General features: G+C 34.9%; 59 protein-coding genes, 1 other RNA gene and 1 other annotated feature (1 of these 61 running past the window's edge). Of the genes, 57 read left to right on the forward strand and 3 right to left on the reverse strand.

Features of this window, described 5'->3' with window-relative positions:
- Positions 1-264 precede the first annotated feature (264 nt).
- From G8Y85_RS10310 to G8Y85_RS10340, 7 genes are all read left to right on the forward strand, one after another.
- The gene (locus G8Y85_RS10310) at positions 265-2,454 is read left to right on the forward strand and encodes a RelA/SpoT family protein (protein WP_037565469.1); all 2,190 of its coding nucleotides are present in this window, start codon (positions 265-267) and stop codon (positions 2,452-2,454) included.
- An 11-nt stretch (positions 2,455-2,465) separates the two neighbouring features.
- Positions 2,466-2,918, forward strand: coding sequence for a D-aminoacyl-tRNA deacylase (gene dtd / locus G8Y85_RS10315; protein ID WP_037565468.1), 453 nt, complete (start codon positions 2,466-2,468; stop codon positions 2,916-2,918).
- Positions 2,915-3,790, forward strand: coding sequence for an N-acetylmuramoyl-L-alanine amidase family protein (locus G8Y85_RS10320; protein ID WP_060551190.1), 876 nt, complete (start codon positions 2,915-2,917; stop codon positions 3,788-3,790). The genes dtd and G8Y85_RS10320 overlap by 4 nt, the downstream gene beginning before the upstream one ends.
- Before the next feature lie 324 nt (positions 3,791-4,114).
- Positions 4,115-5,386: a histidine--tRNA ligase gene (gene hisS, locus G8Y85_RS10325; RefSeq protein ID WP_060551189.1), complete on the forward strand. Its 1,272-nt coding sequence runs from the start codon at positions 4,115-4,117 to the stop codon at positions 5,384-5,386.
- Entirely contained in the window at positions 5,386-7,152 is a 1,767-nt protein-coding gene (gene aspS, locus G8Y85_RS10330) for an aspartate--tRNA ligase (protein ID WP_103345277.1), read from the forward strand. Before hisS ends, aspS begins: the two co-directional genes overlap by 1 nt.
- 52 nt (positions 7,153-7,204) lie before the next feature.
- Positions 7,205-7,396: non-coding RNA, 6S RNA (ssrS, locus tag G8Y85_RS10335), on the forward strand.
- Between the two features lie 62 nt (positions 7,397-7,458).
- Positions 7,459-8,226: a tRNA threonylcarbamoyladenosine dehydratase gene (locus G8Y85_RS10340; protein WP_037565464.1), complete on the forward strand. Its 768-nt coding sequence runs from the start codon at positions 7,459-7,461 to the stop codon at positions 8,224-8,226.
- Positions 8,227-8,334: 108 nt separating this feature from the next.
- Here the strand turns inward: G8Y85_RS10340 and G8Y85_RS10345 are convergent, their stop codons facing one another.
- The gene (locus G8Y85_RS10345) at positions 8,335-9,591 is read right to left on the reverse strand and encodes a replication-associated recombination protein A (protein ID WP_107371591.1); all 1,257 of its coding nucleotides are present in this window, start codon (positions 9,589-9,591) and stop codon (positions 8,335-8,337) included.
- Between the two features lie 142 nt (positions 9,592-9,733).
- Between G8Y85_RS10345 and cymR the strand changes: the two genes are divergently transcribed.
- The 4 genes from cymR (at position 9,734) to G8Y85_RS10365 (ending at position 11,560) form a co-directional block, all read left to right on the forward strand.
- Entirely contained in the window at positions 9,734-10,153 is a 420-nt protein-coding gene (gene cymR, locus G8Y85_RS10350) for a cysteine metabolism transcriptional regulator CymR (RefSeq protein ID WP_060551185.1), read from the forward strand.
- Between the two features lie 74 nt (positions 10,154-10,227).
- Positions 10,228-11,058 (forward strand): aldo/keto reductase, encoded by an 831-nt coding sequence (locus G8Y85_RS10355; protein ID WP_103345275.1) that lies wholly within the window; start codon positions 10,228-10,230, stop codon positions 11,056-11,058.
- A gap of 66 nt (positions 11,059-11,124) precedes the next feature.
- Entirely contained in the window at positions 11,125-11,310 is a 186-nt protein-coding gene (locus tag G8Y85_RS10360) for a CsbD family protein (RefSeq protein WP_103345274.1), read from the forward strand.
- A gap of 85 nt (positions 11,311-11,395) precedes the next feature.
- A complete protein-coding gene (locus G8Y85_RS10365) occupies positions 11,396-11,560 on the forward strand; it encodes a hypothetical protein (RefSeq protein WP_164671788.1) in 165 nt (54 codons plus the stop codon).
- Positions 11,561-11,611: 51 nt separating this feature from the next.
- On the opposite strand, the gene G8Y85_RS10370 is transcribed toward G8Y85_RS10365, so the two are convergent.
- Positions 11,612-12,622, reverse strand: coding sequence for an LLM class flavin-dependent oxidoreductase (locus G8Y85_RS10370; protein ID WP_103345273.1), 1,011 nt, complete (start codon positions 12,620-12,622; stop codon positions 11,612-11,614).
- A 220-nt stretch (positions 12,623-12,842) separates the two neighbouring features.
- Here G8Y85_RS10370 and G8Y85_RS10375 point away from each other — a divergent pair, with 220 nt between their 5' ends.
- The 32 genes from G8Y85_RS10375 to holA all read left to right on the forward strand — a co-directional run bounded on the left by G8Y85_RS10375 (position 12,843) and on the right by holA (position 42,844).
- Positions 12,843-13,982, forward strand: coding sequence for a cysteine desulfurase family protein (locus G8Y85_RS10375; RefSeq protein ID WP_165805785.1), 1,140 nt, complete (start codon positions 12,843-12,845; stop codon positions 13,980-13,982).
- 2 nt (positions 13,983-13,984) lie between these two features.
- Entirely contained in the window at positions 13,985-15,094 is a 1,110-nt protein-coding gene (mnmA, locus tag G8Y85_RS10380; RefSeq protein WP_165805786.1) for a tRNA 2-thiouridine(34) synthase MnmA, read from the forward strand.
- 38 nt (positions 15,095-15,132) lie between these two features.
- A complete protein-coding gene (locus tag G8Y85_RS10385; protein ID WP_107371559.1) occupies positions 15,133-15,807 on the forward strand; it encodes a tetratricopeptide repeat protein in 675 nt (224 codons plus the stop codon).
- A gap of 3 nt (positions 15,808-15,810) precedes the next feature.
- Positions 15,811-18,183, forward strand: a complete 2,373-nt coding sequence (gene recD2, locus G8Y85_RS10390) for an SF1B family DNA helicase RecD2 (protein WP_165805787.1) — start codon at positions 15,811-15,813, stop codon at positions 18,181-18,183.
- Positions 18,184-18,201: 18 nt separating this feature from the next.
- Positions 18,202-18,375 (forward strand) — a binding site (T-box leader).
- A gap of 40 nt (positions 18,376-18,415) precedes the next feature.
- Entirely contained in the window at positions 18,416-21,046 is a 2,631-nt protein-coding gene (gene alaS / locus G8Y85_RS10395; protein ID WP_165805804.1) for an alanine--tRNA ligase, read from the forward strand.
- A 63-nt stretch (positions 21,047-21,109) separates the two neighbouring features.
- On the forward strand, positions 21,110-21,382 hold the full coding sequence (locus G8Y85_RS10400; RefSeq protein WP_039645438.1) for an IreB family regulatory phosphoprotein: 273 nt from the start codon (positions 21,110-21,112) through the stop codon (positions 21,380-21,382).
- Positions 21,375-21,803 carry a Holliday junction resolvase RuvX gene (gene ruvX / locus G8Y85_RS10405; RefSeq protein ID WP_037565451.1) on the forward strand — a complete coding sequence of 143 codons (429 nt, stop codon included), beginning with the start codon at positions 21,375-21,377 and terminating at the stop codon, positions 21,801-21,803. The genes G8Y85_RS10400 and ruvX overlap by 8 nt, the downstream gene beginning before the upstream one ends.
- Before the next feature lie 14 nt (positions 21,804-21,817).
- Positions 21,818-22,138 carry a DUF1292 domain-containing protein gene (locus tag G8Y85_RS10410; RefSeq protein ID WP_105995584.1) on the forward strand — a complete coding sequence of 107 codons (321 nt, stop codon included), beginning with the start codon at positions 21,818-21,820 and terminating at the stop codon, positions 22,136-22,138.
- A gap of 330 nt (positions 22,139-22,468) precedes the next feature.
- Positions 22,469-23,113, forward strand: coding sequence for an O-methyltransferase (locus G8Y85_RS10415; protein WP_060551175.1), 645 nt, complete (start codon positions 22,469-22,471; stop codon positions 23,111-23,113).
- A complete protein-coding gene (locus tag G8Y85_RS10420) occupies positions 23,106-24,035 on the forward strand; it encodes a peptidase U32 family protein (protein ID WP_165805788.1) in 930 nt (309 codons plus the stop codon). The genes G8Y85_RS10415 and G8Y85_RS10420 overlap by 8 nt, the downstream gene beginning before the upstream one ends.
- A gap of 35 nt (positions 24,036-24,070) precedes the next feature.
- The gene (locus G8Y85_RS10425; RefSeq protein WP_060551174.1) at positions 24,071-25,336 is read left to right on the forward strand and encodes a peptidase U32 family protein; all 1,266 of its coding nucleotides are present in this window, start codon (positions 24,071-24,073) and stop codon (positions 25,334-25,336) included.
- Between the two features lie 4 nt (positions 25,337-25,340).
- Complete coding sequence (udk, locus tag G8Y85_RS10430) at positions 25,341-25,967, forward strand: uridine kinase (RefSeq protein WP_165805789.1); 627 nt, start codon at positions 25,341-25,343, stop codon at positions 25,965-25,967.
- A 27-nt stretch (positions 25,968-25,994) separates the two neighbouring features.
- Entirely contained in the window at positions 25,995-26,471 is a 477-nt protein-coding gene (gene greA / locus G8Y85_RS10435) for a transcription elongation factor GreA (RefSeq protein WP_060551172.1), read from the forward strand.
- Positions 26,472-26,833: 362 nt separating this feature from the next.
- Positions 26,834-27,565, forward strand: coding sequence for a 5-oxoprolinase subunit PxpB (gene pxpB / locus G8Y85_RS10440; protein ID WP_107400148.1), 732 nt, complete (start codon positions 26,834-26,836; stop codon positions 27,563-27,565).
- Positions 27,555-28,580: a 5-oxoprolinase subunit C family protein gene (locus tag G8Y85_RS10445; protein ID WP_165805790.1), complete on the forward strand. Its 1,026-nt coding sequence runs from the start codon at positions 27,555-27,557 to the stop codon at positions 28,578-28,580. The genes pxpB and G8Y85_RS10445 overlap by 11 nt, the downstream gene beginning before the upstream one ends.
- On the forward strand, positions 28,571-29,014 hold the full coding sequence (locus tag G8Y85_RS10450) for an acetyl-CoA carboxylase biotin carboxyl carrier protein (protein ID WP_103345265.1): 444 nt from the start codon (positions 28,571-28,573) through the stop codon (positions 29,012-29,014). The genes G8Y85_RS10445 and G8Y85_RS10450 overlap by 10 nt, the downstream gene beginning before the upstream one ends.
- An 11-nt stretch (positions 29,015-29,025) precedes the next feature.
- Positions 29,026-30,390, forward strand: a complete 1,365-nt coding sequence (locus G8Y85_RS10455) for an acetyl-CoA carboxylase biotin carboxylase subunit (protein ID WP_165805791.1) — start codon at positions 29,026-29,028, stop codon at positions 30,388-30,390.
- Positions 30,383-31,144, forward strand: coding sequence for a 5-oxoprolinase subunit PxpA (gene pxpA, locus G8Y85_RS10460; protein WP_103345263.1), 762 nt, complete (start codon positions 30,383-30,385; stop codon positions 31,142-31,144). Before G8Y85_RS10455 ends, pxpA begins: the two co-directional genes overlap by 8 nt.
- Before the next feature lie 3 nt (positions 31,145-31,147).
- The gene (locus G8Y85_RS10465) at positions 31,148-32,386 is read left to right on the forward strand and encodes an NRAMP family divalent metal transporter (protein WP_103345262.1); all 1,239 of its coding nucleotides are present in this window, start codon (positions 31,148-31,150) and stop codon (positions 32,384-32,386) included.
- Positions 32,387-32,563: 177 nt separating this feature from the next.
- Complete coding sequence (locus tag G8Y85_RS10470) at positions 32,564-33,256, forward strand: 5'-methylthioadenosine/adenosylhomocysteine nucleosidase (RefSeq protein WP_103346467.1); 693 nt, start codon at positions 32,564-32,566, stop codon at positions 33,254-33,256.
- A gap of 66 nt (positions 33,257-33,322) precedes the next feature.
- Positions 33,323-33,847, forward strand: coding sequence for a YqeG family HAD IIIA-type phosphatase (locus G8Y85_RS10475; protein ID WP_037565439.1), 525 nt, complete (start codon positions 33,323-33,325; stop codon positions 33,845-33,847).
- Between the two features lie 3 nt (positions 33,848-33,850).
- The gene (gene yqeH / locus G8Y85_RS10480) at positions 33,851-34,951 is read left to right on the forward strand and encodes a ribosome biogenesis GTPase YqeH (protein WP_165805792.1); all 1,101 of its coding nucleotides are present in this window, start codon (positions 33,851-33,853) and stop codon (positions 34,949-34,951) included.
- 11 nt (positions 34,952-34,962) lie between these two features.
- Complete coding sequence (aroE, locus tag G8Y85_RS10485; RefSeq protein ID WP_165805793.1) at positions 34,963-35,769, forward strand: shikimate dehydrogenase; 807 nt, start codon at positions 34,963-34,965, stop codon at positions 35,767-35,769.
- Between the two features lie 9 nt (positions 35,770-35,778).
- Positions 35,779-36,072 (forward strand): ribosome assembly RNA-binding protein YhbY, encoded by a 294-nt coding sequence (gene yhbY, locus G8Y85_RS10490; RefSeq protein WP_060551161.1) that lies wholly within the window; start codon positions 35,779-35,781, stop codon positions 36,070-36,072.
- A 2-nt stretch (positions 36,073-36,074) separates the two neighbouring features.
- The gene (gene nadD, locus G8Y85_RS10495; protein ID WP_103346464.1) at positions 36,075-36,641 is read left to right on the forward strand and encodes a nicotinate (nicotinamide) nucleotide adenylyltransferase; all 567 of its coding nucleotides are present in this window, start codon (positions 36,075-36,077) and stop codon (positions 36,639-36,641) included.
- A complete protein-coding gene (yqeK, locus tag G8Y85_RS10500; RefSeq protein WP_165805794.1) occupies positions 36,634-37,206 on the forward strand; it encodes a bis(5'-nucleosyl)-tetraphosphatase (symmetrical) YqeK in 573 nt (190 codons plus the stop codon). Before nadD ends, yqeK begins: the two co-directional genes overlap by 8 nt.
- 11 nt (positions 37,207-37,217) lie before the next feature.
- A complete protein-coding gene (rsfS, locus tag G8Y85_RS10505) occupies positions 37,218-37,574 on the forward strand; it encodes a ribosome silencing factor (RefSeq protein WP_037565433.1) in 357 nt (118 codons plus the stop codon).
- Positions 37,574-38,296 (forward strand): class I SAM-dependent DNA methyltransferase, encoded by a 723-nt coding sequence (locus tag G8Y85_RS10510; RefSeq protein ID WP_103346463.1) that lies wholly within the window; start codon positions 37,574-37,576, stop codon positions 38,294-38,296. The genes rsfS and G8Y85_RS10510 overlap by 1 nt, the downstream gene beginning before the upstream one ends.
- A 49-nt stretch (positions 38,297-38,345) precedes the next feature.
- Positions 38,346-38,987: a helix-hairpin-helix domain-containing protein gene (locus G8Y85_RS10515; RefSeq protein ID WP_165805795.1), complete on the forward strand. Its 642-nt coding sequence runs from the start codon at positions 38,346-38,348 to the stop codon at positions 38,985-38,987.
- A 101-nt stretch (positions 38,988-39,088) separates the two neighbouring features.
- The gene (locus G8Y85_RS10520; protein ID WP_165805796.1) at positions 39,089-39,556 is read left to right on the forward strand and encodes a ComE operon protein 2; all 468 of its coding nucleotides are present in this window, start codon (positions 39,089-39,091) and stop codon (positions 39,554-39,556) included.
- Positions 39,557-41,788: a DNA internalization-related competence protein ComEC/Rec2 gene (locus tag G8Y85_RS10525; RefSeq protein ID WP_165805797.1), complete on the forward strand. Its 2,232-nt coding sequence runs from the start codon at positions 39,557-39,559 to the stop codon at positions 41,786-41,788. It abuts the gene before it with no gap.
- 78 nt (positions 41,789-41,866) lie between these two features.
- Positions 41,867-42,844 (forward strand): DNA polymerase III subunit delta, encoded by a 978-nt coding sequence (holA, locus tag G8Y85_RS10530; RefSeq protein WP_103346055.1) that lies wholly within the window; start codon positions 41,867-41,869, stop codon positions 42,842-42,844.
- Positions 42,845-43,006: 162 nt separating this feature from the next.
- On the opposite strand, the gene rpsT is transcribed toward holA, so the two are convergent.
- A complete protein-coding gene (gene rpsT, locus G8Y85_RS10535) occupies positions 43,007-43,255 on the reverse strand; it encodes a 30S ribosomal protein S20 (protein ID WP_037565423.1) in 249 nt (82 codons plus the stop codon).
- A gap of 240 nt (positions 43,256-43,495) precedes the next feature.
- Here rpsT and lepA point away from each other — a divergent pair, with 240 nt between their 5' ends.
- The 14 genes from lepA to G8Y85_RS10605 form a co-directional block, all read left to right on the forward strand.
- Positions 43,496-45,319 carry a translation elongation factor 4 gene (gene lepA, locus G8Y85_RS10540; RefSeq protein ID WP_037565421.1) on the forward strand — a complete coding sequence of 608 codons (1,824 nt, stop codon included), beginning with the start codon at positions 43,496-43,498 and terminating at the stop codon, positions 45,317-45,319.
- Positions 45,320-45,384: 65 nt separating this feature from the next.
- Positions 45,385-46,506: a radical SAM family heme chaperone HemW gene (gene hemW / locus G8Y85_RS10545; protein ID WP_103346054.1), complete on the forward strand. Its 1,122-nt coding sequence runs from the start codon at positions 45,385-45,387 to the stop codon at positions 46,504-46,506.
- 100 nt (positions 46,507-46,606) lie between these two features.
- Positions 46,607-47,590 carry a heat-inducible transcriptional repressor HrcA gene (gene hrcA, locus G8Y85_RS10550; RefSeq protein ID WP_165805798.1) on the forward strand — a complete coding sequence of 328 codons (984 nt, stop codon included), beginning with the start codon at positions 46,607-46,609 and terminating at the stop codon, positions 47,588-47,590.
- A 36-nt stretch (positions 47,591-47,626) separates the two neighbouring features.
- Positions 47,627-48,256: a nucleotide exchange factor GrpE gene (grpE, locus tag G8Y85_RS10555; RefSeq protein WP_037565417.1), complete on the forward strand. Its 630-nt coding sequence runs from the start codon at positions 47,627-47,629 to the stop codon at positions 48,254-48,256.
- Positions 48,257-48,320: 64 nt separating this feature from the next.
- Positions 48,321-50,159, forward strand: a complete 1,839-nt coding sequence (dnaK, locus tag G8Y85_RS10560; protein ID WP_165805799.1) for a molecular chaperone DnaK — start codon at positions 48,321-48,323, stop codon at positions 50,157-50,159.
- A 117-nt stretch (positions 50,160-50,276) separates the two neighbouring features.
- Positions 50,277-51,407, forward strand: coding sequence for a molecular chaperone DnaJ (dnaJ, locus tag G8Y85_RS10565; protein WP_165805800.1), 1,131 nt, complete (start codon positions 50,277-50,279; stop codon positions 51,405-51,407).
- 3 nt (positions 51,408-51,410) lie between these two features.
- Positions 51,411-52,340, forward strand: coding sequence for a 50S ribosomal protein L11 methyltransferase (prmA, locus tag G8Y85_RS10570; protein WP_165805801.1), 930 nt, complete (start codon positions 51,411-51,413; stop codon positions 52,338-52,340).
- Between the two features lie 5 nt (positions 52,341-52,345).
- Complete coding sequence (locus G8Y85_RS10575; RefSeq protein ID WP_107371401.1) at positions 52,346-53,095, forward strand: 16S rRNA (uracil(1498)-N(3))-methyltransferase; 750 nt, start codon at positions 52,346-52,348, stop codon at positions 53,093-53,095.
- An 18-nt stretch (positions 53,096-53,113) separates the two neighbouring features.
- Entirely contained in the window at positions 53,114-54,460 is a 1,347-nt protein-coding gene (gene mtaB, locus G8Y85_RS10580; RefSeq protein WP_103346048.1) for a tRNA (N(6)-L-threonylcarbamoyladenosine(37)-C(2))-methylthiotransferase MtaB, read from the forward strand.
- Positions 54,461-54,590: 130 nt separating this feature from the next.
- Entirely contained in the window at positions 54,591-54,767 is a 177-nt protein-coding gene (rpsU, locus tag G8Y85_RS10585) for a 30S ribosomal protein S21 (RefSeq protein ID WP_002471046.1), read from the forward strand.
- A gap of 178 nt (positions 54,768-54,945) precedes the next feature.
- Complete coding sequence (locus G8Y85_RS10590; protein ID WP_037565404.1) at positions 54,946-55,659, forward strand: NfeD family protein; 714 nt, start codon at positions 54,946-54,948, stop codon at positions 55,657-55,659.
- A 14-nt stretch (positions 55,660-55,673) separates the two neighbouring features.
- A complete protein-coding gene (gene floA / locus G8Y85_RS10595) occupies positions 55,674-56,672 on the forward strand; it encodes a flotillin-like protein FloA (protein WP_037565403.1) in 999 nt (332 codons plus the stop codon).
- A gap of 12 nt (positions 56,673-56,684) precedes the next feature.
- The gene (locus G8Y85_RS10600; RefSeq protein ID WP_165805802.1) at positions 56,685-57,296 is read left to right on the forward strand and encodes a hypothetical protein; all 612 of its coding nucleotides are present in this window, start codon (positions 56,685-56,687) and stop codon (positions 57,294-57,296) included.
- A 243-nt stretch (positions 57,297-57,539) separates the two neighbouring features.
- Positions 57,540-57,671, forward strand: partial view of a PhoH family protein gene (locus G8Y85_RS10605; RefSeq protein ID WP_107400843.1) — the start only. Its footprint extends 816 nt past the window's final position; only the first 132 of its 948 coding nucleotides appear in the window; the start codon lies at positions 57,540-57,542; the stop codon falls past the right edge of the window.

The following is a 57,671-nucleotide window of genomic DNA, read 5'->3' on the forward strand; positions in this document are numbered from 1 at the left end:
TTATTTATATAGGAATCACAAGTTACTCATTATTTTATAGTCCGATGAAATTAAACGTTAAGCATGATGATTCGAATGATTCATTTTTTAATCCTATATTACGTATTTTTTATCGTGATTTTAAAAAGATTTGTGATGGTATATAAAGAGTTAAATGTCACATAAAAGTGAGACAATATTGTGTACTATCAGTAGAATACAGTTCATTTCTTGATAATCATGTAGTATGATAGAAGTATTATTTAGAAGATGGGGGTGCCCTTTATGAATAACGAATATCCATATAGTGCTGACGAAGTATTACATAAAGCGAAAACGTATTTAGATCAAAAAGAATATGAATATGTTTTGAAAAGCTATCAAATTGCATATAAAGCACATGAAGGTCAATTTCGTAAAAATGGATTACCTTATATCATGCATCCCATTCAAGTTGCAGGCATATTAACCGAAATGCGTTTAGATGGCCCTACGATTGTAGCAGGTTTTTTACATGATGTAATTGAAGATACGCCTTATACCTTTGACGATGTAGTCGAAATGTTTAATGTTGAAGTAGCGACAATCGTTGATGGTGTTACGAAGTTAAAAAAAGTGAAATACCGTTCAAAAGAAGAGCAACAGGCTGAAAATCATCGAAAATTATTTATAGCCATTGCGAAAGATGTCCGTGTTATATTGGTGAAGTTAGCCGACAGATTACATAATATGCGTACATTAAGAGCCATGCCACGAGAAAAACAAATACGCATTTCAAAAGAAACGCTAGAAATCTATGCACCACTTGCACATAGATTAGGTATTAATACAATTAAATGGGAACTTGAAGACATTGCATTAAGATATATCGACAACGTTCAATATTTTAGAATTGTAAATTTAATGAAAAAAAAGCGAAGTGAACGAGAAGCCTATATTGAAAATGCGATAGAAAATATTCGTAAAGAAATGAATCTGATGCAAATTGAAGGCGATATTAGTGGCCGACCAAAACACATTTATAGCATTTATCGTAAAATGATGAAACAAAAGAAGCAATTTGATCAAATATTTGATTTATTAGCTGTTCGAGTGATTGTTTCATCTATTAAAGATTGTTATGCGGTTTTAGGTCTAGTTCACACGTTATGGAAACCTATGCCGGGACGATTTAAAGACTATATAGCGATGCCAAAACAAAATATGTACCAATCATTGCATACGACAGTTGTCGGTCCCAATGGTGATCCGTTAGAAATTCAAATTAGAACATTTGAAATGCATGAAATTGCAGAACACGGTGTTGCTGCTCACTGGGCGTATAAAGAGGGTAAAAAAGTAGATAAAGATAGTGAAACGTATCATAAGAAATTAAACTGGCTGAAAGATATAGCAGAACAAGACCACACCTCCTCTGACGCGCAAGAGTTTATCGAATCCCTGAAGTTTGATTTACAAAGCGATAAAGTGTACGCATTTACACCTGCAAGTGATGTTATAGAGTTACCTTATGGTGCAGTGCCAATAGATTTTGCGTATGCCATTCATAGTGAAGTGGGCAATAAGATGATAGGTGCTAAAGTAAATGGTAAAATTGTACCCATCGATTACGTATTACAAACAGGTGATATTGTCGAAATTCGTACAAGTAAACATTCGTATGGTCCTAGTAGAGATTGGTTAAAAATTGTCAGATCTTCTAGTGCGAAAAGTAAGATTAAAAGCTTTTTCAAAAAGCAAGATCGTTCGTCTAATATTGAAAAAGGTAAATTTATGATTGAAGCTGAAATTAAAGAACAAGGCTTCAAAGTCGAGGAAGTTTTAACCGAGCGGAATATTAAAATTGTCAATGACAAATATAACTTTGCCAACGAAGATGACTTGTTTGCTGCAGTTGGTTTTGGTGGCGTTACATCAAATCAAATTGTTAATAAACTCACAGAACGTATACGTATTGAGAATAAACAAAAAGCACTAAACCAGGCACAATCAGTCACAAAATCAGTGCCTATTAAAGATCATATTACAACCGATTCAGGTGTGTATGTCGAAGGTTTAGATAATGTGTTAATCAAACTATCTAAATGTTGTAATCCAATTCCTGGAGATAAAATTGTTGGATATATTACAAAAGGACATGGCATTAAAGTTCATCGTACCGATTGTCCAAATATACAAAACGAAGCAGAACGTTTAATTGATGTAGAGTGGGTTAAGTCTAAAGATGCCTCTCAAAAATATCAAGTAGACTTAGAAGTAACGGCCTATGATCGTAATGGATTACTTAATGAAGTATTACAAGCCGTGAATAGTACGTCGAGTCATCTCGTTAAAGTAGCTGGTCGTTCAGATGTAGATAAAAATGCTGTCATTAATTTAAGTATTATGGTAAAAAATGTACATGAAGTATATAAAGTAGCTGATAAAATAAAACAGCTCGGTGACATTTATACTGTAACACGAGTTTGGAATTAGGAGTGCCATAAATGAAAATTGTAGTTCAAAGAGTGAAATCGGCGGGTGTTCGAAACTCGAATATTCATCGCACTATTGAAAAAGGCTATTGTTTGTTGGTTGGTGTTGGGGAACATTCTACTCATGCTGATGCCGAAATTTTAGCTAAAAAAATTATCAATGCTCGATTATTTGAAGATACAGAAGGTAAACTTAATTTAAATATACAACAAGTCAAAGGTGAAATACTTTCAATTTCTCAATTCACTTTATTTGCCGACGTTAAAAAGGGAAATCGACCGAGTTTTACTAAAGCAAAAGCACCAAATGAAGCAAATGAAATATATGAAGTGTTTAATCGCGCTTTAGCATCATATGGGTTCGATGTTGTGACTGGTGAATTTGGCACTGATATGACCATCGATATTCAAAATGATGGTCCTGTTACCATTATTTATGAAAGTGAAAACGGCAAAATAATATGAAATACTTTGAGAAATGGTTACGTTCAAAAAATATAGAACCTAAGCGCTTTTATTTTGGTGCCATCATTATCTCACTAGTTTTTATACTCCTTGTAGTGATTAATGCAATCAAAGATAATGCTGATGATAAAATCTATCTGATTGAAGATGCACAAATCCGCACAGGTCCCAATGCGAGTTACCCTGTTTTATTTAATAGTCGCGAAGGTGAAGCATTTAAAGTGATTGGTAAAGAAGGTAAATGGTTAGAAGTCACATCATATGATGATTCACAAAAAGGATGGATTGCAGGTTGGCATACCAATTTAGATATTAAAGAGGATGAGAACCCACATGCACGTCCATTGAAAGGAAAAGTCATTGTTATTGATCCTGGTCATGGTGGCAATGATCAAGGGGCATCAAGTCAGACGGGTAAAAATACCCTTGAAAAAGATATGACTTTAAAAACGAGTCTAGAATTAAAAGATAAACTTGAAAAAGAGGGCGCTAAAGTTAAATTAACACGTAGTGATGATACGTACGTACGGTTAAAAGACCGAAAAGCCACGGGTGACGCTTTTATTAGTATACATAATGATGCTTTAGAGTCGAACAAAGCAAATGGCGCTACCGTATACTGGTATCATGAACAACAAGAAATGTTAGCACAAACTCTGAATGCAAGTATTCAAAAAAAGGGCATGCTTTCAAATCGTGGTGTACGTCAAGAAAATTTTCAAGTTTTGAGACAAACAGATATGCCTGCTGTACTTCTTGAACTTGGCTACATTAGTAACCCTACTGATGAAGTGATGATAAAAGATAACAATCATCGCCAAGTGGTTGAAAATGCTTTAGTGGAAGGCCTTAAAAATTATTTTTTAAGTTAATATCTTGAAAACCTCAATAAAAACATGTATGATAATTACTGAATTTGATAAATAAAACCGATTGTATTCTTGAAATTGAATGTTTTTAACTTGTTATAGAGAGTTTATACGTGGCTGAAATATAAACCTTGTTTGCATTCATTTGAACACAAGAAGAGGTGCTTTATGAAAATAAAGCCGTCTTGCTTACGTTATGAGCTATTGAGTGAGTACATGGTCTTCATGTACTTAAATTAGGGTGGCAACACGGCTAAAGTACGTCCCTTGTATGTGGTTACGCATGCAAGGGGCTTTTTTATTTAAAAAAATAAGGAGGATGGACTGATGATTAATATTCCTCGTGGAACACAAGACATATTACCTGAAGAATCGCCTAAATGGCGTTATATTGAGTCAAAGTTACATCAATTAATGGAAGTGTACAATTACCAAGAGATTCGAACACCAATATTTGAAAGTACGGATTTATTTGCTAGAGGTGTTGGTGATTCAACAGATGTTGTACAAAAAGAAATGTACACGTTTAAAGATAAAGGCGACCGTAGTATTACATTACGTCCAGAGGGGACAGCAGCAACTGTAAGAAGTTACATTGAAAATAAAATGCAAGGTCTAGCGAATCAGCCAGTTAAGCTTTATTATAACGGTCCAATGTTTCGTTATGAAAGAAAGCAAAAAGGACGTTATCGTCAATTTAACCAATTTGGTATAGAAGCTATTGGTGCTGAAAATCCTAGTATTGATGCTGAAGTTCTAGCAATGGTGATGCACATTTACCAGTCTTTTGGTTTAAAACATTTAAAACTTGTCATCAATAGTGTTGGTGATGCAGAATCACGTGTAGAATATCAAGAGGCATTAAGAGCGCATTTCAAACCGGTGATTCATACGTATTGTCAAGATTGTCAAAACCGTATTGAAACGAATCCAATGCGTATTTTAGATTGCAAAGTTGATAAAGATAAACCAGAAATGAAGACAGCACCATCCATTACAGATTATTTAAATGATTATTCAAAATCATATTTTGATGCGGTAAAAGCACATTTAGATCGCTTAGGCATACCATATGTCGTTGATCCAAATCTTGTTCGTGGTTTAGACTATTACACGCATACAGCTTTTGAATTAATGATAGATAATGAAGACTATAAAGGCGCAATTACAACATTATGTGGCGGTGGACGCTACAATGGTTTGTTAGAACTTTTAGGTGGTCCAAATCAAACTGGTATTGGCTTTGCATTGAGTATTGAGCGTCTTCTTATGGCACTTGAAGAAGAAGGAATTGAACTTCCCCATACGTCACATTTAGATTTGTTCATCGCTACAATGGGCAACGATGCTGATGACTATGCAGTGAAATTATTAAACGATTTACGACACGAAAATATTCGCGTTGACAAAGATTATTTATCACGCAAGTTAAAGGGTCAAATGAAGCAAGCTGATAGATTAAATGCAACGTATACCATTGTACTCGGGGATCAAGAACTTGCGACAAATGAAGTTGCAATCAAACACATGGCTACGGGAGAAAGTCATACGATTAAATTAAATGAAATTGCACAATTTATAAATGGAGGAAAAGCATAATGACACCACGTACTACTTATTGTGGATTCATAACAGAATCATATTTAGGTCAAGAAGTTACATTGAAAGGATGGGTGCATAATCGTCGAGACCTTGGTGGACTCATTTTTGTTGATGTTCGTGATAGAGAGGGGATTGTACAAGTAGTTTTTAATCCTGACTTCTCTAAAGAAGCGTTAGAAGTTGCAGAACGCATTCGCTCAGAATATGTAGTTGAAATTAAAGGAACTGTAACTAAAAGAGATGCTGATACCATAAACCCTAAAATCAAAACGGGTCAAGTGGAAGTACAAGCATCCCATATTCAAATTATCAATAAATCTGAAACACCACCATTCTCAATTAATGATGAAAATGTAAATGTTGATGAGAATATTCGATTAAAATACCGTTATTTAGATTTACGTCGTGAGGAATTTGCACGTACTTTCAAATTACGTCATCAAACAACGCAAGCCATTCGTCGTTATTTAGATGATGCAGGATTTTATGATATTGAAACACCTGTATTAACAAAATCAACACCAGAAGGAGCTAGAGATTATCTTGTCCCATCTCGTGTTCATGAGGGTGAATTTTATGCATTACCGCAATCACCACAATTATTCAAACAATTATTAATGATGAGTGGTTTTGATAAATACTACCAAATTGTTAAATGTTTTCGAGATGAAGATTTACGTGCTGACCGTCAACCTGAATTTACACAAGTTGATATTGAGATGAGTTTTGTTGAACAAGAAGACGTAATGCAACTTGGAGAACAAATGTTAAAAGCTGTCATGAAAGATGTAAAAGGGATTACTATTGATGAAGCCTTTCCACGTATGACTTATGCCGAAGCGATGGAACGTTATGGTTCGGATAAACCAGACACAAGATTTGGCATGGAGCTGATCGATGTATCTCAACTTGGTAGCATGATGGACTTCAAAGTTTTTACAAGTGCGGTTGAAAATGGCGGACAAGTGAAAGCAATAGTTGTGGAACAAGGCGCCGACAAATATACACGTAAAGATATCGATGGTTTAACTGAATTTGTTAACATTTATGGTGCTAAAGGTTTAGCATGGGTTAAAGTTGTTGAAGACGGTTTAAATGGACCTATTGCAAGATTCTTTGAAGCAGACCATGTTGAAAAATTACGTGAACTCACTGCTGCTCAAGCTGGTGACCTTGTATTATTTGTTGCAGATTCTAAAGACGTAGTGGCACAAAGTTTAGGTGCATTGCGTGTCAAATTAGCAAAAGAATTAAACTTACTTGATCCAAATCAATTCAATTTCTTATGGGTTACGGATTGGCCATTATTAGAATATGATGAAGAGACAAATCGTTATGTTGCAGCTCACCATCCATTTACGTCACCAAAACCACAAGATATTGATAAATTAGAAAGTGCACCAGAAACTGCACAAGCACAAGCCTATGATATCGTGCTTAACGGTTTTGAGCTTGGTGGCGGATCGATTCGTATTCATGATGGCGATATACAATCTAAAATGTTTAAAGCACTTGGCTTTACTGAAGAGAGTGCACAAGAACAGTTTGGTTTCTTATTAGATGCATTTAAATACGGTGCACCGCCTCATGGTGGTATCGCACTTGGTCTTGACCGCTTAGTGATGTTACTGACTGGTGCATCTAACTTACGCGATACGATTGCATTCCCTAAAACGGCATCAGCTACAGATTTATTAACAAATGCACCAAGTGAGGTTTCATCGAAACAATTAGATGAATTATCTTTACGTATTAAACATTAAATTCATATCACTTGCCAAATACATGATATGTGGTATGATGAATGCATAAGATAGTCGTCTGTAGTGTACGTAAGTTCGCTTTATGTATTTTGACCTAACACTCTTTGATCAGGGAGTCCAATGGGTTTTCTTGCAGCGCACACGCCTCTAAAGGAGGACGTGCAAAACAAGAAACAGGACACCCACCTGTATATAGCAGGCCAAAATGATCAAGCACTTTAAACTACGGCATGACGGATTCTATCGGTACGCAAGACGTATGTCTTGCGTATTTTTATGCGTTCAAACAGATTAAAGGAGTTCATTATGAAGCATCAATTTTCGAGAAATGAATTAGCTATCGGACAAGAAGGATTAAAATTACTAGAAAATACAACCGTTGCTGTTTTAGGTGTAGGAGGCGTAGGTTCCTTTGCGGCAGAAGCACTTGCGCGTACAAATATTGGACATATCATCTTGATTGATAAAGATGATGTAGATATAACGAATGTTAACCGTCAATTACATGCATTAACGTCTACCATTGGTCAAAGTAAAGTAAGCTTAATGGAAGAACGAATCAAACTGATCAACCCGAAATGTACCGTAACATCCTTGCACATGTTTTATACTGAAGAAACGTACGAACAATTATTTAATGATTATCAAATTGATTATATTGTTGATGCAAGCGACACTATTATTTACAAAGTACACCTTATGGAACAATGTCTGAACAGAGGGATTAAAATCATCTCTAGTATGGGGGCGGCGAATAAAATTGATCCGACACGTTTCCAAATTACGGATATTTCGAAAACACATACAGATCCAATTGCTCGTGTAATCCGAAATCAGTTAAAACGTAAAGGGATTTATAAAGGCATTCCCGTTGTATTTTCTGATGAAAGTCCAATTGTAATTCGTGAAGATGTGAAAGCTGTAGTCGGCGATGCAAATGGAAAAAACCGTAAAGCGCAAATGCCACCATCATCTAATGCATTTGTGCCAAGTGTGGTTGGTTTGATTTTAGCGAGTTACGTTTGTAATGATATTACGCGTGACATTCCTTTGACACGAATAAAAGATAAATAGACCTAACGCGTTCTATAAAATAGATAAAGGTCAAAACCACTTACAACATTCATATAAAATAAGCCTTCAATAGCCATAAAAGATGATTATTGAAGGCTTATATTATATTTACTTTTTTAAATTATCATAAATGGCTTTAAACTGTTGTTCTGATTTAGAAGTTGTTTTCGGTTGATAGTATTGCTTACGTTTTAGTAAATCAGGTAAATATTGTTGTTTTACATAACCATTTTCATAATTATGAGGGTACTTATAACCAATGGCATGACCTAAATCTTTAGCACCTTGATAGTGACCATCTTTTAAATGATTTGGGATTTGACCAACATGACCTTTTCGAACATCAGATAATGCAGCATCAATAGATTGAATAGCGGTGTTAGATTTTGGAGATAAACAAAGTTCAATCACCGCTTGGCTTAAAGGGATTCTTGCTTCAGGGAATCCGAGTCGTTCTGCCGCTTCAATCGCAGCAAGCGTACGTTGACCAGCTGCAGGCGATGCCAAGCTGATATCTTCGTAACTAATTACTAATAAACGTCTAGCAATTGTTGGTAAATCACCAGCTTGAATTAAGCGTGCCAAATAATGTAATGCTGCATCTACATCACTTCCACGTATAGATTTTTGAAAGGCACTCATCACGTCATAATGCATATCTCCATCTTTGTCACTTAAAAATGCTCCGCGTTGTAAGCAATCTTCCGCATCTTTAAGTGTAATGTGAGGGGGCGTTTCAGTATCACTTAAAACTGCTAATTCTAAAGCATTTAAAGCACTACGAACATCACCTTGACTTTGAGTAGCGAAATATTCAAAAGCGTCATCATTCATTTGCACATTGTGCGTTTTCAGACCACGTTCCTCATTTTCAAGTGCGAAGGTCAAAGCTTTTTTAATATCATTCGTATCTAAAGGATACAGCTCGAATATTTGTGCACGTGAACGAATCGCTGGATTGATAGCATGGTAAGGGTTAGAAGTTGTCGCACCTATCAGTACGATTTTACCGTTTTCTAAATGTGGTAATAAAAAATCTTGTTTTGCTTTATCCAAGCGATGAATTTCATCTAGTAACAAAATAACTTGTCCCGACATTTTAGCTTCATCAACAATCATTTGCATATCTTTTTTTGTATGTGTCACGGCGTTTAATTGGCGAAATTTATATGCCGTACTACCAGCGATTGCCTGAGCAATACTGGTTTTACCAATACCTGGAGGTCCGTAAAAAATCATTGAAGACAATCGTTTGGCGTTAACCATACGTCGAATAATGCCATTCGGACCAACCAAGTGACTTTGTCCAATAACATCGTCTATCGTTTTAGGTCTCATACGAGATGCTAACGGTTCAGTGTTCATAGTTACCCTCCATGTCTAAAATAGCCATACAAATTTTTTAAACCTTTGGCTCTTATTTGTACTCTTTTTGCAATAGTATTATACTAATATAAATAACGATAAATTGTAAGTAAATCGTTTATCAATAATGTGAGGTTATAATATGAAAATTTCAACAAAAGGTAGATATGGGCTTACTTTGATGATTGCATTAGCAAAACGTCAAGGTACGGGATGTGTCTCACTTAAGACAATAGCAGAAGAAAATCAATTAAGCGATTTGTATTTAGAGCAACTCGTTGGTCCATTACGCAATGCAGGATTAATTCGTAGTGTGCGCGGCGCTAAAGGCGGATACGAATTAAAAATGCCAGCTGATGAAATTACTGCAGGAGACATTATACGTCTTTTAGAAGGTCCAATTACAATCGTTGAACGTATGGAATCTGAATCGCCTGCACAGCAACAATTATGGTTACGTATGCGAGATGCTGTAAAAGATGTATTAGATCAAACAACGCTACAATCATTAGCTGAATATCAGGAAAAAGATTATCTAGAAGGATATATGTTTTATATTTAATTTGAACAATAATTTTACAACAATGACACGGTTCGTCGTGCAATCATTGTTGTATTTTTTTAGGAGGTTAAAGAATGAATACATACACATTAAATGACGGTCATATTATCCCACAAATAGGATTTGGTACGTATAAATTAAACGGAGTCGAAGGGGTACATGCTATCCAAAACGCACTCAAAGTGGGATATCGAGTACTTGATACAGCTTATAACTATGAAAATGAAGGTGCTGTGGGCAAGGCAATTGCTCAAAGTAAAGTTGCAAGAGAAGACATTACAATTATTTCTAAATTGCCAGGGCGTTACCAAGCATATGATGATGTGTTTCAAACCATTGAAGAAAGCCTTTATCGCTTAGGCGTAGACTATATTGATATTTATTTAATTCACTGGCCCAATCCTAAACAAGGCTTATATGTTGAAGCATGGAAAGCGATGATTGCTGCAAAAAAAGCGGGTTTAATTCGTTCAATAGGTGTGTGTAATTTTTTACCGGAATATATAGAAACGTTAAAACAAACTACAGGTGTTCTACCCGTGCTAAATCAAATAGAGTTGCATCCTTATTTCAACCAAGAAGCGATGTTTTCATATCATGAAGAAAATCAAATCTTAATTCAAGCATGGAGTCCTATCGGTCGAGATAATGGCTTATTAAAGGAACCTATTTTGCAAGAATTAGCTCATAAATACACTAAATCAGTTGTACAAATTATTTTAAGATGGCATATACAAAGAGGCATAATGCCAATTCCAAAAGCAACATCGCATGCTAGACAACTTGAAAATCTTCAAATATTTGATTTTAATATTTCTGACGCGGACATGACATTGATTAACCAATTATCAAAAATTGATGGAAGACGAAAAGGACAAGATCCTTCGATTTATGAAGAATTCTAACACCGGGTTTAAATAAATGTGGTTTGTGGAATGATTATATTATCTCAATTAATTGGAGGGATATATATGTCATTAGATAAAGGTAAAATGGACCAAACTAAAGGCTCAATTAAAGAGTCAGTTGGCAAAGCGACAAATAATGAATCACTTGAAAATGAAGGTAAACAAGATAAAGTGGCAGGTAAAGCTAAAGAAAAAACAGAAGATGCTAAAAACTCAGTGAACGATGCAATGGATAAATTCAAACAATAACCGTTTTAATCTCGAATATTGTTGCATGTTTAACATTCACTCGTAAGGGTATTCACATAATATCTTGAACAAGGAGGTATCCATAATGGATAAAAAACAAGGCGAAGAATATTTAGATAAAGCTAAAGACGCTTATGACAAGTATCAAGATAAACAAAATGGTGAAAATAACGACAACAATGACGATAAAGGCGGCTTAGCTGACAAAGCTAAAGACGCATTTAACAAATTTTCTGGCGATAATAAATAAATGTGAAAAGCAATGGGTCTTTTAGATCCATTGCTTTTTTGTGTCATTACGTCAGGAATGATTGATTTCATCTATAACTTCCTTAAAATATTGATAAGAACGGTGTTGTAAAGTAGTGTCATAAATATAACTTACTGTCATGATTTCATTAATTGCACCATAGTGTGCGATAAAGTCTTTAATTTTTTCTTTAACCGTTGCTTTGTCACCAACTAATGACCCTGCAATGCGTTGTTCAGCTAATGCGATGATACGCGGTGATAATATTTGAGTCAAGTCTTGAACAGGTGGTTGCATTTTTTGCATACGTCCATTCAATATACTCGCGAAGACTTGTGCTTGTGTAGTTGCTAAGTAATTTGCCTCCTCATTAGAATCAGCTAAAATAGCATTAAGACACACGATGATGTAGGGTTCGGATAAATATTGTGATGGTTCAAATAATTCTCTGTAGATAGCCAGTGCTTCCTTCATTTGTTGAGGGGCAAAATGACCAGCAAATACATAAGGCAAACCTTGTCGGGCGGCAACATGAGCAGAATCAGTAGACGACCCTAAAATATACAAAGGTACTTGTTTATTAACTGCTGGAATGGCTTTAACATATCCTTGATTGGTTTCAGAACCGAAGTATTGTAATAGTTGTTGCACTTCCTCAGGAAATTGATACACGCCATCATGTTGGTCACGACGTAGGGCACTCGCAGTTGCCATATCTGTACCAGGTGCACGACCCAGCCCTAAATCTACACGATCACCATATAACACATTTAACGTACCAAATTGTTCAGCAACAATTAAAGGTGCATGATTCGGTAACATAATGCCACCTGAACCTATACGCATATGGCGCGTCTGGCTTAAACAATGTTGAATTAATAGGGCAGTGGCCGAACTAACTAAATTAGGTGCATTATGATGCTCAGCAATCCAATATCTTTCATAGTTTAACGTTTCTAAGTGTTGCGCCAATGCTGTCATTTGAGCAATTGCTTCTTTTTCATTAGATCCTTCGCGAATTGGTACTAAATTTAATGCAGAGTAACGAATGTGATTTGACATATTAACACTTCCTTCCTCATTACTATACCAAACGACGATTCATACAAATATGAATATGCTTATTGGAATAAAATCCTCTTTACGTTCACGTTTTATCCATAGAATGATATGCTTAAATTAATTAATATATGGTTACTATACTTTATAAACCAGCGACTAGAAATTTTAAGTGTCAAGTGCTAAAATAGGAACATTGAAAATAAGAAAGGACGGACGAATAATGGGTGTATATGCTGATTATGCTGCGACAACGCCAGTAAAGCCTGAAGTCATAGAATCCATGACTAAAATTTACGAAACACATTATGGGAATCCCTCATCTATCCACGCGCAAGGTCGTGATGCGCGACGCTTCTTAGATGAATCAAGACGACAAGTTGCGCAAATATTAAATGCAAATACGAACGAAATTATATTCACGAGTGGCGCGACTGAGTCTAATAATACGGCAATTAAAGGTATTGCGATGGCGAATCAATCCAAAGGTAGACATTTAATTACGACTAAGATTGAACATCATTCAGTACTGCATGTATTTGAATTCTTAGAAACGCAAGGATTTGAAGTAACATACTTAAATGTCGATGAGGATGGTTTAATTGATTTAGACCAATTCAAACAAGCTTTGCGACCTGATACGACACTTGTGTCAATCATGTTTGTCAACAATGAAGTAGGAACAGTTCAGCATATTTATGACATTCAAGATATTCTAAATTCACATTCAGCATTTTTCCATATGGATGCTGTTCAAGCCATCGGTCATTTACCTGTGGATGCCAAAGATTTAAAGGTAGACGCTTTAAGTTTAACAGCTCATAAATTCGGTGGTCCAAAAGGCGTAGGTGTTTTATACGTGAAAAATGGTACGCGTATTCAATATCATCAACAAGGCGGTGAACAAGAAACGAGACGACGTGCTGGTACTGAAAACGTTCCTCAGATTGTCGGCTTAACAACTGCCTTAAAATTAGCTGAAGCACATCGTGATGACAACCAGATTCACATTACTCGTTTAAAAGAATTGCTACTTGTCAGTTTACAAGAGCGTGCCATACCATTTGAATATAACGGTTCAATGATTGATAGCTCGAACCATATTATTAATTTATATTTTCCATTTATAGATGTTGAAACATTGCTAACGCTATTAGATATGGCACAAATTTATGTTTCGTCAGGTTCAGCATGTACTGCCGGATCAACGATTCCATCACACGTCTTATCTGCAATGTATGGTGAACAAGAACGCGTTACGCGCTCTATTCGCATTAGTTTGAATGAAAATGTAACCGAACGTGATATTAAAACAATAGTTGCTGAAATTCAAAAAATATATTTAAAGTTTAAGGAGGAATAACTTTGACAAATCAAAACACACGTGTTGTTGTGGGCATGTCTGGAGGTGTAGACAGTTCAGTTACAGCACATTTACTCAAAGAACAAGGCTATGATGTGATCGGCATCTTTATGAAAAATTGGGATGATACGGATGAAAATGGCGTCTGTACAGCTACAGAAGATTACAATGATGTGATTGAAGTATGTAACCAAATAGGTATTCCATATTATGCTGTTAATTTTGAAAAGGAATATTGGGATAAAGTATTCACATACTTTTTAGATGAATATAAAAAGGGCCGTACACCAAATCCAGATGTCATGTGTAATAAAGAGATTAAATTTAAAGCCTTTTTGGAGCATGCTTTAAAATTAGGTGCAGATTACGTGGCAACCGGTCACTATGCACGTGTTAGACGCCATAACGGACGCGTTGAAATGTTACGCGGGGTCGACAGCAATAAAGACCAAACATATTTTTTAAATCAATTAACGCACTCTCAATTGGAAAAAGTAATGTTTCCTATAGGTGATATCGAAAAAGCGAAAGTACGAGAAATTGCAGAAGCTCAAAATTTAGCAACCGCTAAGAAGAAAGATTCTACAGGTATTTGCTTTATTGGTGAACGTAATTTTAAAACATTCTTATCTCAATATTTACCAGCACAATCTGGCGAAATGCGCACGTTAAATGGTGAACTAAAAGGTAAACACTCTGGACTCATGTACTATACGATTGGTCAACGTCATGGCTTAGGTATTGGTGGCGATGGTGACCCATGGTTTGTAGTCGGTAAAAATTTAGAAGACAATATATTATACGTTGAACAAGGATTCCATCATGAAGCACTTTATAGCGATTATTTAATTGCAACAGATGTCTCATTTGTAAATGACATTGACCTTTCTACCCCTTTAACATGTACTGCGAAATTTAGATACAGACAAAAAGATACTGGTGTAACAGTTACGAAAGAAAATGACGATACGATCCGTGTGACGTTTGATGAACCAGTTAGAGCGATAACACCTGGTCAAGCCGTTGTGTTTTATGATCAAGATGTATGTCTTGGCGGCGCAACGATTGATGATGTGTATAAAGAAAGTGGCAAATTAAGTTATATTGTTTAAGATAATTGAGTTAATATTTCGTCATAGAGGAGTTTAAAATGGAACAAACTGAAATTCACCAATTGATTCAACAAGGCCTATATGATAAAGCACTAGAAGCTTGTTTTAATAATATAGAAGCTCAACCAGAACAAGTTGAAAACTATATCAATTCTGGTATTTTATTGGCAGAAGCTGGAGAAATTGAAAAGGCAGAAAAATTCTTCCAACGCGCCCTAACACTAAATCCTAATAATGCCGCAATCTATTATAACTTTGCAAATGTTTATTATAATGAATCTCGTTTCCAAGAGGCGATTAAATTATATCAAACTGCGATTCAAAATGGATTAGATAATAAAGATACAAACTATATGATTGGCATGTCTTTTTATCAGTTGGATGCTAAAAAGCAAGCTTTGCCTTTTCTAATGAGAGCAGCTGAATTAGATGAAAACTTTGCTGATTTAGAAGTCCAATTTCAATACGGATTATTATTATGTGAGCTAGAAATGTTTCAACCAGCCATTTCTGTATTGTCGACGATTCTTGAAAAAGACAACAAGCATGCAGATGCCAAATATAATCTTACATTGGCAAATTATATGTTAAATGAAGACATTGATGAAGCCATTGAAGGGTTCAAAAAAGCAACTGAAATGGCTCATGATCATTTATTAAGTCACCATGCATTAAAAACATTTGAAATAATTAAATCTGAAGGGGAGGTATAACACGTGGAAAACCCAACACTATTTGAACAGTCATATATCAAAGGGAATATCGAAGTCATTCTTTTTCAAAATAGTGATAATTACTATACGGTCCTCAAAGTAGAGGTTGAAGATTCTAATGAAGACTTTGAAACAATGGCAACAGTTGTTGGGTATTTTCCAAATATCGTTGAAGGCGAAACATATACTTTCAAAGGTCAAGTAGCAGAACATCCTCGGTACGGCAAACAATTAAAAGCAGAAACGTTTCAAAAAGAAATACCTCAAACGAGAGATTCTATTGTTCAATATTTATCAAGTGACCTGTTTAAAGGTGTGGGTAAAAAAACAGCAGAATCCATTGTAGATACATTAGGTGACAATGCAATTCAGTCTATTTTAAATGACGCATCAGTTCTTGAACAAGTACCGAAATTGTCTAAAGCAAAGCAACAGCAAATTGCAGAACAAGTGTCTCAAAATCAAGCGAGTGAACAAATCATGATTCGCTTAAACGAACTTGGTTTTGGTGCGAAATTGGCCATGGATATTTATAAATTTTATAAGGATGAGACCATTAACGTTATTGGTCAAAATCCCTATCAACTCGTATATGATATACGTGGCGTAGGCTTTCAAAAAGCTGATCAACTTGCAAGTTTAGTAGGTATTTCGTATACACACCCAAATCGACTTAAAGCAGGGATTCAATACATTGTAGAAGAAATCTGTATTAAACAAGGGCATACGTATTTACCTAAAGATACGTTAATGACTGAGTCCTCTACCTTACTTACTAAACAACACGAAACAGCAATTGATCAGACGATGCTTGAAGACGTACTTAGTCAACTTATAGAAGAGAAGCGGTTGATTAATGATAATGATCATATCGCGATACCAAGTTTGTATTATTCAGAACTTAAAAGTAGCCAAAATATCTATAAATTAATGCATAATCAAGTATTTATGGATACGTTTGATCAATCAGACATTCAATTACATATTGGTGAAATTGAAGAATCAAATGGCGTGACTTATGCTGAGGCACAAAAAGAAGCACTTGAAGCTGCAATGCAAAATAAAATGATGATTTTAACTGGTGGTCCAGGGACGGGTAAAACGACAGTAATCAAAGGGATTGTACACCTCTATGCGGCCTTACATGGTATTTCTTTAAATTATGACGATTACGGAGATGAAGATTACCCCGTGGTCCTCGCAGCACCTACTGGTCGTGCATCGAAAAGGTTGCATGATGCGACGGGTCTTGATGCTATGACGATTCACCGCTTGATAGGTTGGAATCAAGATACCAAGCCAGAAGACATTCTAGATAATGAAATTCATGCAAAGCTTATCATTATTGACGAAATGTCAATGGTAGATACATGGCTATTTCATCAATTTATGGCAGCAGTTCCTGAAGATGCACAAGTTGTATTAGTTGGTGATGAGGACCAATTACCATCAGTAGGTCCAGGACAAGTATTTAAAGATTTAATCTCATCAAAATCATTAAAGCGCATTAATTTAAAAGAAGTATACCGCCAACAAGATGGTTCAAGTATTATTGCACTTGCTCATAACATGAAGGCGGGTTTAAACGTAGACATTACCGAGCGGTTTCATGATCGATCCTTTATTCCTTGTCATATTGATCAAATTCCAGAAGTTGTTCGTAAAGTCGTAACAAATGCCGTGAGTAAAGGTTATGATATGTCTGATATTCAAGTACTTGCACCAATGTACCGTGGGAATGCGGGTATTCATAAGCTCAATAAAGTCCTACAAGATATTTTAAATCCAATTGAAAACGATGATACAAGAGCAATACACTTTGGAGATATTGTGTACCGAAAAGGTGACAAAGTACTTCAACTTGTTAATCGACCGAATGATAATATTTTTAATGGAGATATTGGTGTCATTGTTGGTATATTTTGGGCGAAGGAAAATGTACTGAACAAAGATGTGGTCATTGTAGATTACGAAGGTAATGAGATTACGTATTTAAAATCGGATCTAACAGAATTAACACATGCGTATTGTACGTCGATTCATAAAGCACAAGGGTCAGAATTTCCAATCGTCATTATGCCGATAGTCAAGCAATATTTTCGGATGCTTCAAAAGCCAATTCTTTATACGGGTTTAACCCGTGCAAAGCAATCACTTGTATTTTTAGGAGATTCAGATGCTTTCAATATTGGTTTGAAAACGGAAGGGCAAGTGAGACTCACGCGGCAACAGTCCTTTTTAGAACAATATTTTAATTCTGAAGAGACATCGAGTGAAGTCATTTCATTAACTGAAGACACAATGTATAGCATTGATCCAATGATTAATATGCAAAATGTAAGCCCATACGATTTTATGGAAATTGACAATGTTTAAAACGCTTAATATAATAGAATTATTCAATTGATATAGCCGAGTAAATGCATCCTTAATTCACAGAGACGTACAGGTGCTGAGATGTACGATTAAGACCATTGAACGCTACTATATCAAGGTTAATTATATATCGATAAAGTGATGATTTTAAAATCATAACTAGGGTGGTACCGCGAGACATTCGTCCCTTTTTGAGAGACGAGTGTCTTATTTTTTTAGGAGATGATGTGTGATGAAAACGTTAAAAGCTAGTGAAATAAGACAAATGTTTATCGATTTTTTTGTTGAAAAAGAACATATGGTGGAACCGTCAGCACCGCTTGTACCAATTGACGATGATTCGTTATTATGGATTAATTCAGGGGTAGCAACGTTAAAAAAATATTTTGACGGCCGAGAAATACCTAAAAAACCTCGAATTGTTAATGCGCAAAAATCAATTCGAACAAATGATATTGAAAATGTTGGTTTTACAGCGCGTCACCATACGTTTTTTGAAATGTTAGGTAATTTTTCAATCGGGGACTATTTTAAACGTGAAGCGGTTGCTTTTGCTTGGGAATTTTTAACAAGTGATCGTTGGATGGCAATGGATCCAGATCGTTTATATGTAACGATTCATCCAGAGGACACTGAAGCGTATCAACTATGGCATGATGAAATTGGCTTAAGCGAATCACGTATCATTCGTATTGAAGGGAATTTCTGGGATATTGGTGAAGGTCCATCTGGTCCAAATACTGAAATATTTTATGATCGTGGCGATGCTTATGGACAGGATGATCCAGCTGAAGAAATGTATCCTGGTGGAGAAAATGAACGTTATTTAGAAGTGTGGAACTTGGTATTTAGTGAATTTAATCATAATAAAGATCACTCATATACGCCACTACCAAGTAAAAATATAGATACAGGGATGGGGCTTGAACGTATGGCCTCGATTTCTCAAAATGTACGCACGAACTATGAAACAGACCTCTTTATGCCTATCATGCGTGAAGTTGAAAAGATTTCTGGGAAAACATATTTAGAAAATGCAACGCATGACATTGCCTTTAAAGTTATCGCTGACCATATCCGGACGATTGCTTTTGCGATTTCTGATGGCGCACTTCCAGCTAATGAAGGTCGTGGCTATGTATTACGTCGTTTGTTACGTCGTGCAGTTCGATTTAGTCAATCATTGGATATTAATGAACCATTTTTATATCAGTTAGTTGATGTAGTGGCAACCATTATGGAACCGTATTACCCAAATGTAAAAGAAAAAGCCGATTTTATTGCGCGTGTAATTAAATCAGAAGAAGAACGCTTTCATGAAACATTGGAAGAGGGACTTTCAATACTCAATCAATTAATTGAAGCGTCAAAAGCTTCTAATGAAAGGATTAGCGGTGCTGATGCGTTTAAATTATATGATACGTATGGTTTCCCAATTGAATTGACTGAAGAAATAACTCAAGATGCGCAATTGGAAATAGATATGGAAAGTTTTAACGCACACATGGAAGCACAACGTGAGCGTGCACGAAAAGCAAGACAAAATAATCAATCCATGCAAGTTCAAAGTGAAGTATTAAAATCAATACGAACAGTAAGTCGTTTTGTGGGCTACCAAACGTTACAAACTGAGAGTGTGATTACGGATATTATAGTTGATGGCCAACGCCAAGAAAAAGTCGATGCTGGACAAACGATATATTTTGTAATGGATCAAACGCCTTTTTATGCAGTTAGCGGTGGTCAAATTGCAGATAAAGGTATTATTCAAAGTGATGAATTTGAAATTGAAGTATCCGAGGTCATCAAAGCGCCAAATGGCCAACACTTGCATACAGGACAGATTAAATTCGGACAAGTCTATGAAGATGCTATCGTTCATGCATATGTCAATGAGACAGAACGTAAAGCCATTATGAAAAATCATAGTGCCACACATTTGTTACATGCTGCATTAAAACAAGTATTAGGGACACATGTGAACCAAGCAGGCTCATTAGTAGATAGCGAGCGTTTACGTTTTGATTTTTCTCACATCGCACCTATGACAAGTGAAGAAATTCAACTTGTTGAACAGCGTGTTAACGAAGAAATTTGGAAGAGTATGGATGTTGAAACAAAAGAAATGGCTATTGAAGAAGCGAAGTCTGCTGGTGCTATGGCGCTATTTGGTGAGAAATATGGTGATGTTGTACGAGTTGTTGATATGGGACCATTCTCTAAAGAACTTTGTGGTGGAACCCATGTAAAAAACACTTCTGAAATTGGTTTATTTAAAATTACAAGCGAATCTGGTACCGGTGCTGGTGTGAGAAGAATTGAAGCCGTTACTGGCCAACACGCCTACCTCTATTTAGAGCGTTACTTAGAACAATTTAATTTAATCAAGCAACAAGTTAAAGCAAAGTCGGATGATCAAGTATTTGATAAAATTGTTCAAATTCAAGAAGAAGAAAAAGCACTTCAACGCACGCTCGAACAAAAGTCAAAAGAGCTTAATAACTTGAAAATGGGTAGCATAGAAGATAAAGTAGAAGTAATTAATGATTTACCTGTATTGATTACAGAAGTAGAAGTGGATAATGCTAAAGCAATGCGTACGACTATGGATGATTTTAAATCACGCCTGCAAGATACGATTATTATTTTAGCGAGTCATGTTGGTGGTAAAGTATCTTTAATTGCGACTGTACCTAAATCTTTAACAGGCCAAATTAAGGCTGGAGATATTATTAAAGAAATGGCACCTATCGTAGGTGGCAAAGGTGGCGGTCGTCCAGACATGGCTCAAGGTGGCGGTACTGAACCTGAAAAGATAACAACAGCATTACAATTCATTAAAGACTATATTAAATCATTATAATCAATGTCTTGTTCGTGTAAAATAAAGAGTGTAATCACATTATGGTTTAAGGAGTGTTAAGGAATGGAAAACTTTGATAAAACGATGAAATTCAGCTATGAAGACATCCCTAAAGAAAACGTTGAGTATGTTTTGAACAATGTATATCATACACTTGAAGAACGTGGGTATAACGCAGTAAACCAAATTGTAGGTTATTTACTTTCAGGTGATCCAGCGTACATTCCACGTCATAATGAAGCACGTAATCAAATTAGACATATCGATCGCGATGATATTATGGAAGAGCTCGTATCTTTTTACTTAAAACATCATCAAAAGGATTCAGATGCTTAAACATAAAATTATCGGACTCGATGTAGGTAGTAAAACTGTCGGCGTTGCCATTAGTGATTTAATGGGATGGACAGCGCAAGGTTTAGACACACTCCATATTAACGAACAAAACAACCAGCTCGGAATAGATACCTTGATTGAAATTATTAAAAGAGAACATGTTGGCACAGTGGTTATCGGTCTCCCTAAGAATATGAATAATTCTATTGGCTTTCGGGGCGAGGCTTCTTTAAAATATAAACAAGCACTACAAGAAGCACTGCCAGAATTAGAAATTATTATGTGGGATGAACGATTAAGTACAATGGCAGCAGAACGATCATTATTAGAGGCGGATGTTTCAAGAGCAAAACGAAAAAAAGTAATTGATAAAATGGCCGCTGTATTTATTTTACAAGGGTATTTAGACTCACTAAATTAAGGAGAGAGCATATTATGACAAATATAAACCATAATAACCAAGAAATTGAACTTAAAAATGATGAAGAATTATTAACATTATTTGATGAAGATGGTAACGAAGTGTTATATAGAAAAATGTTAGAATTTTATCATCCAGGTTTTAAAAAGGATTATGTCATTCTTGCAGAAGAAGGCGCTCAAGCTGACGATGATGACTTAATTGAACTTATTCCAATGATTAATCAACCTGATGAAACTGGTGAAGGTGGTAAATTTTTACCCGTTGAAACAGATGAAGAATGGGACATGATTGAAGAAGTTGTGAATACGAACTTAGATGAAGTAGAAGAATAAAAAATAGTGTCGGGATTATCGACGCCTAAATCTTAACAAAGCCAGCAAAGTTCATGACAAGTGAATTTTGTTGGCTATTTTTTATACGTGATAAGTTTAAGGTATCAGTGTGTTTTGTAATAAATCATCATTAAAGATGAATTCAGTGTTAAAAAATAATGTGAGTTGTGTTATAATTTTAAGAAGTATTTTATCAGTGTATATGTGCTCATATAAGAACACAGGCATTTCGCGATAACACTGTATGTATAGTTACATTAAGGAAAATCAGTCACTATGGCTGGTTTATTTTTTGATGTATGCATCTAACTAAAAAAGGATGAAATAGTAATGCTTGATAAAAATCAGGATTATTTTTTGAAAATACAATCACACGATTCGAAACTAAATACCTTACGCAGCTATGCGGAAGAACATAAAGTTCCAATTGTCGATCAACTGTCGTTAGACTTGATTTTACAACTTATACGAATGAAACAACCCAAAAACATATTAGAAATCGGTTGTGCTATTGGGTATAGTAGTATGCATTTTGCTTCAGTACATCCTTCTATCCACGTTACAACAATAGAACGAAACGCCGAGATGATTACTTTAGCAAAAGAGAATTTTAAAACTTTTGACTTTGAAAATCAAATTCGATTGATAGAAGCAGATGCTTTAGAAGCATATTCTGCAGTGAATGATCGACACTATGATATGATTTTTATCGACGCAGCTAAAGCACAATCACAAAAATTCTTTGAACTTTATCAAGATTTACTCTCTGAAAATGGCATCATTATTACAGATAACGTACTTTATCATGGCTTTGTATCAGATATCGAAATTGTTCGAAGTCGTAATGTAAAGCAAATGGTTAAGAAAGTACAAAAGTTCAATGAATGGCTTGTTCAACAAAAAACATTTACAACAAATTTTGTGAATATGGATGACGGTCTAGCAATTTCAATAAAGGAGCATAGTCATGACTGAGTTATTAGTAACGCCTAAATCATTAAGTCATATTGACACATTAATCGATAAAGGGGCTGACGCCTTTGTTATCGGAGAAGAAAAATTTGGTTTAAGACTTGCAGGCGAATTTAATAGAGAAGATTTAACAGTAGCAACACACAAAATTCAAGGTGCGGGTAAAAAAGTATATGTGGCCGTAAACGGAATATTTCACAATTACCATATCCCAGCTTTAGAAGATTATATAGCATTTTTACATGAATTACGTGTAGATCGTATTATTTTTGGTGACCCTGCTGTAGTAATGTTAGTAAAACAACAGGATAACCCCATTCCGTTAAACTGGAATGCTGAAACGTTAGTCACTAATCACTTCCAATGTAATTATTGGGGGAATAGAGGTGCTAAACGTGCAGTTTTAGCAAGAGAATTAAGTCTAGAAGAAATTTTAAGCATTAAAGCACACAGTGATGTTGAAATTGAAGTTCAAGTCCATGGCATGACGTGTATGTTTCAATCTAAGCGTATGCTTCTTGGGAATTATTACACGTTCCAAGAACGCCAAATGAAAATAGAACGACAACCTCATGCTGACGATACACAACTGCTTTTGTATGATGAAGAACGTGATAATAAATATCCGGTCTTTGAAGACTATAATGGCACGCATATTATGTCACCTAATGATATTTGTTTAATTGAAGAACTTGAACCGTTATTCGAGGCAGGTATTGATAGCTTTAAAATTGATGGCTTATTACATGATGAATCATATATTTCGCTTGTAACAGAACAATATCGAAAAGCAATTGATTTTTACGAAGCGTCACCTGAAGATTACGAAGACGAAAAATTTATGCTCGTAGATGCGATTGAAGAAATCCAACCAGAACATCGCCCATTTGATGAAGGTTTCTTCTACAAGCAAACCGTTTATTAAAATTATAAAATAGATATGGTATAGGAGAGATGACAATGAAGGTGATGGAGGCTATACGACCCAAAACCACACCCAAAATAAAAAAGCCTGAATTATTGGCGCCTGCTGGCAATTTAGAAAAATTAAAAATAGCCATACATTATGGGGCTGATGCAGTATTTATAGGTGGTCAAGAATATGGTTTACGATCAAACGCCGACAATTTTACTATTGATGAAATTAAAGAAGGCGTTGACTTTGCTAATCAATATGGCGCGAAAGTCTATATTACAACAAACATTATAGCTCATGACGAAAACATTGAAGGATTAGACACATATCTAAAACAACTCGAATCAACGGGTGCTACAGGCATTATAGTTGCCGACCCTCTAATCATTGAAACATGTAAACGTGTCGCACCTAAATTAGAAATTCATTTATCAACACAACAATCTTTAAGTAATTATAAAGCAGTTGAATTTTGGAAAGAAGAAGGATTAGACCGCGTAGTACTTGCACGTGAAACAGGTGCTATGGAAATGCAGGAAATTAAAGATAAGGTAGACATTGAAATAGAAGCATTTATTCATGGGGCTATGTGTATAGCGTACTCTGGCCGTTGCACATTGAGTAATCATATGACAGCACGTGACTCTAATCGCGGGGGCTGTTGTCAAAGTTGTCGCTGGGACTACGATTTATTAACAGTTGATCAAGATGGTGAATTGGATTTATATTTTGATGATAGTCAATCTGTACCATTTGCGATGAGCCCACGTGACCTGAAATTAATAGAATCAATCCCCAATATGATGGATTTAGGTATTGATTCTTTGAAAATTGAAGGTCGTATGAAGTCCATTCACTATATTGCGACAGTTGTGTCTGTTTATCGAAAAGTGATTGATGCGTATGCTGCGGATCCTGAAAACTTCAAAATTAAACCAGAATGGTTAATTGAATTAGATAAATGTGCGAATCGTGATACCGCACCTGCTTTCTTCAAAGGAACGCCAGGATATGAAGAGCAAATGTTTGGAAATGAATCAGCTAAAAAGTCACCGTTTGATTTCATCGGATTAGTACTTGCATATGATGAAACAACACAACTTGCCACAATTCAACAACGTAATCATTTTAAACCTGGTCAAGAAGTAGAATTTTTTGGACCTGAAATTGATACATTTAAACAAGTGATAGACGTCATTTATGATGAAGAAGGCAATGAATTAGACGCAGCAAGACACCCACTTCAAATCATTCAAATCAAAGTGAATCAACCCATCTATAAAAACAACATGATGCGAAAGGAAGTTTAAAAACATGTCCTCAACTACGATTATTGGTATAGCTGGTGGTTCTGGCTCAGGTAAAACATCTGTTACAAATAAAATTATGAAAAACTTAGACGGTCACAGTGTTGCCTTAATTGAACAAGATTTTTATTATAAAGATCAATCTCATCTTACTTTTGAAGAACGATTACAAACAAACTATGATCATCCTTTTGCTTTTGACAATGATTTATTAATTCAAAATTTAAAAGATTTAAAAGCAGGTAAATCCGTTGAAGTTCCAACTTATGACTATACAATTCATACTCGAAGCGATAAAAAAATTGCATTTGAACCTAAAGATGTTATTATCGTAGAAGGTATATTTGCGCTTGAAAATGAAATGCTTCGAGATATGATGGATGTAAAAATTTATGTCGATACAGATGCAGATTTACGCATTCTAAGACGGTTAATCAGAGATACAAAAGAAAGAGACCGTACAATGGAATCTGTAGTAGAGCAATATTTAAATGTTGTGCGACCAATGCATAACCAATTTATAGAACCTACTAAAAAATTTGCCGACATAATCATTCCTGAAGGTGGAAGCAATAAAGTCGCCATTGATATAATGACGACAAAAATTCAAGCTTTAGTTCAAAAACAAGACTAATTTTAAACGTAAAAGGAAGATGCAAACATGGAAAATCAAAAACAATATCCAATGACACAAGAGGGCTTTGAAAAGCTAGAACAAGAATTAGAAGAATTAAAAACCGTTAAACGTCCTGAGGTCGTAGAAAAAATTAAAGTCGCACGAAGCTTCGGGGATTTATCAGAGAACTCGGAGTATGACGCTGCAAAAGACGAGCAAGGTTTTATTGAACAGGACATTCAACGAATTGAAACAATGCTTCGCCATGCTTTAATTATTGAAGATACAGGCGATAATCACATCGTTCAAATCGGTAAAACTGTTACATTTGTCGAGTTACCTGGTGATGAAGAAGAGAGCTATCAAATTGTAGGATCAGCTGAAGCTGATGCGTTTAATGGTAAAATATCTAACGAATCACCAATGGCGAAATCTTTAATTGGTAAAAAATTGAACGAAGAAGTTCGTGTACCACTTCCAAACGGTGGGGAAATGAATGTTAAGATTGTTAATATAAAATAACACTTTATGAATTAGAGGTTAAGAATTCCTTAAAATGGGAATAACTTAACCTCTATTTTTTTGTCCTAATCATTATTATGTGATAATGTTTTTTCGTGTGATTGTTTAAACGCATTATCTTTATTCATCGAATATATCAAGAAACATCATTATTGAGGTCTTTAATTGCAATCACATCGTTACTACACATGATAAACAAAACTATTGTCTACTTATAAAATCAAGACATAAATCATATCATACAGTAACGTTAGTATATGCTTTGAAACTTACAATTTATATTAATCCAATCTAAATTGTAAGACTAACATAGGCATGGTAAAATGACTCTTTGTAAAGGGTTTCAGAAAGGGGGATTTAAAATGGAATATCAACAGATTAGCGAACAGGCATTCATGATTTATTTTGAATCAAATATAGATGAAACGACATTCAATCGGTTGCATATCGTAAAAACTTATATCGAATCATTAGAACATCCAGATATTAAAGAAATCGTGCCATCATATCGAGCGCTCTTAGTGTACTTCGACGGTATCTCCATAAAGTATGAATCATTACTTAAAGACTTAAAATTAGAATCGATTACATTCGATGACGTTGCTAAAAATCAACCACGTCGCATCATTAATTTACCAGTGTTATACGGGGGAAAATGGGGACCTGACATAGAGATTGTTGCACAACATAATCAACTTACAGCTGAACAGGTTGTTCAAACGCATACAGAAGGCTACTACTTAGTTTATATGATTGGATTTATGCCTGGGTTTCCATTTTTAGGTGGACTTGACAAACGAATTCATACGCCACGTAAATCAGAGCCAAGAATTAAAATTCCAGCAGGATCAGTGGGTATAGCAAATAATCAAACTGGTTTATACCCCGAAGATTCACCAGGCGGATGGCAAATTATTGGTCAAACACCAATTAAAGTGTTTGATATCCATCGGGATCCTAAAATTTTATATCAACCAGGCGATAAAATTAAATTTTATGCAATCAATGAAGAGCAATTTTTGCACATTAAAAAATATACACAAAACGGTCTCATTGATTATAAAGATTGGGTGATCATCAATTATGAGCATTAAAATATTAAAACCAGGACTTTTTACAACAATTCAAGATTTAGGACGTTTCGGCCATCAGGAAGAAGGTTTTTCTCCAGCTGGTGTGATGGATCGTCCAAGTTTTGAAATATTAAATGCATTACTTAATACGAATAATCAACCCTCTTTAGAAATTACAATGGTAGGCCCAACAATTCAATTTTTAGAACAAAATTTATTTGCGGTTACAGGCGCTCCATTTAATATGAAATTAAATGGTCATACTATACCACATCAAACTGTAATTAAAGCGGTCCAAGGTGATATTTTAGAAATGGGTACTGCTCACGAAGGTGTACGTGCATACATAGGGTTTGCCAATCCCTTAAATGTTCCACTTGTTGAAGGGAGTGCGGCGACACATACACGGACATCTATAGGCGGTCACAAAGGGCGAGTCTTAAAAGCGAAAGATATCATCCCTACGATGCAGCACAATATTGACTATAGTCTCATTGGCCGTTCAACGGACTATCAAAGTTTTAGCCCCAAAGGGAATCTTCCTATTGGTATTATGGACGGTCCACAACTTAACGCCTTTTCTAAGCGTACAATAAAAGAAATTGAAAATTTAGAATTTACAGTATCTGATAGTTCTGACCGCATGGGTTACCGATTAAAAGGACCCTCTATTAAACCTTCAGAGTCAGCAGATATCATTTCTGAACCTGTTGCACTAGGAAGTATACAAGTTCCAAATGATGGCAACCCTATAATATTACTTAATGACAGACAAACTGTTGGCGGTTACACGAAAATTGCAACTGTCATAGATTCAGATATTGTAGATGTCATCCAAAAACGGCCTGGTGAAACCATTCAGTTTGAATGGGTCACATTTAATGAGGCAAATGAAATTCTTGACCGAAAAAACAGAAAACTGCAACATGCTATTTCACAATTACAAAAACAACCGAAACGTTATTTGAACAATATTAGACCCACTCAATCCAAAATTAAAAGTGTATTAAAAGGAGATAGTAAACCATGGATTTAAAACAAATCGATCAAACATTAAGTTTATTAAGAGCATACGGGGCGAAACATTTTAAATATAAAGATGATGATATTGAACTGGAATTAGATTTAGCTGCACAAGTTCCAAATGATGATATGCCTGCACCAACAGCATCTCACCTTACGGGTTCAACTCAGCTTCCATCAAATCATGACACCAATGATACCGAAGATAATGAGAAAGTCATTCGCTCTCAAATGATAGGAACGTTTTACTTACAAGATGAAAAAGAACTTACAAAACCTGTGATTAAAGTCGGTGATCACATCAATAAAGGTGATATTATTGGATATGTTGAAGCAATGAAAGTCATGAACGACGTTACAGCTGATGCATCCGGTGAAATAACAGAAATACTAGTTGATCATGGAGAAAACATCGAACATAACCAAATCATAGTGAAATTGAAATAAAGGGGGGTTAGATGTTTCGAGTATTAGTTGCCAATCGTGGAGAAATTGCAGTACGTATTATACGTGCACTTCGAGAAATGAAAATGGAATCTGTAGCAATTTATGCAGTGGGAGATGAAGCGAGTTTACACGTTAAACTTGCTGACTATGCTGTATGTATTGGCGATGCAAATCCTTTAGACAGCTATTTAAATATAAGAAACATATTAGCTGCTGCTGAGATGACACAAGCCAATGCAATCCATCCTGGTTATGGTTTTTTATCTGAAAGTCCTACTTTTGCAGAGAAAGTTGAGGAAGAAGGTCTTTATTTTATAGGACCTACAAAACGAACTATGGAACTTATGGGAGACAAAATTACAGCACGTCAAACTGTCCATCAAGCAGGTGTTCCCGTTATTCCTGGTTCACAAGGTGCTGTCGAATCCGTCGATGAAGTAAAATCATTAGGAGAAGAACTTGGTTATCCGATTGTCTTGAAAGCGGCAAGTGGCGGTGGCGGGAAAGGCATTCGCATTGTCAAACAAGAGAGTGATATCGAGCGCCTTTTTAAAGAGGCTAAAAGTGAAGGAAATAAATATTTTAACGATGATCGAATATACGTTGAAGCTTTTATCCCAATTGCGAAACATGTGGAAGTACAAGTTTTAGGTGATGGCAAAACAAATTTTATTCATCTCGGAGAACGTGACTGTTCTGTTCAACGGAAAAATCAAAAATTAATAGAAGAGTCTCCTTGTAGTGCGTTAACAAATGAAAAAAGAGCTCAAATGTGTAATGATGCAGTAAAAGTTGCACAAGCAGCAAATTATCGTAGTGCAGGTACAATAGAATTTTTGGTAACAGAAGATGCGTATTATTTTATTGAAATGAATGCACGTATTCAAGTTGAACATACCGTAACTGAAATGCGTACTAATATTGACTTAGTACGACAACAATTATTTATTATGAGAGATGGAGCATTAAAATTAAAACAAGAGGAGATTCCTTTTCAAGGTCACGTCATAGAAGCACGCATTAACGCGGAGGATCCAGAAAAAGGTTTTCGCCCTACGCCTGGTACTGTTGAAAGACTGCATTTACCTCAAGGTTTTAATGTTCGTGTTGATTCACTTCTTTATAGTGGTTACACTGTGTCATCATATTATGATTCATTAGTTGCAAAAGTAATTGTTAAAGGTGACGATCGTTCACATGCGATAGAAAAACTAAAAGTCACTCTAGATGAAATGGTGATAGATGGCTTCACCACTACAGCTGATTTCTTATTTGCTGTATTATCTTATCCACCGTATTATGAAGGTGATGCTAAAGATGTAGACATTAAATTTTTAGATCGTCATTCAATTTTTGAGGAGGCAAATCATGAATAAAGTTGACTTAAATTGCGACTTAGGTGAAAGCTTCGGTAATTACACTATAGGAAATGATAAAGAAGTTATCCCATTGATTACCTCTGCAAACGTTGCATGTGGTTTTCATGCTGGTGACCCGGTAGTAATTCAAAATACAGTCGCACGTGCGAAAACACATGGTGTTGGTATCGGTGCCCATCCAGGTTTTCCGGATTTACAAGGTTTTGGACGTAGACAATTAGATATGACACATGATGAAATCTACAGCATGATCATTTATCAAATTGGCGCGATTCAAGCATTTTGCGACCTTTATGACGTTCCATTAAATCACGTTAAACCACATGGAGCTTTGTATCAAATGGGGGCAAAAGATAGCGCAGTTGCTAAAGTGATTGCACAAGCTGTTTATGATATGAATCCAAATTTAATCTTTGTAGGTTTATCTCAATCTCACTTGATTGAAGAAGCTAAAAAAATTGGATTACAAACGGCGTCTGAAGTCTTCGCAGACCGTCGTTATGAAGAAAACGGACAACTTGTTAGTCGTAAAGAAAAACATGCTGTTATTGAAGATACTAACGAAGCGATTGCTCAAGTGATTAAAATGGTTACTGAGGGTAAGGTGACCGCAACAAATGGAGAAGACATTCATATTACTGCAGATACAATATGTGTGCATGGTGATGGGGCACATGCATTAGAGTTTGTGAGACAAATTCGTGACGCTTTATCAGCAGCTGATGTACGCATTGTTAAATTAGGGGGTTAATTAATGAAAAGGGAATCACAACAATTGAACAGTTCAAAACAATTTGAATTTACAAAAACACATAAACGTTTATTATTAGGTTCTGTGTTTTTGATGGCTACGTCTGCGATAGGACCTGCATTCCTTACGCAAACTGCTGTATTTACGCAACAATTTTTAGCAAGTTTTGCATTTGCAATTCTACTATCTATCATCATTGACATCGGTGCTCAAATTAATATATGGCGTATTTTAGTGGTCACTGGTTTACGTGGACAAGAAGTTGCCAATGAAGTCGTAAAAGGACTAGGAACATTTATTTCAATATTGATCGGTTTAGGGGGTCTCGCGTTCAATATTGGTAATATTGCAGGTGCTGGATTAGGTCTAAACGCCATTTTCGGCATTGATGTGAGACTTGGTGCTGCCATTACGGCAATTATTTCCATCTTAGTCTTTGTTTCAAAAAATGGTCAAAAAATTATGGATGTTGTTACACTTATTTTAGGTATTGTAATGATTACCATCGTAGCGTTTGTTATGATTAAAACAAATCCACCATACTTAGAAGCGGCTGGTCGAATGTTTGTACCTGAAAATCCCGCTGCACTCGTATTACCAATTATTACTTTAGTAGGCGGTACAGTAGGTGGTTATATTACTTTTGCGGGTGCACATCGTCTCCTAGATGCAGATATTAAAGGTAAAGATTATTTACCTTTCGTAAACCGTTCTGCGATTGCAGGTATTTTAACTACTGGTGTGATGAGAGGCTTGTTATTCTTAGGGGTTTTAGGCGTTGTTGTCACTGGCGTAGTTTTAAATCCTGAAAATCCGCCTGCCTCTGTATTTGAACATGCTCTAGGTCCAATTGGTAAAAATATTTTCGGTGTCGTACTTTTTGCCGCTGCAATGTCATCAGTAATTGGTTCGGCATATACAAGTACTACATTTTTGAAAACATTACATCATAAAATAAATAAACATGATAATTATGTAGTTATTACTTTTATTGTATTATCAACTATCATTTTCCTATTTTTAGGAAAACCTGTAACACTATTAATTGTTGCTGGTGCATTCAATGGCCTGATTTTACCTATTGTGTTAACAACAATTTTAATTGCTTCTAAAAATAAACGTATTGTTGGTGACTATCAACACCCGACATGGATGCTTATTTTTGGAATTGTTGCTGTACTTGTAACAATTTTTACTGGATTATATTCATTCCAAGGTTTGTTAGAATTAATTGGTAAATAAATGATTAACTTATGTTACTCATACGTAAACGCTCTTTAAAGTTTTAATTCATTCAACTTTAAAGAGCGCTTTTTTATTGCCATATTTAAGCGCATTACAACCTATTTTTTATTCTCAATACAACGGCCATTATGATAAAATTGACTTCGAATATAGACAACATCTAGGAGGAAAAGTATGATTGGAATCATTGGAGCAATGGAAGAAGAAGTTGCCATCTTAAAGTCACAAATGAGTGATGTCGAGACATTAAAAATTGCGCATACCCTTTTCTATAAAGGGAAGTTAAATAATACAAATGTAGTTTTAATTCAAAGTGGTATTGGAAAAGTAAATGTAGCCATTTCAACGACTTTATTAATTCAACAATTTAAACCTGAACTGATTATCAATACCGGTTCAGCAGGTGGTCTGCAACCAGGATTATCTTTAGGAGACGTTGTGGTAAGCACAAGTGTTACATACCATGATGCAGACGCGCGTGCATTTGGTTATGCAATGGGTCAAATACCTGGGATGCCCGAATCATATGTTGCTGATAAAACATTGATTCATCATGTTAATGACGTTCTAAATACGTTAGAACAACCTGTGAGAGAAGGCATGATCGTATCTGGAGATAGTTTTATAGGAACTGAACAACAGCGCGCAGTTATTCTTAAACATTTTCCAAATGCCATGGCGGCTGAAATGGAAGCTGCGGCAATTGCGCAAACGTGTTATCAGTTTAACGTACCATTTATTGTGACCCGAGCGATTTCAGATTTAGCTGATGGTGTTGCAGGTATGACGTTTGAAGCATTTTTAAAAGTTGCCTCAAAATCATCCAGCCAAATGGTCATTGCTTTAATTCAAAAACTCAATCAATAATAAATATTCATTTTATTGAAGTTATGCTATAATTGTACGAATGAATTTTAAATTTGGAGGATTACGATGGGTATCATTAGTCGCTTATTTTTACCGAATCAATATGTTAAATCAATATATGAAATCGACTTCGATAAATTAAAAGAAAGAAATATTAAAGGCGTAATTACAGATTTGGATAATACGTTAGTAGGTTGGGATGAAGCAGACCCAACACCTGGTGTAGAAGCATGGTTTAAAGGACTAAGCGATCACAATATAAAAGTAACAATCGTTTCTAATAATAATGAAGCACGGGTAAAATCTTTTTCTAAAAATTTAGATGTTGATTACATCTTTAAAGCCCGAAAACCATTAGGAAAATCTCTTATTAAAGCTACTAAACAAATGGGACTTAATAAGGATGAAGTGGTCATTATTGGGGATCAAATGCTCACAGATGTATTTGGTGGAAATCATAATGGATTGTACACAATTATGGTTGTCCCAGTTAAAAATTCTGATGGCTTTGCTACTAAACTCAACAGAATGATTGAACGTCGTTTATTAAATTACTTTAAAAGAAAAGGATATATTAATTGGGAGGAATAACATTTGACTGATGATTTAAAATGTATCGGATGTGGTGCTACACTACAATCAGAAGATAAAGACAAGCCAGGATATGTTCCTGAATCTAGTCTTTACAAAGAAGACGTGATATGTCGTCGCTGTTTTAGATTAAAGCACTACAATGAAGTGCAAGATGTTGGTATGGATAGCGATGACTTTTTAACTTTATTAAATAAATTATCTGATAAAAAAGGTATAGTTGTAAATTTAGTCGATGTTTTTGATTTAGAAGGCTCTTTTATTCATGCAATTAAACGCATTGTGGGAAATAAGAAGATTATTTTAGCCGCAAATAAAATTGACTTATTACCTAAACAAATTAATAAACGTCGTGTGACAGAATGGTTAAGACAATCCGCTAAAAATTACGGATTATATGCAGATGATGTAGTGTTAATTTCAGCAATGAAAAATTACGGTATCGAAGCACTTATGACATCTATTGAAAAACATCGAAATGGTGAAGATGTTTATATTGTTGGAACAACAAATGTTGGAAAATCCACGCTTATTAATAAATTAATAGAGCATAGTGTTGGAGAAAAAGATGTAGTCACTACGTCTCGAATACCTGGTACAACACTTGATATGATCGATATTCCTATCGATGAAAACAGTGATATGTATGATACACCAGGAATTATACAAGCACATCAAATGACACATTTAGTTACACCAAAAGAGTTAAATATCATTATGCCTAAAAAAGAAATTAAGCAACGTGTATATCAGCTTAACGAAGGACAAACGTTATTTTTTGGTGGACTCGCTCGTATTGATTATATTAAAGGTGGTAAACGGCCACTCATCTGTTATTTTTCAAACGAATTAAATATCCACCGAACAAAAACATCTAATGCAGATCGTTTATGGCACGAACAACTAGGGGATTTGCTGTCACCACCATCAGATGCGTCAATGTTCCAATTAGATGAATTAAAAACTGTAACTCATTCAACGAATACTGAAAAACAGGACGTAATGATTTCTGGTTTAGGATTTATAACAATTGACAAAGGTGCAACGTTTAGTGTGACGGTGCCAAAATCAGTAGATGTCACATTAAGACCATCAATTATGTAGGAAGTGTTTAAATGAAATTTGCAGTAATCGGTCATCCAATTCAACACTCATTGTCACCATTGATGCAACACGCAAATTTTCAATCTTTAAATATGGATGCTGAATATGAAGCGCTCAATATTCCAGTAGAACATTTTCACCATATTAAAGATATCATTAATAGTCGTCAACTGAATGGATTTAATGTAACGATTCCTCATAAAGAACGTATTATTCCATATTTAGATGTGTTATCAGATGAAGCGAAAGAAATGGGTGCCGTAAATACGGTAGTCGTTAAAGATGATAAGTGGATAGGTTATAATACTGATGGTATTGGCTTTGTTAAAGGATTGGAATCCTATTATGGCGAATTAAAAAAAGCTAAAATCCTCATTTTAGGTGCTGGCGGGGCTAGTAAAGGAATTGCATATCAATTAAAACAACGAACAAGTTATCCTATTTATGTTGCGAATAGAACAATGGCACGCTTTGATTCATGGTCATTTGAAATCAATGCTATTCCGTTAGAAGACGTGAATACTATTGCGTCACAATTCGACATCATCATAAATACAACACCACTTGGTATGGGTCAATCTCATGAAAGTATTATGACATTGAAAAACCTAAAGCCTAACGCACTTGTAGCAGATATTATATATACACCTCTCATTACACCATTTTTAGCTACTGCACGCCAAAATGGTTATGATATTTACAATGGTTTAGACATGTTTGTATATCAAGGTGCGGAAAGTTTTAATATTTGGACGCAAAGAAAAGCTGATATAGAAGCAATGAAAACAGCAGTATTAACTAAATTAAACTCAAAGTAGGAGGAAATTATGACTTTAACAGGGAAACAAAAACGTTTTTTACGCAGTGAAGCCCACCACATTGATCCTATTTTTCAAATTGGGAAATCTGGTATTAATGAAAATATGGTTGAACAAATTAAAGATGCGTTAGAAAAGCGTGAATTAATTAAAGTACACATTTTACAAAATAATTTTGATGATAAAGGCGATCTTGCAGAATCATTAAGTAGCGCGACTGATAGCCACCTAGTTCAACAAATTGGATCTATGATTGTTTTATATAAAACATCAACGAACCATAAAAAAATTGAGTTGCCTTAATTATGGAAAAAATCGTCATATACGGTGGACAATTCAATCCCATTCATAGTGCGCATGAGATGGTGGCAACCATGGTAAATGAAGCAATAGCACCTGATATTTTCTACTTTTTACCAAGTTACAAATCACCTTTAAAGGTGCATACAGATATTATTGACGTCAAACATCGTATTGAAATGATTCAATGTGTGATTAAAAATTTAGGTTTTGGCACCATAAGGTATGATGAACTCGAGCGTAAAGGGGATAGCTATACGTATGATACATTAAAAATAGTACAAGAAGCACACCCGAGTGCAAAATTGTATTTTGTCATTGGTACTGATCAATATGAACAACTTGCTCAATGGTATAAAATCGATATGTTGCGTTCTTTTGTTACTTTTATCGTCGTTAATCGGCAACCTAAAGCCGTTATCAATGATGAGAGCATCATACAAGTTAATATGCCTGAAATGGCCATCAGCTCCACAGAAATACGTGAGCGTCGTAAACGTGGACAGACAATTCATATGTGGGTACCACTCAATGTGGAACATTATATTATGAAGGAGGATTTATATGGATAAATCTTTCGCTATAGAATTAGTTGAACAAAAATTACCGAAGAAACGGTTTGAACATTCTATGCGCGTTGCTGAAAATGCCGTTAAATTAGCTGAAATTTATGAAGGGGATACAAATAAAGCTGAATTGGCGGGTATTTTACATGATTTCTGTAAATATGATGATTTAGGCTCGATGTATCAAAAAGTGACACGCTATGAATTGGATTCCACTTTATTAAGCTATGGTTCTGAAATATTACACGGGCCCGTTTGTGCAGCCATTATGAAGCATCAATATCATCTTAATGATGAAGATGTTCTATTAGCCATTGCACACCATACAACCGGGCGTCAACAAATGACTAAAAATGAAAAAATCGTTTTTATTGCGGACTATATAGAGCCTGGACGTACAACTAAGGGCGTAGAAGATATTCGCGAAATGGTATTGAGTGGAAAAGGATTAGATAAGACGATTTATGAAATTTCTAAACGTACTGTTTTATATCTCGTTGAAAAAGATGTTAATGTATATCAAGCAACGATAGATTGCTTGAATTATTATAATTTTAACGATTCTAAATAAAGGATGATTAAATGAACGCTTATGAACTTTTAACTTACGCTGTTGAAGCAGCTGGCGATAAAAAAGCAGAAAATATAATTGCTTTAAATATGCAAGAGATTTCAGATATTGCTGATTATTTTGTAGTCTGTCACGGAAATAATGAAAGACAAGTTCAAGCAATAGCTAAAGCTGTAAAAGATGTTGCAGAGTCACATCAAATAACAGTGAAGCGAATGGAAGGATATCAAGAAGCAAAATGGATATTAGTTGATTTAGGTGATGTCGTTGTACATGTCTTTTATAGAGATGAACGTTTACATTACAATCTTGAAAAATTATATCATGATGCTGAAATGTACCGATATGATGAGGTCGTTCACGCATAATGGCATATCAAAACTTAAGTGAATTTTACGATACGCTCACAGAGGATCAACCTTATCAAGATTGGGTTAACGTATTAGAGCAATTGACTGCATCGATGCAAATAAACAATTTATTAGATATTGGATGTGGCACAGGTACTTTAACTTGCTTATTTTCAAAGATTGCTAAAAATGTGACTGGCATGGATTTAAGCGATGAGATGATTGAGAAAGCAAAATTAAAGTCTGACAAGATTACATGGTTAAAAGGGGATATGTCGAATTTTAATCTAAATCAAAAATTTGATGTAATTACAATTTGTTGTGACTCACTTAATTATTTAACTACAGAAGATGCTGTTATGAACACATTTAATCATGTATACCATCATCTGAATGAGCATGGACTTCTAATGTTTGATGTTCACACCGCTCACAAAATGGAAACACAATTCAATCATCAAACTTATATAGATGATAGAGATGACCTCACACTACTATGGCAAGCTACACCAGGAGATGATCCTTTAAGTGTATGGCATGATTTAACATTTTTTAGTTTGAACGAAGACGGTACCTATAGTAGAACTGACGAATCACAATATCAACGCACCCTTGAAAAACCGCTATATGATGAGATGTTGAAAATCGTCGGCTTTAAAAACATTCAATCTTTTTATGATTTTGATATAACTAATCAATCTTCCCATAGTGATCGCTTGTTTTTCGTAGCAACTAAATAAAGTAACTTACCCCTTTCATGCGAGTAATAATGTGAAAGGGGATTTTTCTATGTATGAACAAATTCAACAGCGATTGAAGCAACCTAAATATTATGTCACTGTACTCATACTTTTATTTTTAATTGCTTTGGCAATGATACTTTATATGAATCATTCAACAAATGAAGTAAGTAGTCCATCACCTGTAACTGAAATGAATCAAAGCGAGCTAATGAGTCAACAAGCATCAACGCCTAAACTAGATACACCTCCTATTACAGATATCATAGTGGATATTAAGGGAGCTGTTATGCATCCAAGAACTTATACAATGAAATCGAATCAAAGGGTGGATGATTTACTAAAAAAAGCCGGTGTACTTCATAATGCTGACGTTTCACAAATCAATTTAGCCGAAAAACTAATGGATCAAAAAATGATTTATGTCCCATTTAAAGGCGAAAAATCAACGATGCAACAAGCACAAAATATGACAAGTGCCACAACTGAGTCAGATATAAAGCCTATCAACCTCAATTTAGCCCAGTCTTCCGACTTAACCGAAATACCAGGGATAGGACCTTCAAAAGCTGAATTGATTATAAATTATAGAGAAGAAAAAGGGGGTTTTAAAACTGTTGAAGAATTAAAAGAAGTAAAGGGAATTGGAGAAAAAACATTCGAGAAATTAAAACCATATTTCGTGGTGTAATTTTGTCTAACTTCTATTTTTTAAAATCATGTGTATCATTATATAATGTATAATGATACTAAGACATGACAGATATCAAATGAAAATGAAGAGGTGACTTTATGGAACGGATTCAATGGGACGAATATTTCATGGCCAAATCACATTTATTAGCGTTACGCTCAACGTGTTCGCGATTATCAGTTGGGGCAACAATCATTAAAGACAATCGAATCATTGCAGGAGGGTATAACGGCTCTGTAGCGGGTGAAGTTCACTGCATAGACGAAGGATGTTTAATAGAAGACGGACATTGTATTCGCACCATTCATGCTGAAATGAATGCGTTACTACAGTGTGCAAAACAAGGGGTCTCAACTGAAAATGCTACGATATATGTCACGCATTTCCCATGTTTAAACTGTACAAAATCAATCATTCAAGCTGGTATTAAAACCATTTATTATGCAGAAGATTATCGAAACCATCCATATGCTATTCAACTTTTAAAACAATCTGGCGTCACGTTTGAACGTGTACCATTTCGCCCTCAAGATATAGTAAAATATATACTTGGTACACAACGATAAATGCCATACTTTCTAAATAGTTTTATCATTGGTCAACTATGTATTCATCACCCTTATACTGCGTGTTTCTTTTTATTTCTTTTAGCATGCAGTATGGTGATTAAACGTAAACCATTGATATTGGTAGGGTTAAGCCTATTTGCTGGTGTTTTTGGTGCAATTCTAGAATTTAATTTTATTAACACACTTCAAAGGCATACGCATCACCTATCATCAGTAACAAACAAAGAGATGATATATGAGGTCAAATTCCTAACACAACCCATAGACATTGAAGGTGAATTGACTGCTTTCGTACGAACTAAAGATGACGAGAAACTCCAATTAAAATCCTACTCAAACCCCAAATTACCTTTACTAAAACCAGAATTTTATGCCACGCATTCGTGTTTAATAAAAGGGAAGTATAAACCTGCATTACGTTCAGGACAACTTGGATATTTAAATGTGCAATCATTACAATTAAATCAATGTAAACCAGATCCTCCATCATGGTCTGATCGCATTCGACAATTAAGAAATACTTACATCAATCACATGCGAACGAGTTCTATTCATGGTAAAGATAAATTGATTGCTCTAGCTACTGGTGATATTCAATTTATAGAGAAGAAACAACTTCTCTTAATTCGGCAATTAGGAATTTCACATTTGTTTGCTGTCAGTGGTACCCACGTCGCTATCTTCATCGGATTACTTTATCAACTGTTTAAACGTTTACCTATACCTCTATGTGTATCTAAAACGCTGTTATTACTCCTATTACCTTGTTACTTAATCTTTGCAGGCGAAGCACCAAGTGCGCAAAGAGCTGTGATTATGGCAAGTCTCGTACTCTTATTTTCAAAATACATTCGCCATAAAGGCGTTACAATTTTGGCTGTCAGTTATATTATGCTTACAATAAATGACCAAAGCCTACATTATCATTTAGGATTCCAATTTTCGTTTGCTATATGTTTTTTATTACTTATTATGCAAAACTGTTACCATAATAAGCCCATGTTTACTACATTGGTTTTAACTAGCCTTATCTCTTTTTATGGAAGTATTCCAATTAGTTACCAACATTTTAATGAGATTCAATGGCAATCTATTATTACTAATCTTTATTTCCTTCCACTTTACAGTATTGTTATTATTCCACTCGCAATCCTTTCAATTATTGTTTTGACCATATTTCCATCTACGATATCATTGATGCCTAGTTTTATTAGTCCAATATTTCTCCTTCAAGATTATTTGTTGGATTTAAGTCAATCGCTTACACAAATTCGTTGGATTATTCCAAATTATGGTGAAATAGGGTATGTCATTCTTACTATGTTATGTTTTTTTAGTTTATATATGATTGTTAAAAAGAGATACTTAAAATACAGTATCTTAACAATAACTATTTTGTTATTATCTCAACTTGCTATTATTCCAGGAAAAGATGAGATGACTATGATTGATGTAGGTCAAGGAGATGCCATTCTTTTCACAACGCGTAACCATCAAACATTTCTTATTGATACAGGTGGTCAAATTGCATCCCATAATCAGAAGTATCATTACAACATAACTGAGAAAAAATTATTTCCTATACTTAAACATAAGGGTATCACGCACATTGATTATTTATTAATTACGCATGTACATGCGGATCATATGGGAGAACTAAATCGTTTATCTCAAATGATAGACATTCGAAATATCATATTTAACCCTAAACACTTTAATTCGGATAAATTACATGAAGTTCTCACTATTGCCCGCACTCATAACATTCAGTTACATTCCGCTTTTAAACTTAAAACGTTAGCATTAGGACAGTACCATTTTCAATTTATAGATGCTACGGTAGAAAATAGTCAAAATCCTAATGATCATTCGATAATCACATTCGCTACGATTCATCAATCAGCGTTATTATTAATGGGTGATGCTACGACAGAAAATGAAAAGAGACTACTGCAAAAGATAAAACTTCCTAAAATTAATATTTTAAAGGTTGGCCATCACGGGAGTTTAACAAGTACCTCTCAATCTTTTTTAGCACATATCCGTCCTCAATATGCGCTCATATCAAGTGCAAAAAACAATGTTTATCAACTGCCTCATCCAACAATTTTAAAGCGACTACAAGAATTTAATTGCATTACTTATAATACAGCTGATACACATACGCTCTCCATTCAATTTAATCCGCATCAACCACGACAATATAATATTTACAATCTAACAAAATGAAAACTCTATAAACATTCATGTATAACTCATGACAACATGATATAATAATGCTAATTGTTTTAAGAGAGGAAGTTTTTAATGCCGACGCCAATCTATACTGTGTATGGAGACATACCTGAATTAATAGAGAAAGAAACGAACCATATCATTAATAATTATTTAGACGGCGAACCCAAAGACGACTTTAACTATATAAAATTTAATTTATATGAAACAAACTTTAATCAAATTATTGAAGAAGCAATGACAATGCCGTTATTTTCTTCAAAAAAAGTAGTGCTTATTCAAAATGCATACATTTTTACTGGAGAAAAGGTTGCGAAAGATCAAGTTGTCGATATGAATACCGTTATTGAATTTCTAGAAAAATATGACGGAGATACGCTTGTAGTCTTTGAAGTAACAACGCTCAAGCTTGATGAACGTAAAAAAGTGGTTAAAACATTAAAAAAGCAGGCGAAGTTAAAAAAAGTTGAACAAATGTCTGAAGCTGAAATGAAGCAATGGATTCATTCTTATTTAAATCAGAATTATAAAGAGATAAAACAAGATGCTTTAGATCAATTTTTAACATTGACTGGCATTCATTATCAACTCATTAATCAAGAACTTGAAAAATTATTATTATATATTGGGGATAAACCTACGATTAACCTTGAAGATGTAAGATCAATCGTAAATCGTAGCTTAGAACAAAACGTTTTTTTATTAACCGAGCATATTCAAAATAAACAAAAGCAAAAAGCAGTCTTGTTAATGCGCGATTTAATACAATTAAAAGAAGAGCCTATTAAATTACTAGCTTTAATTACTAGCAATTATAGACTATATTATCAAAGTTTAATATTAAATCAAAAAGGCTATTCAGAGCAACAAATCGCTAAAACGGTTGGTGCACATCCTTATCGCGTAAAACTTGCATTAAGGCAAGCACGTCAGTATTCCTTAGAATCATTACTTGATAAAATGAATATTTGCGCTGAAACAGATTATCAACTTAAATCATCTTATATGGACAAAGTATTACTTCTTGAATTATTTATTTTAAAATTGTAATCTATATGGTATCTATCTATTTCACATTTAATCGTCGGGAGTATGCCAATTCACTCCCGGCGTTTATATTCAAAAAATCGTATCATTGTAATAAAAAAGACAAACCTCACTTTTAAAAAGTAGGTCTGTCTTTAAAATGATGCATACACTTATTGTATGACATTATTTAGCTGACATTAATTTAGATTTCATTCTGTCCGCTTTATTAGAGTGGATTAAATTACTTTGTGCAGCTTTATCAATTTTTTTGATAGCGCTGTTCACTAATTCTTGTTTATTATCAGCATTTGTTTCGATAGCTGTTTTAGCGCGTTTAACCGCTGTACGCATATCGTTTTTTTGTGAAATGTTTTTACTTTCAGCAGTGTGCGTTGTTTTCACACGTTTAATTGCAGATTTGATATTTGGCATTTAGAGCACCTCCTAAAAACATGATGATCAAAAGGTTTTGATTACAACAAAATTTATTCTATCAAAACTCAATTCATTGTGCAATCATTAATTAGAACGAATCATGCATTTTTAGCGTAATTTTTCAATCTGAAAGCTATACGTAATGTCATTTCATAAGTTGCAATTATATGCCAAAAACGTTATCATATCAAAGATGCGATACATAATTAGGAAGAACGAGAAAGTGAGAAGGATACGATGAATAATAAAGAGCGATTAAATCGACGTAAAAATATAAGAAACTTTTCAATCATTGCCCATATCGATCATGGAAAGTCAACGTTAGCGGATAGAATCCTTGAAAATACGAAATCTGTTGAAGCGCGAGAAATGCAGTCTCAATTATTAGACTCGATGGATTTAGAGCGTGAACGTGGTATAACAATAAAGTTAAATGCCGTTCGTTTGAAATACGAAGCAAATGATGGTGAAACGTACACATTCCACCTCATTGACACACCAGGACACGTCGATTTTACCTATGAAGTTTCGCGTTCTTTAGCAGCATGTGAAGGTGCAATACTCGTAGTCGATGCTGCACAAGGTATTGAAGCGCAAACATTAGCAAACGTCTATCTTGCTTTAGATAATGATTTAGAATTAATTCCTGTAATTAATAAAATCGATTTGCCAGCTGCTGAACCTGAACGTGTTAAGCAAGAAGTTGAAGATGTTATTGGTCTGGATAAAGATGATGCCGTTTTAGCTAGTGCAAAATCTAACATCGGTATAGATGAAATTTTAGAGAAAATCGTTGAGATGGTACCACCACCAGAAGGAGATCCAGAAGCACCATTAAAAGCGTTAATTTTTGATTCAGAATATGATCCATATCGTGGCGTTATTTCATCCATTCGCGTGGTAGATGGTGTGGTCAAACCTGGAGATAAAATCAAAATGATGGCAACAGGTAAATCATTTGAAGTAACAGAAGTTGGTATTAATACACCAAAACAACTTCCAGTTGATGAGTTAACAGTAGGTGATGTAGGTTATATTATTGCAAGCATTAAAAACGTTGATGATTCACGTGTCGGCGATACCATCACACACTTTGACCGACCTGCAGACACCCCTTTAAAAGGATATAAAAAGATGAATCCAATGGTGTACTGTGGCTTATTCCCGATAGATAACAAAGATTATAACGATTTGAGGGAAGCGCTTGAAAAACTACAACTTAATGATGCTTCTTTAGAATTTGAACCTGAATCTTCTAAAGCGCTAGGCTTTGGTTATCGCACAGGATTTCTTGGTATGCTTCATATGGAAATCATTCAAGAACGTATTGAACGCGAATTTGGTATAGAACTGATTGCGACTGCACCATCGGTTATTTATTCAGTTGTGCTTAGAAATGGAGATACAATTCAAGTCGACAACCCAGCACAAATGCCAGAACGTGATAAAATTGAAAAAGTATTTGAACCTTATGTACGCGCAACGATGATGGTGCCTAATGATTATGTTGGTGCTGTCATGGAATTATGCCAACGTAAACGTGGCCAATTTATTAATATGGATTATCTTGATGATATTCGAGTAAGTATCGTTTATGAATTACCACTTTCTGAGGTTGTTTTCGACTTTTTTGATCAATTAAAATCTAATACAAAAGGATATGCTTCTTTTGATTATGAGTTTATTGAAAATAAAGAGAGCAATCTTGTAAAAATGGATATCTTATTAAATGGAGACAAGGTTGATGCATTAAGCTTTATTGTTCATAGAGACTTTGCATATGAGCGTGGTAAGGCACTTGTAGAAAAGCTCAAAACTTTAATTCCGCGTCAGCAATTCGAAGTACCTGTGCAAGCAGCAGTAGGGCATAAAATTGTAGCACGTACAAATATAAAATCTATGGGTAAAAATGTACTTTCTAAATGTTACGGTGGCGATATTAGTCGTAAACGTAAATTACTAGAGAAACAAAAAGCGGGTAAAGCCAAAATGAAGGCTGTAGGTAATGTAGAAATACCTCAAGACGCCTTTTTAGCCGTATTAAAGATGGATGAAGAGTAAAATCAACTCCCGATTACAGCGCGTGTATTGTGATTGGGAGTTTTATTATTGAAAGGCGGGAGATTATGACTGTAAAAAGCGCATACATTCACATTCCATTTTGTGTGAAAATTTGTACTTATTGTGATTTCAATAAATATTATATTCAACATCAACCCGTGGATACCTATTTAGATTGTTTAATCGCAGAAATGAACCGTGTGACAGAAACAACGTTAAACACAATGTTTGTGGGTGGTGGCACACCAACAGCTTTAACACCAAAACAGTTAGAACGGTTATTAACGGCAATCCAACATAAGTTTAATATTCTAGGGGAATATACTTTTGAAGCTAACCCTGACGAATTGACTGAAGAAAAAATACGTTTACTCAAAAGTTACGGTGTGAACCGATTATCGATGGGGGTTCAAACATTCGATGCCTCTTTATTAAAGGTGCTTGGTCGCAGTCATCAAACTGAAGATATTTATAGAGCTGTTTCATATTCGAAAAAACATAACATTCAATCAATAAGTCTAGATTTAATGTATCATTTACCAAATCAGACTATAGCACAATTTGAAAAGAGCTTAAATGAAGCACTTTCTTTAGACATTGATCATATTTCGAGTTATGGCTTAATATTAGAACCTCAAACACAATTTTATAACCTTTATAGAAGAGGTAAATTAAATCTTCCAAGTGACACTTTAGGTGCCGAAATGTATCAATTATTAATGGATAAAATCCGATCCTCACCCATGCATCAATACGAAATATCTAACTTTGCAAAAGATGGTCATGAATCTGAGCATAATAAGGTATATTGGCGTAATGAAAGTTATTATGGTTTTGGTGCTGGTGCGAGCGGGTATATTGATGGATGTCGTTATACCAATGTAAAACCAGTCAATCATTACATTAAGCAAGTTCAACAACACAAACAACCGATTTTAGAGCAAAATTACCCAACATTAAATGAAAAAATAGAAGAAGAAATGTTTTTAGGACTAAGAATGAATGACGGTGTTAGTAAACAACATTTTTATGAAAAATATGGTCAACATGTAGAGGATATTTATAAACAAGAAATTTCACATTTAGAAAAAAAAGGGTTACTTATCAATACCGAAGAAAATGTGGCTTTAACAAGTCGCGGACGTATTGTAGGAAATGATGTTTTCGAAGCGTTTATACGCATTTAAAAAATTTTTTAATTCCAGACCTTTAACGTTGACTTACTTTGACCAATTTGATAAATTATAATTAGCACTTAGGACAAAGGAGTGCTAATGAGGTGAAAACATGATTACAAAAAGACAATTAAGTATTTTAAATGCAATTGTTGAGGATTATGTTGAACTTGGCCAACCTATTGGATCAAACACAATACTTCAGCGACATGATGTAAATGTGAGTCCAGCTACAATACGCAATGAAATGAAATTATTAGAAACTAAGTATCTAATAGAGAAAACACATTCATCATCAGGACGTATCCCATCTGAAGCTGGTTTCAGATTATATGCCAATCGATTATTAAATGAACCGATTGAAGCAAATAAGCAAAATTATATTAGCATGTATGATATGTATACGAAACATCATTTTGATATTTCTTCTACACTCAACCATTTTGCTAAAGTATTTTCTAATCAATCACATTACACGACACTTGTCGTAGGTCCAGACCATTCTAAGGTGGCATTATTAGATATCAAATTATTAAAAGTACATGATCATCATCTTGTGATTGTGTTGATATATGAAACTGGCCATATAAAACAACTTCATTTATCTTCATCACAACCGATATCTCAATCATCTGTTATTAGAATGTCTAATTATGTTTCTGAGCAAGCACGGAGCAATATCAATCAAACTTTTCATCCTCAATACTTAGATGCGCATGACTTTTCATCAGATGAATATGATATTCTTTTTAAAGTCTATCAATTAATTCATCAACAATTATCAAGTGAATCAGCACGCATCTATTTAGGTGGAAAGCACCAACTGATTGATGCACTCAATGAGCATAACGTTGCTGCTATTCAACCTATTTTAAAATATATTGAATCAAATCAAATTACAGCTTTGATTGATGATAATTTGGATTCTGCAATAAATATTAAAATAGGACGGGACATAGAAAAGAACATAAATGACATTGCAATTTTAACGCGACGATATCATATTGATCATGGACTGAACGGTTATGTTGCCGTTATTGGTCCTACAGCAATGCATTATCAAAATGTGATTCAATTGCTTAGTAGAATTTCATAATATACGATTAACGAAATAGAGTATGGAGGTTTCAAAATGTCTGAAGAAAAAGATTTTACTACACAAGATAAAAATGAAGACAAGACAGATGTTGATACATCAGAGCAATCTTCTAATACAACTGAAAATAGTGAAGTAAATTCAACAAATGAAGCGAACAATGACACTAATGAAGCAACTCATGAAAATGTTGAAGAAGAAACAGTAGACCCTAAAGATGAAGAAATTGCATCTTTAAAGGCACAAGTAGAAAAAGAAGAAGAAAAGTATTTACGCTTATACGCGGAATTTGAAAATTATAAGAGACGTATTCAAAAAGAGAATGAAACTCAAAGAAAGTATCAATCACAAGGTGTTTTAAATGATATTTTACCTGCGTTAGATAATTTCGAGCGTGCATTACAAATCAATGGTGATGATGAATCATTTAACGCACTAAAAAAAGGTGTTGAAATGGTCTACAGTAGTTTAATCCATGCTCTCGAAAACAATGGACTTGAAACAATTCAAGCGGAAGGCGAGACATTCGACCCTAACTTCCATCAAGCTGTAGTTCAAGATGATAATCCTGATTTTGAATCTGGACAAATTACAGAGGAATTACAAAAAGGGTATAAACTGAAAGATCGTGTTTTAAGACCTTCAATGGTAAAAGTAAATCAATAATTTTGACGAAAGTTACCAGTTTATGTAAAAATAATTATGTTTGAAAATTAGGAGGAATTAGATTATGAGTAAAGTAATTGGTATTGACTTAGGAACAACAAACTCTTGTGTATCTGTATTAGAAGGTGATGAACCTAAAGTAATTCAAAACCCAGAAGGTGCACGTACTACACCATCAGTTGTTGCATTTAAAAATGGCGAGACACAAGTTGGGGAAGTTGCAAAACGTCAAGCAATCACTAACCCTAATACGATTCAATCTATTAAACGTCATATGGGTACAGACTATAAAGAAAATATTGATGGCAAATCATACACACCTCAAGAAATTTCAGCAATGATTTTACAAAATTTAAAAAACACAGCTGAAAGCTATTTAGGTGAAAAAGTTGAGAAAGCAGTTGTTACTGTACCAGCTTACTTTAATGACAGCGAACGTCAAGCAACAAAAGATGCTGGTAAAATTGCTGGATTAGAAGTAGAGCGTATTATTAACGAACCAACAGCTGCTGCATTAGCTTACGGTTTAGATAAAACTGACAAAGATGAAAAAGTGTTAGTTTTCGACCTTGGTGGCGGTACTTTTGACGTTTCTATTTTAGAATTAGGTGACGGTGTATTTGAAGTATTAGCAACTGCAGGTGATAACCGCCTTGGTGGCGATGACTTTGACCAAGTTATTATTGACTATTTAGTAAAAGAATTTAAATCTGAAAACGGTGTTGACTTATCTAAAGATAAAATGGCATTACAACGTTTAAAAGATGCTGCTGAAAAAGCGAAAAAAGATTTATCAGGTGTATCTTCAACTCAAATTTCTTTACCATTCATTTCAGCTGGAGAAGCGGGTCCACTACATTTAGAAATGACTTTATCTCGTGCTAAATTTGAAGAGCTTGCTGATAGTTTAATTGCAAAAACTATGGCTCCAACGCGTCAAGCATTGAGTGATGCAGGTCTATCTACATCAGATATTGATGAAGTAATCTTAGTTGGTGGTTCAACACGTATTCCAGCTGTACAAGAAGCAATTAAAAAAGAAATTGGTAAAGAACCAAATAAAGGTGTTAACCCTGACGAAGTTGTTGCTATGGGTGCTGCTATTCAAGGCGGTGTTATCACGGGTGACGTTAAAGACGTCGTATTACTTGACGTAACACCATTATCATTAGGTATTGAAACTGTAGGTGGACGTATGAATACATTAATTGAACGTAATACGACAATTCCTACTTCAAAATCACGTGTGTATTCAACTGCTGTTGATAACCAACCATCAGTAGACATCCACGTGCTTCAAGGTGAACGTCCGATGGCTTCTGACAACAAAACATTAGGTCGTTTCCAATTAACAGACATTCCACCAGCACCACGTAACACACCACAAATTGAAGTAACATTTGACATTGACAAAAACGGTATTGTTCACGTTACAGCGAAAGATTTAGGTACAAACAAAGAACAAAAAATTACAATCGAATCCTCTTCAGCATTATCAGACGATGAAATCGAACGCATGGTTAAAGATGCGGAAGAAAATGCGGAAGCTGATAAAAAACGTCGTGAAGAAGCAGATTTACGTAATGAAGCTGATCAACTCGTATTCCAAGTTGACAAAGCATTATCAGACTTAGGTGATAATGTTACTGAGGATGATAAAAAAGAAGCAGAAACGAAAAAAGACGACTTAAAATCTGCCCTTGAAGGTAGCGATATTGAGGAAATCAAATCTAAAAAAGAAGCGCTAGAGCAAGTGATTCAACAATTATCAATGAAAGCATATGAACAAGCGCAACAAGGTCAACAAGCTCAAGGACAAGGTCAACAGGAACAATCATCTAACCAAGACGATACAGTTGAAGATGCAGAATTCAAAGAAGTGAAAGACGACGATAATAAATAATATTTGTGTTACACTAAACACGTATCAATAGTCTATCAATATATGAAATAGAGGGGCTAGGACAGCAACGTCCCAGCCTCTTTTCATTCATAAGAAGTAAAAAAGGGAGCGATAGCATTGGCAAAAAGAGACTATTATGAAGTCCTGGGCGTAAGTAAAAGTGCTTCTAAAGATGAAATCAAAAAAGCATATCGAAAATTATCAAAAAAATACCATCCTGATATTAACAAAGAAGAAGGCTCTGATGCGAAATTCAAAGAAATCAGTGAAGCATATGAAGTCTTAAGTGACGATCAAAAACGTCAACGATACGATCAATTCGGTCATGCAGGAGCACAAGATGATTTTGGTCAAGGTTTTGGAGGTCAAGACTTTTCAGGCTTTGGTGGTTCAGGTTTTGAAGACATTTTCAATTCATTCTTCGGCGGTCAACGTCAAAGAGACCCTAATGCGCCACGTAAAGGTGATGATCTTCAATATACAATGACGATCACGTTTGAAGAAGCCGTATTTGGTACGAAAAAAGAAATATCAATTCGTAAAGAAGTTACATGTCAAACATGTAATGGTAATGGTGCTAAACCTGGTACGAAAAAGAAAACGTGTTCATATTGTAAAGGTTCTGGACATGTGTCTGTAGAACAAAATACAATTTTAGGCCGCGTTAGAACTGAAAAAGTATGTCCACAATGTAATGGTTCTGGGGAAGAATTTGAAGAATCTTGTCCAACTTGTCATGGTCGTGGTACAGAAACTAAAAATGTTAAACTTGAAGTTACAGTGCCAGAAGGTGTAGATAATGATCAACAAATTCGTTTAGCTGGTCAAGGTGCACCAGGTGAGAATGGTGGTCCTGCTGGTGATTTATTTGTTGTATTTAGAGTAAAACCATCTGATAAGTTTACGCGTGATGGCGATGATATATTATACAAACAGAACATTAGTATCGCGCAAGCTGCTCTAGGTGATGAAATTAAAGTACCAACATTAAATGGTCAAGTCATGTTAACAATTCCAGCTGGAACGCAATCAGGCAAGCAGTTCCGTTTAAAAGGTAAAGGCGTTAAAAACGTACATGGTTATGGCCATGGTGATTTATTTGTAAATATAGTTGTTGCAACACCTACAAATCTAACCGATAAACAACGTGAATTATTAAAAGCATTTGCTGAGGAAAGTGGCGAATCTATTTCAGAACAACCTTCTAATTTTAAAGATAAAGCACGTCGTTTCTTCAAAGGAGAATAATAAATGAAATGGATAGAATTATCTGTAGTGGTGAATAATGAAGCAGAAGAAAGTGTCACTGAAATACTACAAAATGCAGGTTCTAATGGGGTGGCAATAGAAGATTCGAATGAATTACATCGAAAGAGAGAAGATCGATTTGGTGAGATTTTTGCGTTAAATCCTCAAGATTATCCTGAAAATCACATGATTATTAAAGCGTATTACAATGAATCACAATTTACGCGTACCTTACTTGAATCCATTGAGTCTAATATACTAAAACTAGACATTTTAAATTATGACGTTTTCAAAATGACACATCAGGATATCGAAGAATCTGATTGGGAAAACGAATGGAAAAATTATTTTCATCCATTTAAGGCATCTGAAAGATTTTTTATTGTGCCAAGTTGGGAAACTGTTCAAAAAGATGCACAACATTTGTACATTGAACTAGATCCAGGAATGGCGTTCGGCACGGGCGACCATCCAACAACGAGTATGTGTTTGAAAGCGATTGAAAAAATAGTTCAACCTCACCACCGTGTGATTGACGTGGGTACAGGTTCAGGCATTTTGAGCATTGCATCCCATTTGTTAGGTGCCCAACATGTCAAAGCATTAGACTTGGATGAAATGGCAGTTCAAGTTGCAAGAGAAAATTTCAAGAAAAATCATTGTGATTCTCACATTCAAACCACTACAGGTAATTTATTAACAGATGAGCACGACCATTACGATGTAGTCATCGCAAATATTCTTGCACACGTGATTACACTTATGGTTGAAGATGCATATCAAACATTGAATCAAGATGGATTTTTTATTGCTTCAGGAATTATTGATGATAAAGCAGAAACACTTATCAATCAAATGAAAGAAACAGGATTTTCTATTATCGAGACACAACAGGATAATGGTTGGGTCTGTATAACTGCTCAAAAGGTGTGAGATAGATGCAACGGTACTTTTTAAATGAAAACGCTGAGTTACATCAGCGTTTTTTTATAACAAATTCTGAAGATATTCACCATATTCTTAACGTAATGCGTATGGACGTCGGAGATACTATCATTATCAATTTTAATCAACAGCGTACATACGAATCTCAACTCATAACAATACAAAAAGATTGCATCGAAATAGAAACAAGTAGAGAAATAGACTTAAATACTGAAATGCCGGTGAACGTAACAATCTGTAGTGGCCTTATTAAAAGCGATAAGTACGAATGGTTACTACAAAAAGCCACGGAATTAGGGGCTCATCATTTTATTGCCACCCAAATGGATCGGTCAGTTGTAAAATTAAATGTACAAAAAGCGGATAAAAAAGTAGTGCGCTGGCAAAAAATTGTAAAAGAGGCAGCAGAACAAAGTTATCGTCAAATTGTACCAAAAGTGGAATTTATCTCGAATTTCAAAACCATATATGATATGATAAATCAATATGACTATGTACTTATGGCTTATGAAGAATCAGCAAAATCTGGAGAACGCTCACTATTAAAAAACTGTATTCAAAACTTTGCACCTGATGCCAAAATTTTATTATTATTTGGTCCTGAAGGTGGATTTTCTCAAGATGAGGTTGCTGCATTACACAATAAAGTTAAATGTGTTGGCTTGGGACCTCGGATTTTACGTGCCGAAACAGCGCCATTATATGCTTTAAGCGCCATAAGCTATCAATTAGAATTAAAATAGATACAATGAGGTGAATTTATGTCTACTGTTGCATTTCATACTTTAGGTTGCAAAGTAAACCACTATGAAACTGAAGCAATATGGCAACTTTTTAAAGAAGCGTCGTACGACCGTGTAGACTTTGAACAAAATGCGGATGTATTCGTTATCAATACTTGTACTGTGACAAATACGGGAGATAAAAAAAGTCGACAAGTGATTCGTCGTGCAATTCGTAATAATCCTGATGCGGTCATATGTGTAACTGGTTGTTACGCACAAACTTCATCAGCTGAGATTATGGAAATTCCAGGCGTCGATATTGTAGTAGGAACACAAGATCGCCATAAACTCCTTGACTATATTGATACGTTTAAAAATGAACGTCAACCTATTAATGGTGTAAGTAATATAATGAAAAATCGCACGTATGAAGAACTAGATGTGCCGTATTTTACAGACCGTACACGTGCGTCTTTAAAAATTCAAGAAGGATGCAACAATTTTTGCACATTTTGTATTATCCCATGGGCACGTGGTTTAATGCGTTCTCGCGATCCTGAAAAGGTAGTTGAACAAGCATCTACACTCGTACAATCCGGTTATAAAGAAATCGTTTTAACTGGAATCCATACGGGCGGTTATGGCCAAGATTTAAAAAATTACAACTTAGCGCAATTATTACGCGATTTAGAAACAATTGACGGTCTCGAGCGCATTCGTATTTCTTCTATTGAAGCAAGTCAATTAACGGATGAAGTAATAGAAGTATTGCAACAATCTTCAAAAGTCGTCCGTCATTTGCATGTGCCTCTACAGTCTGGATCTGATACGGTTTTAAAACGTATGCGACGCAAATATTCAATGGCACATTTTAGTGAAAGAATTAAGAAATTACACGCCGCATTACCAGGATTAGCAGTTACTAGTGATGTTATCGTAGGCTTTCCTGGTGAAACTGAGGAAGAATTTCAAGAGACATACGACTTCATTGTTAATCATCAGTTTTCAGAACTTCATGTATTCCCATACTCTCAACGTATTGGAACACCTGCAGCACGCATGGACGATCAAATTGATGAACAGATTAAAAATGAACGCGTACACCGACTCATTCAATTAAGTGATCAACTTGCAAAAACGTATGCTTCTCGCTTTGAAAATGATGTCCTTGAAGTTATTCCTGAAGAAAAAGGATCAACAGAAGGTATTTTAGTTGGTTATGCCGATAACTACATGAAAGTTGAATTCGAAGGCGATGAGTCACTCATTGGTCAAATTTGTAAAGTGAAAATTACTCGCGCAGGTTATCCATTAAATCATGGACAATTATTAAGAGTAGTTGATCATGCGACGAACAAATCTGAGGAAGAAGTACTAATTTAAACAGAAATTGTATAATTCAACATTGACCATAATTAAGATTTAATTTATACTAATGTTTACATGGCATAAATCATATGTCATTTATTAACCTATAAAAGTTTTCTTGATATTTGGAGGGAGGGAAATACAGATGTCTAAAACAGTAGTCCGTAAAAACGAATCATTAGAAGATGCTTTACGTCGTTTTAAACGCTCAGTTTCTAAAAGCGGTACAATCCAAGAAGTTCGTAAACGCGAATTCTATGAAAAACCAAGTGTAAAACGTAAAAAGAAATCTGAAGCTGCACGTAAACGTAAATTCAGATAATTATCATTGTGTTGAACTCCCTCAACATTCAAATTAATGATATATAGAGCTTCAAAATCGTTCAAATGTCGAATGATTTTGAAGCTTTTTTGTATTTAGATTTTATGCATTTTAAATAATCTTTATCACTATTAGTATTTTGAAAATTCATGTATACTACTAAGTGAGAGTGAGGTGTATGTTTATGCTACTATCAATACATATGCTAGATTTACTCGGAACAATACAAAACGAAAGTATTTTCACACAATTATCTCAGTGGATTACCTCTCCGTGGGTATCATTGGCTCTCGTGTGTATTTTATTTGTAGGTTTTGTATATCAGCTCTATTCAAAATCTTTTAACTGGGCTGGCATTCTAGCAATCTTAGCGTTACTTTTTATCTTCTTAGGTTATTTAGCAGAAGGTACCATTTCCTTTATTACCATTATGATATTTAGCATCGGCGTAATTCTCGTTATTATAGAATTGTTTGTCGTAGGTGCTGTGTTAGGAATTATAGGTATGGTGCTCATTGTATTTAGTTTAATTACAATGGGTGACAATTTACCTTTAATGTTACTCAGTGTATGTGTCGCATTAATACTATCTATTATTGAATGGGTGATTTTAGTGAAGTTTTTCAAAAAGAAAATATCGTTATTTGAAAATGTTGTATTGAAAGACTCTACTAACACTGAGTCAGGATATACATCGCACAATGACCGTTCATACCTTGTCGGTGCAACTGCATTGACACTCACAGATTTACGACCAGCTGGTTTAATTCTTTTTGAAAACGAACGTATTGATGCTGTATCAGAAGGGTCTTTTATTAACAAAGATGTTAAGGTGGAAATCATTGAAGTAGAAGGAACACGCGTCGTTGTACGCGAAATACAATCAAATTAAGAAGGAGCATTCATATGTTAACAACTGGTTTTATTTCTTTTATCATTATTGCCGTTCTTGTCATTGTGGCATTGATGATCTTATTTTCATTCGTTCCTGTTGGACTATGGATATCAGCATTAGCAGCAGGTGTCCACGTGGGCATCGGTACTTTAGTAGGTATGCGTTTACGTCGTGTATCTCCTAGAAAAGTAATCGGTCCGTTAATTAAAGCGCATAAAGCAGGGTTACAATTAACAACGAATCAACTTGAATCACATTACTTAGCTGGAGGGAATGTTGACCGTGTGGTAGATGCAAACATTGCAGCACAACGTGCCGACATCAACTTACCATTTGAACGCGGCGCTGCAATTGATTTAGCAGGTCGTGACGTTTTAGAAGCGGTACAAATGTCCGTTAATCCTAAAGTGATTGAAACACCATTCATTGCCGGTGTGGCTATGAACGGTATCGAAGTAAAAGCTAAAGCGCGTATCACAGTACGTGCAAATATCTCACGTTTAGTTGGTGGGGCTGGTGAAGATACGATTATCGCACGTGTTGGTGAGGGGATTGTATCTACAATTGGTTCTAGTAAACACCACACAGAAGTGTTAGAAAACCCTGATAACATTTCTAAAACAGTATTAAGTAAGGGGTTAGACTCAGGTACTGCATTTGAAATCTTATCTATCGATATTGCTGATGTTGATATTAGTAAAAACATCGGTGCAGACCTTCAAACTGAACAAGCCATCGCGGACAAAAATATTGCCCAAGCTAAAGCAGAAGAGCGTCGTGCAATGGCGGTAGCTCAAGAGCAAGAAATGAAGGCTCGTGTTCAAGAAATGCACGCGAAAGTTGTGGAAGCTGAAGCTGAAGTGCCACTCGCAATGGCTGAAGCGTTACGTTCTGGGAATATTGGTGTTAAAGACTACTACAATTTAAAAAATATCGAAGCTGATACTGGAATGAGAGAAGCAATTAATAAGAGTTCGCAAAAATCTCAAGAAAATAAAAGTGAACATTAATGAGGTGAGGGTATGAGCATTGGAGTTATCATTTTTATCATTACGATTGTCATTTCTATTATCTCTGCAATTAATGATAAAAGTCATGAAAAGCGTAAGCAATCTCCACAGCAACCTCCAACATCAAATCCTCCTAAATCTTTTATGGATAAAGTTGAACAAACATTGAAAGAATGGGAGATGGAATTTGATACACAAAAGGGTGAAGATGTATTCTCACCCAAAGAGACCCAGTCAGAACCTAAACCGCTGAAACAAAAGCAACATCCTAAAAAGGTTCAAAAAAGCGAGATACCTTCTGAAAGAAAACGTGTAGATACACAACGTCAAGAACAACAAGTTCAAAAAGAATTGTTAGATATGTTAAGAAGTGATATCGATTCTTTAAATGATACATTTGATCGAGAACGCCAAAAACATATTCATCGCATTGAACAACGTGCACGTCAAATCATAGATGATAAATATCTTTCTCCAAGAACCAAACGCATGAAACTTAAACAATTACTATCCTCATCACAACAACCCGCTATGGCTAAAGGGGATTTAACTTTTTCAGATAATGAAGTTGTGAATGGCATAATTTGGGCCGAGGTTATTGATAAACGTAAACAATTAAATTAACTCACTTTCATAGATCAAGGCATTACTCGATATCGAGAACGTGCCTTGATTTTATTTTACTTCTTAACTTAATAATACAGTTGAATTAAATGCGTCATATTTCTTTTATTACCAGTTATAATTAGATGACTTAATCGTATAGCAACATGATATAATAGAAACAAACATGTTAGATTAATGATTGGAAGCATTTTAACATGTTTGGTACATTAATCATACATTACTTTGTAAAGGAGTTCGTATATGCCTGAAATGATTCAAATCGATGACATTCATCAAGCACAAGCACTATTTGGTAATAATGACGAATATATCCACCTTATAGAAGACGCTTTCGATGTTATCATTCACGCTAGAGGGCAAGAAGTAGTCGTG

The sequence above is a fragment of the Staphylococcus sp. 11007852 genome (genome assembly GCF_011394325.1).
GTDB lineage: Bacteria > Bacillota > Bacilli > Staphylococcales > Staphylococcaceae > Staphylococcus > Staphylococcus agnetis.

Coding starts and splice junctions, on each gene's coding strand:
- greA (WP_060551172.1), top strand. CDS start 25,995: ATGGAAAATCAAAAACAATATCCAATGACACAAGAGGGCTTTGAAAAG.
- rpsU (WP_002471046.1), top strand. CDS start 54,591: ATGTCTAAAACAGTAGTCCGTAAAAACGAATCATTAGAAGATGCTTTA.
- G8Y85_RS10525 (WP_165805797.1), top strand. CDS start 39,557: ATGCCATACTTTCTAAATAGTTTTATCATTGGTCAACTATGTATTCAT.
- G8Y85_RS10510 (WP_103346463.1), top strand. CDS start 37,574: ATGGCATATCAAAACTTAAGTGAATTTTACGATACGCTCACAGAGGAT.
- aroE (WP_165805793.1), top strand. CDS start 34,963: ATGAAATTTGCAGTAATCGGTCATCCAATTCAACACTCATTGTCACCA.
- hemW (WP_103346054.1), top strand. CDS start 45,385: ATGACTGTAAAAAGCGCATACATTCACATTCCATTTTGTGTGAAAATT.
- mtaB (WP_103346048.1), top strand. CDS start 53,114: ATGTCTACTGTTGCATTTCATACTTTAGGTTGCAAAGTAAACCACTAT.
- hrcA (WP_165805798.1), top strand. CDS start 46,607: ATGATTACAAAAAGACAATTAAGTATTTTAAATGCAATTGTTGAGGAT.
- G8Y85_RS10465 (WP_103345262.1), top strand. CDS start 31,148: ATGAAAAGGGAATCACAACAATTGAACAGTTCAAAACAATTTGAATTT.
- G8Y85_RS10415 (WP_060551175.1), top strand. CDS start 22,469: ATGCTTGATAAAAATCAGGATTATTTTTTGAAAATACAATCACACGAT.
- pxpB (WP_107400148.1), top strand. CDS start 26,834: ATGGAATATCAACAGATTAGCGAACAGGCATTCATGATTTATTTTGAA.
- G8Y85_RS10425 (WP_060551174.1), top strand. CDS start 24,071: ATGAAGGTGATGGAGGCTATACGACCCAAAACCACACCCAAAATAAAA.
- alaS (WP_165805804.1), top strand. CDS start 18,416: ATGAAAACGTTAAAAGCTAGTGAAATAAGACAAATGTTTATCGATTTT.
- ruvX (WP_037565451.1), top strand. CDS start 21,375: ATGCTTAAACATAAAATTATCGGACTCGATGTAGGTAGTAAAACTGTC.
- rpsT (WP_037565423.1), bottom strand. CDS start 43,255: ATGCCAAATATCAAATCTGCAATTAAACGTGTGAAAACAACGCACACT.
- G8Y85_RS10340 (WP_037565464.1), top strand. CDS start 7,459: ATGAAGCATCAATTTTCGAGAAATGAATTAGCTATCGGACAAGAAGGA.
- holA (WP_103346055.1), top strand. CDS start 41,867: ATGCCGACGCCAATCTATACTGTGTATGGAGACATACCTGAATTAATA.
- G8Y85_RS10455 (WP_165805791.1), top strand. CDS start 29,026: ATGTTTCGAGTATTAGTTGCCAATCGTGGAGAAATTGCAGTACGTATT.
- grpE (WP_037565417.1), top strand. CDS start 47,627: ATGTCTGAAGAAAAAGATTTTACTACACAAGATAAAAATGAAGACAAG.
- G8Y85_RS10365 (WP_164671788.1), top strand. CDS start 11,396: ATGGATAAAAAACAAGGCGAAGAATATTTAGATAAAGCTAAAGACGCT.
- prmA (WP_165805801.1), top strand. CDS start 51,411: ATGAAATGGATAGAATTATCTGTAGTGGTGAATAATGAAGCAGAAGAA.
- dtd (WP_037565468.1), top strand. CDS start 2,466: ATGAAAATTGTAGTTCAAAGAGTGAAATCGGCGGGTGTTCGAAACTCG.
- dnaK (WP_165805799.1), top strand. CDS start 48,321: ATGAGTAAAGTAATTGGTATTGACTTAGGAACAACAAACTCTTGTGTA.
- G8Y85_RS10475 (WP_037565439.1), top strand. CDS start 33,323: ATGGGTATCATTAGTCGCTTATTTTTACCGAATCAATATGTTAAATCA.
- G8Y85_RS10520 (WP_165805796.1), top strand. CDS start 39,089: ATGGAACGGATTCAATGGGACGAATATTTCATGGCCAAATCACATTTA.
- cymR (WP_060551185.1), top strand. CDS start 9,734: ATGAAAATTTCAACAAAAGGTAGATATGGGCTTACTTTGATGATTGCA.
- floA (WP_037565403.1), top strand. CDS start 55,674: ATGTTAACAACTGGTTTTATTTCTTTTATCATTATTGCCGTTCTTGTC.
- G8Y85_RS10470 (WP_103346467.1), top strand. CDS start 32,564: ATGATTGGAATCATTGGAGCAATGGAAGAAGAAGTTGCCATCTTAAAG.
- G8Y85_RS10310 (WP_037565469.1), top strand. CDS start 265: ATGAATAACGAATATCCATATAGTGCTGACGAAGTATTACATAAAGCG.
- yhbY (WP_060551161.1), top strand. CDS start 35,779: ATGACTTTAACAGGGAAACAAAAACGTTTTTTACGCAGTGAAGCCCAC.
- hisS (WP_060551189.1), top strand. CDS start 4,115: ATGATTAATATTCCTCGTGGAACACAAGACATATTACCTGAAGAATCG.
- G8Y85_RS10600 (WP_165805802.1), top strand. CDS start 56,685: ATGAGCATTGGAGTTATCATTTTTATCATTACGATTGTCATTTCTATT.
- G8Y85_RS10385 (WP_107371559.1), top strand. CDS start 15,133: ATGGAACAAACTGAAATTCACCAATTGATTCAACAAGGCCTATATGAT.
- lepA (WP_037565421.1), top strand. CDS start 43,496: ATGAATAATAAAGAGCGATTAAATCGACGTAAAAATATAAGAAACTTT.
- G8Y85_RS10345 (WP_107371591.1), bottom strand. CDS start 9,591: ATGAACACTGAACCGTTAGCATCTCGTATGAGACCTAAAACGATAGAC.
- G8Y85_RS10370 (WP_103345273.1), bottom strand. CDS start 12,622: ATGTCAAATCACATTCGTTACTCTGCATTAAATTTAGTACCAATTCGC.
- G8Y85_RS10320 (WP_060551190.1), top strand. CDS start 2,915: ATGAAATACTTTGAGAAATGGTTACGTTCAAAAAATATAGAACCTAAG.
- nadD (WP_103346464.1), top strand. CDS start 36,075: ATGGAAAAAATCGTCATATACGGTGGACAATTCAATCCCATTCATAGT.
- yqeK (WP_165805794.1), top strand. CDS start 36,634: ATGGATAAATCTTTCGCTATAGAATTAGTTGAACAAAAATTACCGAAG.
- G8Y85_RS10375 (WP_165805785.1), top strand. CDS start 12,843: ATGGGTGTATATGCTGATTATGCTGCGACAACGCCAGTAAAGCCTGAA.
- G8Y85_RS10360 (WP_103345274.1), top strand. CDS start 11,125: ATGTCATTAGATAAAGGTAAAATGGACCAAACTAAAGGCTCAATTAAA.
- G8Y85_RS10410 (WP_105995584.1), top strand. CDS start 21,818: ATGACAAATATAAACCATAATAACCAAGAAATTGAACTTAAAAATGAT.
- G8Y85_RS10515 (WP_165805795.1), top strand. CDS start 38,346: ATGTATGAACAAATTCAACAGCGATTGAAGCAACCTAAATATTATGTC.
- G8Y85_RS10575 (WP_107371401.1), top strand. CDS start 52,346: ATGCAACGGTACTTTTTAAATGAAAACGCTGAGTTACATCAGCGTTTT.
- G8Y85_RS10450 (WP_103345265.1), top strand. CDS start 28,571: ATGGATTTAAAACAAATCGATCAAACATTAAGTTTATTAAGAGCATAC.
- udk (WP_165805789.1), top strand. CDS start 25,341: ATGTCCTCAACTACGATTATTGGTATAGCTGGTGGTTCTGGCTCAGGT.
- pxpA (WP_103345263.1), top strand. CDS start 30,383: ATGAATAAAGTTGACTTAAATTGCGACTTAGGTGAAAGCTTCGGTAAT.
- G8Y85_RS10445 (WP_165805790.1), top strand. CDS start 27,555: ATGAGCATTAAAATATTAAAACCAGGACTTTTTACAACAATTCAAGAT.
- G8Y85_RS10400 (WP_039645438.1), top strand. CDS start 21,110: ATGGAAAACTTTGATAAAACGATGAAATTCAGCTATGAAGACATCCCT.
- rsfS (WP_037565433.1), top strand. CDS start 37,218: ATGAACGCTTATGAACTTTTAACTTACGCTGTTGAAGCAGCTGGCGAT.
- G8Y85_RS10355 (WP_103345275.1), top strand. CDS start 10,228: ATGAATACATACACATTAAATGACGGTCATATTATCCCACAAATAGGA.
- G8Y85_RS10420 (WP_165805788.1), top strand. CDS start 23,106: ATGACTGAGTTATTAGTAACGCCTAAATCATTAAGTCATATTGACACA.
- G8Y85_RS10590 (WP_037565404.1), top strand. CDS start 54,946: ATGTTTATGCTACTATCAATACATATGCTAGATTTACTCGGAACAATA.
- aspS (WP_103345277.1), top strand. CDS start 5,386: ATGACACCACGTACTACTTATTGTGGATTCATAACAGAATCATATTTA.